General features: G+C 45.5%; 39 protein-coding genes, 3 tRNA genes, 1 other RNA gene and 1 pseudogene. 22 read left to right on the top strand and 22 right to left on the bottom strand.

What is annotated here, in order from left to right; all coding sequences use genetic code 11:
- Window positions 1-34 precede the first annotated feature (34 nt).
- Window positions 35-889: pseudogene (locus tag KSW37_RS00600) on the top strand (glycoside hydrolase family 5 protein); the annotation flags it as partial.
- A gap of 153 nt (window positions 890-1,042) precedes the next feature.
- On the opposite strand, the gene KSW37_RS00605 reads toward KSW37_RS00600, so the two are convergent.
- From KSW37_RS00605 to rsfS, 3 genes are all read right to left on the bottom strand, one after another.
- Complete coding sequence (locus KSW37_RS00605; RefSeq protein ID WP_217313098.1) at window positions 1,043-1,909, bottom strand: phosphatidate cytidylyltransferase; 867 nt, start codon at window positions 1,907-1,909, stop codon at window positions 1,043-1,045.
- An 11-nt stretch (window positions 1,910-1,920) separates the two neighbouring features.
- The gene (gene ftsH / locus KSW37_RS00610) at window positions 1,921-4,008 is read right to left on the bottom strand and encodes an ATP-dependent zinc metalloprotease FtsH (protein WP_217313097.1); all 2,088 of its coding nucleotides are present in this window, start codon (window positions 4,006-4,008) and stop codon (window positions 1,921-1,923) included.
- A 70-nt stretch (window positions 4,009-4,078) separates the two neighbouring features.
- Window positions 4,079-4,438: a ribosome silencing factor gene (gene rsfS / locus KSW37_RS00615; protein ID WP_217313096.1), complete on the bottom strand. Its 360-nt coding sequence runs from the start codon at window positions 4,436-4,438 to the stop codon at window positions 4,079-4,081.
- A 212-nt stretch (window positions 4,439-4,650) separates the two neighbouring features.
- On the opposite strand from rsfS, the gene KSW37_RS00620 reads away from it, so the two are divergent.
- The 3 genes from KSW37_RS00620 (at window position 4,651) to KSW37_RS00630 (ending at window position 4,913) form a co-directional block, all read left to right on the top strand.
- Window positions 4,651-4,721, top strand: a tRNA-Gln gene (locus tag KSW37_RS00620).
- Window positions 4,722-4,746: 25 nt separating this feature from the next.
- Window positions 4,747-4,817, top strand: a tRNA-Gln gene (locus KSW37_RS00625).
- Window positions 4,818-4,842: 25 nt separating this feature from the next.
- Window positions 4,843-4,913, top strand: a tRNA-Gln gene (locus tag KSW37_RS00630).
- A gap of 118 nt (window positions 4,914-5,031) precedes the next feature.
- Here KSW37_RS00630 and KSW37_RS00635 read toward each other — a convergent pair.
- The 4 genes from KSW37_RS00635 to KSW37_RS00650 form a co-directional block, all read right to left on the bottom strand.
- A complete protein-coding gene (locus KSW37_RS00635) occupies window positions 5,032-6,801 on the bottom strand; it encodes a DUF349 domain-containing protein (RefSeq protein WP_217313095.1) in 1,770 nt (589 codons plus the stop codon).
- Window positions 6,802-7,036: 235 nt separating this feature from the next.
- Window positions 7,037-7,963 carry a magnesium transporter CorA family protein gene (locus KSW37_RS00640; protein WP_022121433.1) on the bottom strand — a complete coding sequence of 309 codons (927 nt, stop codon included), beginning with the start codon at window positions 7,961-7,963 and terminating at the stop codon, window positions 7,037-7,039.
- 318 nt (window positions 7,964-8,281) lie between these two features.
- On the bottom strand, window positions 8,282-9,745 hold the full coding sequence (locus KSW37_RS00645; RefSeq protein WP_022121434.1) for an aminoacyl-histidine dipeptidase: 1,464 nt from the start codon (window positions 9,743-9,745) through the stop codon (window positions 8,282-8,284).
- A 95-nt stretch (window positions 9,746-9,840) separates the two neighbouring features.
- Window positions 9,841-10,833: a lysylphosphatidylglycerol synthase transmembrane domain-containing protein gene (locus tag KSW37_RS00650; RefSeq protein WP_217313094.1), complete on the bottom strand. Its 993-nt coding sequence runs from the start codon at window positions 10,831-10,833 to the stop codon at window positions 9,841-9,843.
- 228 nt (window positions 10,834-11,061) lie between these two features.
- Here KSW37_RS00650 and rsmA point away from each other — a divergent pair, with 228 nt between their 5' ends.
- From rsmA to KSW37_RS00670, 4 genes are read left to right on the top strand one after another with little or no spacing between them, the layout of a single operon-like run.
- Window positions 11,062-11,871, top strand: coding sequence for a 16S rRNA (adenine(1518)-N(6)/adenine(1519)-N(6))-dimethyltransferase RsmA (gene rsmA, locus KSW37_RS00655; RefSeq protein ID WP_217313093.1), 810 nt, complete (start codon window positions 11,062-11,064; stop codon window positions 11,869-11,871).
- A gap of 12 nt (window positions 11,872-11,883) precedes the next feature.
- Window positions 11,884-12,444 (top strand): ribosome recycling factor, encoded by a 561-nt coding sequence (frr, locus tag KSW37_RS00660; RefSeq protein ID WP_006847159.1) that lies wholly within the window; start codon window positions 11,884-11,886, stop codon window positions 12,442-12,444.
- A 34-nt stretch (window positions 12,445-12,478) separates the two neighbouring features.
- A complete protein-coding gene (gene rsgA / locus KSW37_RS00665) occupies window positions 12,479-13,411 on the top strand; it encodes a ribosome small subunit-dependent GTPase A (RefSeq protein WP_006847160.1) in 933 nt (310 codons plus the stop codon).
- 48 nt (window positions 13,412-13,459) lie between these two features.
- Window positions 13,460-14,374 (top strand): helix-turn-helix domain-containing protein, encoded by a 915-nt coding sequence (locus tag KSW37_RS00670; RefSeq protein WP_217313092.1) that lies wholly within the window; start codon window positions 13,460-13,462, stop codon window positions 14,372-14,374.
- Between the two features lie 64 nt (window positions 14,375-14,438).
- Here KSW37_RS00670 and ssrA read toward each other — a convergent pair.
- The 4 genes from ssrA to KSW37_RS00690 all read right to left on the bottom strand — a co-directional run bounded on the left by ssrA (window position 14,439) and on the right by KSW37_RS00690 (window position 17,124).
- Window positions 14,439-14,836, bottom strand: a transfer-messenger RNA (tmRNA) gene (ssrA, locus tag KSW37_RS00675).
- A gap of 384 nt (window positions 14,837-15,220) precedes the next feature.
- The gene (locus tag KSW37_RS00680) at window positions 15,221-15,700 is read right to left on the bottom strand and encodes a DUF4186 domain-containing protein (protein WP_217313091.1); all 480 of its coding nucleotides are present in this window, start codon (window positions 15,698-15,700) and stop codon (window positions 15,221-15,223) included.
- A 2-nt stretch (window positions 15,701-15,702) separates the two neighbouring features.
- A complete protein-coding gene (locus KSW37_RS00685; RefSeq protein WP_217313090.1) occupies window positions 15,703-16,953 on the bottom strand; it encodes an MFS transporter in 1,251 nt (416 codons plus the stop codon).
- A 30-nt stretch (window positions 16,954-16,983) separates the two neighbouring features.
- A complete protein-coding gene (locus KSW37_RS00690) occupies window positions 16,984-17,124 on the bottom strand; it encodes an MGMT family protein (protein ID WP_301331742.1) in 141 nt (46 codons plus the stop codon).
- A gap of 540 nt (window positions 17,125-17,664) precedes the next feature.
- Between KSW37_RS00690 and hsdR the strand changes: the two genes are divergently transcribed.
- From hsdR to KSW37_RS00710, 4 genes are all read left to right on the top strand, one after another.
- Window positions 17,665-20,019: an EcoAI/FtnUII family type I restriction enzme subunit R gene (gene hsdR / locus KSW37_RS00695; RefSeq protein WP_217313089.1), complete on the top strand. Its 2,355-nt coding sequence runs from the start codon at window positions 17,665-17,667 to the stop codon at window positions 20,017-20,019.
- A gap of 16 nt (window positions 20,020-20,035) precedes the next feature.
- Window positions 20,036-21,544, top strand: a complete 1,509-nt coding sequence (locus KSW37_RS00700) for an HsdM family class I SAM-dependent methyltransferase (RefSeq protein WP_217313088.1) — start codon at window positions 20,036-20,038, stop codon at window positions 21,542-21,544.
- A gap of 86 nt (window positions 21,545-21,630) precedes the next feature.
- Window positions 21,631-22,737: a PDDEXK nuclease domain-containing protein gene (locus KSW37_RS00705; protein ID WP_217313087.1), complete on the top strand. Its 1,107-nt coding sequence runs from the start codon at window positions 21,631-21,633 to the stop codon at window positions 22,735-22,737.
- Between the two features lie 135 nt (window positions 22,738-22,872).
- Entirely contained in the window at window positions 22,873-24,456 is a 1,584-nt protein-coding gene (locus KSW37_RS00710) for a restriction endonuclease subunit S (RefSeq protein ID WP_217743412.1), read from the top strand.
- Here KSW37_RS00710 and KSW37_RS00715 read toward each other — a convergent pair.
- The gene (locus KSW37_RS00715; RefSeq protein ID WP_217743413.1) at window positions 24,436-25,845 is read right to left on the bottom strand and encodes a restriction endonuclease subunit S; all 1,410 of its coding nucleotides are present in this window, start codon (window positions 25,843-25,845) and stop codon (window positions 24,436-24,438) included. The two genes, KSW37_RS00710 and KSW37_RS00715, sit on opposite strands and share 21 nt — an antisense overlap.
- Window positions 25,846-25,905: 60 nt before the next feature.
- Here KSW37_RS00715 and KSW37_RS00720 point away from each other — a divergent pair, with 60 nt between their 5' ends.
- Window positions 25,906-26,712, top strand: a complete 807-nt coding sequence (locus KSW37_RS00720; protein ID WP_217313084.1) for a tyrosine-type recombinase/integrase — start codon at window positions 25,906-25,908, stop codon at window positions 26,710-26,712.
- A 230-nt stretch (window positions 26,713-26,942) separates the two neighbouring features.
- Here the strand turns inward: KSW37_RS00720 and KSW37_RS00725 are convergent, their stop codons facing one another.
- Window positions 26,943-29,417, bottom strand: a complete 2,475-nt coding sequence (locus KSW37_RS00725; RefSeq protein WP_217313083.1) for a glycoside hydrolase family 127 protein — start codon at window positions 29,415-29,417, stop codon at window positions 26,943-26,945.
- Between the two features lie 462 nt (window positions 29,418-29,879).
- On the opposite strand from KSW37_RS00725, the gene KSW37_RS00730 reads away from it, so the two are divergent.
- The 4 genes from KSW37_RS00730 (at window position 29,880) to KSW37_RS00745 (ending at window position 42,246) form a co-directional block, all read left to right on the top strand.
- Window positions 29,880-32,591: a beta-L-arabinofuranosidase domain-containing protein gene (locus tag KSW37_RS00730; RefSeq protein WP_217313082.1), complete on the top strand. Its 2,712-nt coding sequence runs from the start codon at window positions 29,880-29,882 to the stop codon at window positions 32,589-32,591.
- Window positions 32,592-32,774: 183 nt separating this feature from the next.
- On the top strand, window positions 32,775-35,810 hold the full coding sequence (locus tag KSW37_RS00735; protein ID WP_217313081.1) for a SusC/RagA family TonB-linked outer membrane protein: 3,036 nt from the start codon (window positions 32,775-32,777) through the stop codon (window positions 35,808-35,810).
- A 56-nt stretch (window positions 35,811-35,866) separates the two neighbouring features.
- On the top strand, window positions 35,867-37,510 hold the full coding sequence (locus KSW37_RS00740; protein ID WP_437183103.1) for a RagB/SusD family nutrient uptake outer membrane protein: 1,644 nt from the start codon (window positions 35,867-35,869) through the stop codon (window positions 37,508-37,510).
- Window positions 37,511-38,157: 647 nt separating this feature from the next.
- On the top strand, window positions 38,158-42,246 hold the full coding sequence (locus KSW37_RS00745) for a hybrid sensor histidine kinase/response regulator transcription factor (RefSeq protein WP_254368523.1): 4,089 nt from the start codon (window positions 38,158-38,160) through the stop codon (window positions 42,244-42,246).
- A gap of 88 nt (window positions 42,247-42,334) precedes the next feature.
- Here the strand turns inward: KSW37_RS00745 and KSW37_RS00750 are convergent, their stop codons facing one another.
- Window positions 42,335-44,314 carry an OPT family oligopeptide transporter gene (locus KSW37_RS00750; RefSeq protein WP_217313079.1) on the bottom strand — a complete coding sequence of 660 codons (1,980 nt, stop codon included), beginning with the start codon at window positions 44,312-44,314 and terminating at the stop codon, window positions 42,335-42,337.
- Window positions 44,314-45,186, bottom strand: coding sequence for an aldose 1-epimerase family protein (locus tag KSW37_RS00755; RefSeq protein WP_117586010.1), 873 nt, complete (start codon window positions 45,184-45,186; stop codon window positions 44,314-44,316). Before KSW37_RS00755 ends, KSW37_RS00750 begins: the two co-directional genes overlap by 1 nt.
- Window positions 45,187-45,416: 230 nt before the next feature.
- On the opposite strand from KSW37_RS00755, the gene KSW37_RS00760 reads away from it, so the two are divergent.
- Window positions 45,417-46,298 (top strand): DMT family transporter, encoded by an 882-nt coding sequence (locus KSW37_RS00760; RefSeq protein ID WP_217313078.1) that lies wholly within the window; start codon window positions 45,417-45,419, stop codon window positions 46,296-46,298.
- Window positions 46,299-46,407: 109 nt separating this feature from the next.
- Here the strand turns inward: KSW37_RS00760 and KSW37_RS00765 are convergent, their stop codons facing one another.
- From KSW37_RS00765 to KSW37_RS00775, 3 genes are all read right to left on the bottom strand, one after another.
- Window positions 46,408-47,319 carry a LysR family transcriptional regulator gene (locus KSW37_RS00765; protein ID WP_217313077.1) on the bottom strand — a complete coding sequence of 304 codons (912 nt, stop codon included), beginning with the start codon at window positions 47,317-47,319 and terminating at the stop codon, window positions 46,408-46,410.
- A gap of 244 nt (window positions 47,320-47,563) precedes the next feature.
- Complete coding sequence (locus KSW37_RS00770; protein WP_217313076.1) at window positions 47,564-49,015, bottom strand: threonine/serine ThrE exporter family protein; 1,452 nt, start codon at window positions 49,013-49,015, stop codon at window positions 47,564-47,566.
- 6 nt (window positions 49,016-49,021) lie between these two features.
- On the bottom strand, window positions 49,022-50,710 hold the full coding sequence (locus tag KSW37_RS00775) for a putative transporter (RefSeq protein ID WP_118415576.1): 1,689 nt from the start codon (window positions 50,708-50,710) through the stop codon (window positions 49,022-49,024).
- A 275-nt stretch (window positions 50,711-50,985) separates the two neighbouring features.
- On the opposite strand from KSW37_RS00775, the gene mnmA reads away from it, so the two are divergent.
- On the top strand, window positions 50,986-52,065 hold the full coding sequence (mnmA, locus tag KSW37_RS00780) for a tRNA 2-thiouridine(34) synthase MnmA (RefSeq protein ID WP_040552972.1): 1,080 nt from the start codon (window positions 50,986-50,988) through the stop codon (window positions 52,063-52,065).
- A 76-nt stretch (window positions 52,066-52,141) separates the two neighbouring features.
- On the opposite strand, the gene KSW37_RS00785 is transcribed toward mnmA, so the two are convergent.
- Genes KSW37_RS00785 through KSW37_RS00795 form a run of 3 tightly spaced genes read right to left on the bottom strand, consistent with a single transcriptional unit; the run spans window position 52,142 to window position 53,687 of the window.
- Window positions 52,142-52,630 carry a low molecular weight protein-tyrosine-phosphatase gene (locus KSW37_RS00785; protein ID WP_254368522.1) on the bottom strand — a complete coding sequence of 163 codons (489 nt, stop codon included), beginning with the start codon at window positions 52,628-52,630 and terminating at the stop codon, window positions 52,142-52,144.
- Window positions 52,631-52,674: 44 nt separating this feature from the next.
- A complete protein-coding gene (locus tag KSW37_RS00790; protein WP_217313074.1) occupies window positions 52,675-52,884 on the bottom strand; it encodes a hypothetical protein in 210 nt (69 codons plus the stop codon).
- Window positions 52,833-53,687 (bottom strand): TolC family protein, encoded by an 855-nt coding sequence (locus tag KSW37_RS00795; protein WP_217313073.1) that lies wholly within the window; start codon window positions 53,685-53,687, stop codon window positions 52,833-52,835. The genes KSW37_RS00790 and KSW37_RS00795 overlap by 52 nt, the downstream gene beginning before the upstream one ends.
- Window positions 53,688-53,888: 201 nt before the next feature.
- Here KSW37_RS00795 and KSW37_RS00800 point away from each other — a divergent pair, with 201 nt between their 5' ends.
- The gene (locus KSW37_RS00800) at window positions 53,889-54,764 is read left to right on the top strand and encodes a helix-turn-helix domain-containing protein (RefSeq protein WP_217313072.1); all 876 of its coding nucleotides are present in this window, start codon (window positions 53,889-53,891) and stop codon (window positions 54,762-54,764) included.
- A 33-nt stretch (window positions 54,765-54,797) separates the two neighbouring features.
- Window positions 54,798-56,660: an SLC13 family permease gene (locus tag KSW37_RS00805; protein WP_217313071.1), complete on the top strand. Its 1,863-nt coding sequence runs from the start codon at window positions 54,798-54,800 to the stop codon at window positions 56,658-56,660.
- Window positions 56,661-56,806: 146 nt separating this feature from the next.
- Here the strand turns inward: KSW37_RS00805 and KSW37_RS00810 are convergent, their stop codons facing one another.
- Window positions 56,807-56,992 (bottom strand): hypothetical protein, encoded by a 186-nt coding sequence (locus KSW37_RS00810; RefSeq protein WP_217313070.1) that lies wholly within the window; start codon window positions 56,990-56,992, stop codon window positions 56,807-56,809.
- Between the two features lie 386 nt (window positions 56,993-57,378).
- Here KSW37_RS00810 and KSW37_RS00815 point away from each other — a divergent pair, with 386 nt between their 5' ends.
- Complete coding sequence (locus tag KSW37_RS00815) at window positions 57,379-57,627, top strand: hypothetical protein (RefSeq protein WP_217313069.1); 249 nt, start codon at window positions 57,379-57,381, stop codon at window positions 57,625-57,627.
- The last annotated feature ends 44 nt before the right edge of the window (window positions 57,628-57,671 follow it).

A 57,671-nucleotide genomic window follows, 5' to 3' on the forward strand; every position in this document is an offset into this window, starting at 1 on the left:
CTGTCAAGCACGGTTCCGAGAGAAGGGAGGGTGAAATTCCCTCCACTTACTCGACGGTAACCCTGTAGTGTTGAGAGGCGTGAGTCTGGGATGGCACAACATCTGGCCTCGGTTCTACAACAAAAAAGCGGTGAAATGGCTTGTGCAAGACTGGCATGCCAACATCATCAGAGCAGCCATGGGAATTCAGATAGACGACAACTATCTGGAAAATCCAGACTTTGCTCTGAAATGCATTACCCAGGTGGTAGATGCCGCCATCAAGAATGATACCTACGTGATTATCGACTGGCATGCTCACAAGATGCATACAGCCGAGGCTAAGGCCTTCTTCGGAAAGATGGCGCAGAAGTATGGTAAATATCCTCATGTGCTTTACGAACTCTACAATGAACCTGTTGAGGATAAATGGGAAGACTTGAAGGTATACGCTAAAACCATCATCACGGAAATCAGAAAGTATGATCCGGATAATATCATCCTGATGGGCTGTCCGCATTGGGACCAGGATATTGATATCGTGGCAAAGAGCCCTATCGAGGGTGTGGAGAATGTGATGTATACCCTTCATTTCTATGCAGCCACCCATAAAGATTATCTGCGTGATAAACTGGAGGCTGCCGTGAAGAGCGGTTTGCCGGTCTTTGTATCAGAATGTGCTGGTATGGAGGCTTCGGGTAATGGTCCTCTGGCTCCTGATGAGTATCAGAAATGGCTCGACGTAATGGAGAAAAACAAGGTGAGTTGGGTAAACTGGTCGGTTTCGGATAAGGATGAAACCTGTTCCATGATTTTGCCACGTGCCAAGGCTACCGGCAACTGGACAGATGATCTCATCAAGCCATGGGGCAAGATGGTGAAGCAGGCACTGAAGAAATATAACAGATAACTGCATGGTTTATCGCAAGTACTTTCGTGAGCCAACGAAGCTACTTGTGTTTTTTATGGTGATATGAAAAAAGGCAGGGGTTCTTTGAGGAATCCCTGCCTTTCTTTGTGCTTGGCCAAACTAAGGTTTGGCCTTTATCTCATAAAAGATGTATTATCCAAACAACTGGATGGTGTATAGGTAGATTACTGCTGCCGGTATCGCCATGAGCGAAGAGTCGAAGCGGTCGAGCATGCCTCCATGTCCTGGCAGGATGTTGCCGCTATCCTTTACTCTGAGGGTACGCTTGAAGAGACTTTCTACCAAATCGCCCCATGTTCCGAAGAATACCACAACCAGACCTAAACCTTCCCAACCGAGAATGCTGAGACGATGGGCTTCGCCATCGTTGGCAATATAGCCGATGATACCTGCTGCTATCAGTACGAATATGCCTCCGCCTATGCTGCCTTCCCAACTCTTGGCTGGACTGATGCGAGGAAAGAGCTTATGCTTGCCGAAAAGCGAACCGCTGCAATAGGCACCGGTATCATTGGTCCAGAGGAAAATGAAAATGCTCAAAGGCAGCAGCATGTCGTAATGTATCTGACCATCGAAAGCTGATGTCTCGAAACTCAATACATTAATCATCGAGAAAGGCAAGGCGATGTACAACTGAGAGAGCATAGTGTAAGCCCAATCGTTGATGGCATCCTTGTTGCCTGTATACAGTTCGCTGATGAAGAGATAGAGGATGGTGAGCAGATAAGGTACGAAAACCACGAAATTGCCCACAATGCCCATGCGGAAACCAGCCACGGCAAGGAAGAAGTAAACACCCGCCACGGTGCTGATGAAACGGTTTACCGTAACATTCTCCTTCTGGTTAACTAATCCGCAATACTCCCAGATGCTCAATCCTGTAATGAGGGCGAACAGGATAACCATTGCCCTGGGATTGAGAAAGCAAGATACCATGCACACTACGAACAATACGCCTGTGATGGATCTTATCACTAGATTCTTCTGTTTGTCAGTCATATCGGTTTGTTTTATTCGTTCTTGTTTTCTTCCGAACCTTCATCCTTTTTGGAAGTCTCATCAGAATCAGCATTCTTCTTCTGGTTCTCTTCGTGCTCCTTAATGGCAGCCTGAACTTCAGGAAGTTCCTTTACGGCGTCATCGTCTATCTTAGGCTGTTCGTCTTCCATGATTTCCTGCGAACGGCTCAACCAAGGGCGCTTGCCAAAGATATGTTCTACGTCTTCTGCCATAATCACCTCTTTCTTGATCAGAAGCTCTGCTAGGGCATTGTGGCCTTCCTTGTGCTCCATCAGGATGTTCTTGGCACGGGTATACTGTTCGTTGACAATTTTCAGAACTTCCTGATCTATCTCGCGAGCTGTAGACTCAGAGTACGGACGCTGGAATGAATATTCGTTCTGGTTGTAAAAGCAGATGTTTGGCAACGTCTTGCTCATACCGAGATAAGCTACCATACCATAAGCACTCTTTGTGGCGCGCTCCAGGTCGTTCATGGCTCCTGACGAAATATGACCGGTGAAGAGTTCTTCTGCGGCACGTCCGCCCATTAAAGAACACATCTCGTCGAGCATCTGTTCCTTGGTGGTTATCTGGCGCTCTTCTGGCAGATACCATGCGGCACCGAGAGCCTGACCACGAGGTACGATGGTAACCTTGATGAGAGGGTTGGCATACTGGCAGAACCATGAGATGGTTGCGTGGCCTGCTTCGTGAAGGGCGATGCTACGCTTCTCGTCGGCAGTCATCACCTTGGTCTTCTTCTCTAAACCGCCTACAATACGGTCTACTGCGTCGAGGAAATCCTGTTTGCAAACAGCCTTCTTGTCGTGGCGTGCAGCAATGAGGGCTGCCTCGTTACAAACGTTGGCAATATCTGCACCCGAGAAACCTGGAGTCTGGCGTGCCAGGAGATCAACATCTACAGTTTCGTCAATCTTGATAGGTTTGAGATGTACCAGGAAGATAGCCTTACGTTCGTTCAAACCAGGGAGATCTACGTGAATTTCGCGGTCGAAACGTCCGGCACGGAGCAAGGCGCTGTCGAGCATATCTACACGGTTGGTAGCTGCAAGGATGATGACACCACTGTTGGTACCGAAACCATCCATCTCTGTAAGGAGGGCGTTCAAGGTGTTTTCGCGCTCATCATTACCACCCATGGCTGGGTTCTTGCTGCGGGCACGGCCTACAGCATCAATCTCATCGATAAAGATGATACAAGGTGATTTCTCTTTAGCCTGACGGAAAAGGTCGCGTACACGTGAGGCACCTACACCTACGAACATTTCAACGAAGTCGGAACCGCTCATGGAGAAGAAAGGTACGCCAGCCTCGCCGGCAACAGCCTTAGCCAAGAGGGTCTTACCAGTTCCCGGAGGGCCTACGAGAAGGGCTCCCTTTGGAATCTTACCACCCAAGTCGGTATACTTCTGTGGATTTTTCAGAAAGTCTACAATTTCCTTTACTTCCTGCTTGGCACCTTCCTGTCCGGCAACATCCTTAAAGGTAATACCGATTGTATTTCCCTTTTCGTACATCTTAGCTTTGCTTTTGCCTACGCTGAAGATGCCGCCGCCCATACCGCCGCTGCCCATACCGCCGCTGAATCTTCCTGACATCCAGAGGATGAAGAATACGAAGAAGAGCAGAGGTGCCAGATTGAAGAGTGTGCTTAAGAAGTCGTTATCCTTCTGGTTGTCGTAGCTGAAGGAGCGTATCTTCTTTTCTTTCAACATCTGGTTGGCATAGCGTTCCACTTCGTCAACCGAACCGAACTGTACTTTTACGTATGGGTTAGGACCTACAGACTTTGCCGGCATATTGTATACATCGCGCGTATATTTCGGGTTGATGTATATCTTGAGGGTGCTTTCTGTTTTATTGGCCACAACACTGAGTACATAGCCTTTTTCTACATACTGTTTGAATTGGGTGTACGTGGCTTCCTTAGCAGCGCTGCCTCCAATCGCATCGCCTCCTCCTGTAAAGAAGAGGATGATCATGGTGATGAGGCAGATGGTGAAAAGCCAGGTCATATTAAATCGTGGCATCTTTGGTCCGCCATTGCCACGAGGCTTCATATTGCTTTGTTCCATTTTATTATATATGTATAACTTTTAGTCGAAAAACAATGTCTGTTTCATCATGTGGGATGGAAGAGACTGACTAGTTGAGATTAGGTATATGGGTAAGCTTTGCATCCTCCCATAAATGTTCGAGGTCGTAATAAGCGCGTACTTCCGGAAGGAAGATGTGCACCAATACGTCAACAAAGTCCATTGCCACCCACTGGTCGTTGCCGAGACCAGCTACATTTACAGGTTTTTCTTTCAGATTCTTGCGCACGATGTCGCCCACAGAACCTGCGATAGCTTCAACCTGAGTAGGGCTTCCTCCCTGGCAGATGATGAAGTACTTGGCAATGCTTCCATCGATTTCTGTCAGGTCGGCGATAACAATGTCTTGACCTTTCTTTTCTTGTATACCTTCTTTAATAGTCTCTACGAGTTGTTTAACTGTGTTCATTTATCTTTTCTTTCTTACTTAATTTATATTCTCTATTTTTCTGCAAAGATACATTATTATAATGGAAAATCGACTTAAAAGGCAAAAAAAATGTGGAAAATTAAAGAAATTGCGTTTTTTTTAGAAAAAAGTGCCGAAAAATTTTGTAGGTTCAAAAAAAACTAGTACCTTTGCACTCGCAATTGAGAATTGAACATCTCGTTTGCTGATATTGGGATATGGTGTAATGGTAACACTACAGATTCTGGTCCTGTCATTCCTGGTTCGAGTCCGGGTATCCCAACAATCAAAAAGTTCTATTTTAAGTTTGGGATATGGTGTAATGGTAACACTACAGATTCTGGTCCTGTCATTCCTGGTTCGAGTCCGGGTATCCCAACAATCAAAAAGTTCTATTTTAAGTTTGGGATATGGTGTAATGGTAACACTACAGATTCTGGTCCTGTCATTCCTGGTTCGAGTCCGGGTATCCCAACTCATACGGTAAGGCATCTTTCAGTAATGAAAGGTGTTTTTTTTGTTTATAGGGATTCTGTTTTATGGAGTATTCATAACAATAACCCCCAGAGCTTTCGCCCTGGGGTTTATTGTATTTATTTCTTCTCGGCATCAATAGCCTTGATTTTCTGCTTCACCATTTCGAGGTCAGTCTTGAGTTTCTCAATCTTACGATTCATTTCTTCTACCAGGCTGTTGCCCTTCTTGCTGGCTGTATTGAAGAAACCGAGGTTGTTCTCGTAAGTAGTAATCTCGCTGCGCAACTGGTCGTAGCGACGCAAGAGTTTACCACGCTCATTGCCGAGTGCATTGCCGCCTTCCTTGGCAACATTCTTCAAGTTGTTCTTGAAGTTGTCGAAGTGGCGCTTTGCGTTGGTGGCGTGAAGTTTCTCGTAGGCTGCATCGATAGCCTCATGATACTCTTTATAGACCTTGTCTTTCTCTTTGAAAGGAACGTGTCCGATTGTACTATATTGCTTGGCAAGATCTTTGAGCTTCTTTTGGAAATCGTTGTCTGAAATCTCTGCAACTACAAGTTCCTTGAGTTGGGCAATAATGTTGCGCTTCTTGTCCAGATTGGCATGTTCCTCGCTGCGTGAACCGGCATTCTGCTTGTTGCGGGCTTCAAAGAACTTGTTGCAGGTATCCAGAAATTCCTTCCAGAGCAATTCGCCTTGTTTGTGAGGTACGGTACCCACCTTCTTCCATTCTTTCTGAAGAGCGATGAACTTGTCGCCAGTCTTCTTCCAGTCTGTACTGTCAGCCAGTTCCTTTGCCTTATTTACGAGTTGCTGTTTCTTTTCGAGATTGGCAGCGTAGGTATCTTTCAATCCTTTGAAGAATTCTGCCTTCTTGTTGAAGAATTCATCGTTGGCGATGCGGAAACGCTCGAAAATCTTGACGTTCATCTTCTGAGGGGCAAAACCGATAGTGCGCCACTCTTTCTGAATCTCTATGATTTCCTGGGTAACCTTTTCCCAGTCCTTGGCAGTCTTGTATTCTCCTTGGTTGGCAGCCTCTACCTTTTCGCAGAGGGCAGTCTTCTTGGCGAGGTTTTCCTCTTCCTTGGCACGCAGGTCTTCGAAGTGCTGCTGGTGCTTCTTGTTGATAACAGTGCTAGCAGCCTTGAAACGTTCCCAAATCTGTTCTCTCAACTCCTTGGCAACAGGACCGATTTCGCGATATTGCTGGTGGAGGTCCTGAAGCTGGTGGAAGGCAGAAATAACATCCTCTTCCTCATTGAGCTTTTCTGCAGCCTCGCAGAGTTGGGTCTTGGCTTCAAGATTCTTCTTGAAGTCATATTCGCGAGCTTCGCTGTTCAACTTGAGCATGTCGTAGAACTGCTCTACATAGAGCTGATAGTTCTTCCATACCTCGTTTGCCTTGTCTGCAGGGATGTTTTTGATTTCCTTCCATTCCTGCTGCAAGGCCTTGAAGTCCTGATATGATTTGTTGGCCTCCTCCGGTGAGGTGGTCATGGCCTTTATCTTTTCGATAATTTCCTCTTTTTTGCGGAGATTATCTTGTTTTTCTTCTTCTTGTGCCAGGAAGATCTTGGCTCTTTTCTCCTTGATGAGTTGCATCTCAGCCTTGAAGGCTTCTTCGGTGTCATCCGGTAGAAGGATATACTTCTCTGGGTCACCGCCTTTTGCGAGATACTCTTTCATCTGTGCGTCTCTTTCTGCGAGATGAATCTTGTAGAAAGTTGTCTTGAGTAGGTCGAGTTCCTCCTTGTTTGGATTTTCGCTGCTATGAGCGATTTCCTTTACTCTTTCGAGCACTTCCTGCTTGGTGGCATAAGCCTTCTTGGCAGGGTCTTCCAGGGTGCTCTGCTGCAACAGAGCTTTTTCTTGAGAGTCCATCATGTCACTTTGTTTAGTTTATGATTCGAGTTTCTTGGGCCGGTAGTTGCTTATCCGCAATTCAGCCCCATACAAATTTATATTATTAATAAGTTGCAAACTTAAAAAAAAAAATCGAATATCATGCCATGACATTCGATTTTTTAATTTTTTTTGTATTTATAATTGTCTTTTTCTTGCAATTCATCGTTTTGTGTGCTCTTTTGGGCTACTTAATGCTTGTCAGAGTGGTGTATGCTTAGAGCAGACGCTTGTATCTGAGGAAGCCCCATGAAAGTGCAGAAACGAGCACGGAGATAACCAGGGCGATGGCAAATCCGTAATGGCTGTCTTCCATACCGTTGATTAAGTTCATGCCGAACAATGAGGAAATCAGCGTAGGCAACATCATGACGATACTGATACTGGTCAAGGTACGCATCGTGGTATTCATATTGTTGTTGATGATGCTCGAATAGGTATCCATTGTCGACTCCAGAATGTCCGAGTAGATGCTTGTGGTTTCGCGTGCCTGTGTCATCTCGATGTTTACGTCTTCGATGAGGTCGGCATCAAGTTCATCCACCTGCAGTTTGAACTTCAGTTTAGACAGGAGGTTCTCGTTGCCTCGGATAGAGGTGATGAAGTAGGTAAGGGAGTCCTGCAGGCGGCTCAGTCCGATCAGACTCTCATTGTTCACACCATGATCGAGGTTTCGTTTTGCCTTTTCTATGAGAGAATTGATCTGTTTCAATCGCTTCAGATACCATACCGCAGATGAAAGGAAGAGGCGGAAGGTCATGTCTACATAGTCGGTGAACCCCTCGCTGCGCTTCTGCTGGTAGCTTACGAAATCAATCATCATATTGGTTTCATAATAGCATACGGTGATGGTAACATCGCGCTTATGGATGATACCCAGAGGCACGGTGGTGTATGGGGTACGGCTGCGTATTTCCTTGACATAAGGGATACGGAGGATGATGAGCATCCAGCCATCGTCATATTCGTAGCGGGCACGCTCATCTGTATCGCTGATATCCGAGAGGAAATAATCAGGGATCTTGAATTCTTCTTCCAGCAAGCGCTGGTCTTCATCAGTTGGACATGTTACCTGTATCCAGCAGTTTGGCTGCCACTCATTGAGTACAGTCAGATTCTTGTCTATATTCCAATAAGTCTTCATAGTTTGCTAATCTCCACATAATAAAAGTTTGGGGTATGGAGACTAGCGCTTGGGTACAGCCTACTGAAAGGCTTCATCGTTGCTGAATCTCCACGCCTTACAATTCATTATTGTTCTCCGCGTGATAATCGTCCATTTTTGTGTTATTTTAATGAAACTTATGCAAGTGAATTTGTATGATCTGCTATAGAGATTTTACAAGACTTGCGAAATCGACTGCAAAGGTAATGATTTCTTTTGAAAACTGGAACAAAAAAGCCGAGAATTTTCACTCTCGGCTTTCTTTTTTTATCTTTTTGTAATTTCGTTCCCCATTTTTTACTTTGCAGGAATCTCTGTCAGGAGCTGCTTGACGAGGTTCCAGAAAGGAGCTACGCAACTGATCTGGCAACGCTCATTGGCTGTGTGAGGGCTAAGAAGGGTAGGACCGAATGATACGACATCGAGGTTAGGATACTTGCTCAGGATGATAGAGCACTCCAGACCTGCGTGAACAGCCTGTACCTTACCGTCTGTGCCGTTCTGCTCTTTGTAAACCTTCAATACGTGTTCCAGAATGTCGCTCTTAGGGTTAGGGTTCCATCCCATGTAGCTGCCACTGAATTCAACCTTCATGCCTGCCATGTTGAAACAGCTTTCTATCATTGTGGCAAGATACATCTTGTAGTATTCGTGGCTAGAACGGGCCAGAATCTTGATAGCAGCCTTGCCGTCACCAATCTCAACGATTGCGAGGTTTGAAGAGGTCTCTACAATCTCAGGCATAGATGGAGCCATACGCAATACGCCATCGTGGCAAGCGTAGATTGCATCTACAAGGTTATCCTGGATTTCGGCAGGAACCTGCATCTTAGGAGTCTCTACATTCTCAGCGAAGAACTCGATGTTCTCAGTTGTTTCAATGCCTTCGAACTCATCACAGATTTCGTCCTTCCAGTCTGCTACCAGGTCATTCAATGCTTCGATGTTCTCCTTAGGCAGGGTCAGAACAACCTCAGCCTGGAATGGGATGGCATTGCGCATGTTGCCGCCCTGCCATGAAGCCAGACGGGCATCAAGTTCAGAAATAGCTTCACGAACGAAACGAACCATGCATTTGTTGGCATTCGCTCTGCCTTCGTTGATCTCGATACCGGAGTGACCGCCCTTCAATCCCTTGAGGGTTACCTTAACGGCAGCATCTTCCTTGTCGGTTTCTACCTCTTTATAATCGAGAGTTGCTGTGATGTCGATACCGCCAGCGCTACCGATAACGAACTCGCCCCAAACCTCGGTATCGAAGTTTAAGAGAATGTCGCCGTTCAGTTCGCCTGCTGGGAGATCGTTGGCACCATACATGCCTGTCTCTTCGTCAGCGGTAATCAAGCCCTCGATAGGACCGTGCTGCAAATCTTTTGATTCCATTACAGCCATGATGGTAGCTACGCCAAGTCCGTCGTCGCTACCGAGTGTTGTATGATTAGCACGTACCCAGTCGCCATCGATGATGGTTTCGATAGGGTCTGTTTCAAAATTATGCTTGCTGTCTGGTGCTTTCTGAGGAACCATGTCCATGTGTGCCTGCATAATAACACCTTTGCGGTTCTCCATACCTGGAGTGGCAGGTTTGCGCATCACGATGTTGCCTGCTGGGTCTTGGAAAGCCTCTACACCTGCTTCTTTTGCCCAATCGAGCAAATAAGCCTGAATCTTTTCCAAATGTCCTGATGGACGTGGAACTTGTGTTAACTTGTCAAAGTTACGCCAGATTTCAACTGGGTTCAAATTCTTAATGTCAGCCATATTTATTTAATTTAAAATTTATAGTTAATAGTTTATAGGGCATTCTCGCTATACGGCGTAGCCGCTATCAACTATTAACTTTCAACTCTTAACTTTTATCTTTTAACTTTCCCGGTAAACGCCAGTGCTATCCAGGCATAGATTCCCAAAAGGACTACAAGCAGGGTTTGCACGGAGTGTACGATGAGAACGAAGAAGAGGGCATCGTTTGCCTGAATGCCATAGAGAATGAGCATTGTCTTGACGGCAAAATGCCAAGGACCGGCTCCGTTTGGAGTAGGTACGATGACCGCTATGCTGCCCACGATGAATGTCACCAGACCGCACATCAGATTAAGATGGGAGGTTGCTTCGAAGCATTGGAAGGTGAGATAGTAGTGGAAGAAATAACTCAACCAGATGCCCAGTGTAAGGGCGATGTAGAGCGGTACATTCCTGACACCTTTCAGCGAGATGATACCTTGCCAGAGTCCTCCCAGTGTTGCTTTCACCTTATTATATATAGCGAGTCGCTTGAGCAGATAGTGAGCCAGGATGAGTACTGCTATGCCACAGATAGCAGTCACTATGTAACCTGTGGCTGTAAACTGGCAGAATAAACTGTCCATGCTCGTACCTGTTTTCTCAAAGAAATTGAGGAATACCGGAATCTGCATTACAAAGACCAGCGCTGTAATCAGCAGTACGAGGAGTGAATCAATGGCTCTTTCTGTAACGACGGTACCTAGGGCTTTCGGAAACGAAACATCATCCCATTTCTTCAATACGCCGCATCTGGCAAACTCGCCTGCACGGGGAATCACAAGACTCAGAGCATAGGAGAGGAAGATGGAGTAGATGCTGATACTGGAGCGTGCCTTCTCGCCTAATGGCTCCAGCGACTGTTTCCATCTCCATCCTCTGAACACCTGGGCAGAGATGCCAAAGGGGAACGACAGCAGCATCCAGGTCCAACTCATCTTGTGAAGCAGAACATCTTCTACTTGCTTGAAGTCGAATCCGCGATACATCCAATAAAGGATGGCGCCACCCAGAATGAGCGACAAAGCCACCTTCCATATGTTGTTTGCTATCTTCTTTATATCCATAATTAGATGCAAAGATAATACTTTTATTGACAATATCGTTCGAATCTGCATATTTTTAGCATAAATAAACGCTTGGACGCCATTTATGGCTAAAAGTATAGCCTTTTTTTAAAGAAACAAGTGGCTCTTTCCCTTTTTTACCCAAAAAGATAAAAAAAATCGCATACTTCGTGTGGATTCTCAAAAAATAATCGTATTTTTGCAAAATATATAATATAAAGATAAGATATGAAAGCTGTAAAGCCTAAGAAGAATCTCGGTCAGCACTTCTTGACCGACCTCAATATAGCAAAGCGCATCGCCGATACGGTGGATGCCTGCCCGGATATACCTGTTCTCGAAATCGGACCAGGTATGGGCGTTCTTACCCAATATCTCGTAGAGAAACCAAGACCCGTCAAGGCAGTGGAAATCGACTCGGAGTCGGTGGCGTATCTTCATGAGAATTTCCCGACACTCAAGGATAATATCATCGGTGAAGACTTCCTGAGAATGGATTTGAACCAGATATTCGATGGAAAGCAGTTTGTACTGACAGGTAATTATCCATACGATATCTCATCGCAGATATTCTTCAAGATGCTCGATTACAAGGATCTCATTCCTTGCTGTACCGGAATGATCCAGCGCGAGGTGGCATTGCGTATGGCATCAGAACCAGGTAACAAAGCCTATGGTATCCTCAGTGTGCTCATCCAGGCATGGTATGATGTGGAATATCTCTTTACGGTAGATGAGAATGTGTTCAATCCACCTCCAAAGGTAAAGAGTGCGGTAATCCGCATGACTCGCAACAAGGTGACTGACCTTGGCTGTGATGAAAAACTGTTTAAGCGTCTGGTAAAGACAGTCTTCAACCAGCGTCGCAAGATGCTCCGTGTAAGTTTGAAGCAGATGTTCCCTGGTGTAATACCACGTGAGGATTTCTACACCACTGACATCATGACCAAGCGTCCTGAACAGCTCACTATCCAGCAGTTTGTAGAACTCACCAACTATGTGGGCGAAGAATTGAAAAGATTAGAATTAATAAAATAAAAACATATAATTATGATAGACGTTAAAGAAACTTTGAATTCTGCAGCAGAGCGTATGGAGATGGCAGCAATGTATCTCGCAGAGGAACTCTCTCATGTTCGTGCTGGTCGTGCTAATGTAGCCATCCTCGATGGTGTGCGCGTAAATAGTTATGGCAGTATGGTTCCTCTGAACCAGGTAGCTACAGTTACAACCCCTGATGCCCGTACTATCGCTATCCGCCCTTGGGACAAAAAGGCTATCAAGGATATCGAAAAGGCTATTATGGATAGTGGTGTAGGTATCACTCCTGAGAACAATGGCGAAATCGTACGTCTGGGTATTCCTCAGCCAACAGGTGAGCGCCGTAAGGAACTCGTAAAGCAGTGTAATAAGATTGCGGAGCGTGCTAAGATTGAGGTGCGCAACGTGCGCCAGGAAATCAAGGAAAAGTTGAAGAAAGCTATCAAGGATGGACTTTCTGAAGACTTGGAGAAGGATGCTGAGAACGATTTGCAGAAACTCCACGACAAGTACATCAAGCAGCTCGAAAACTTGATGGACGAGAAGGAGAAGGAAATCATGACAGTCTAAATCATTCTGGACTTACATTATTTAATAAGTGATAATGAGAGGACTCGTTATTAAAAATACAGGCAGCTGGTACACCGTCAAGACAGACGATGGCCAGCTGATTGAAAGTAAAATCAAGGGCAATTTCAGATTGAAGGGCATCCGCAGCACCAATCCTGTGGCTGTAGGCGATTATGTGCAGCTTATTACCAACCAGGAGGGTACGGCATTTATCTCTTCTATCGAAGACCGCCAAAACTATATCATTCGTAAATCACCTAACCTCAGTAAGCAGAGTCATATTCTGGCTGCTAATGTAGACCAGGCGCTGCTTGTGGTAACGGTGAATTATCCGCAGACTTCTACTACCTTCATCGACCGGTTCCTTGCTGGCGCTGAGGCCTACAGAGTGCCTGTTATCATCATCTTCAATAAAAGTGACATACTTTCAGAAGAAGAATTGCATTACGAGAAGATGATGTGTACGCTCTATGAGACCATCGGATATAAATGTATCGAATTGTCGGCAGCTACAGGTGAAGGAGTTGAACTGTTGCGGCCTCTTATCAAGGATAAGAAATCTTTGTTGAGCGGCAACAGCGGGGTAGGAAAGTCAACCCTCATCAACCAGCTCATTCCTGATGCAGAGCAGCGTACCGCCGAAATCAGCGAGGCGCATAATAGCGGAATGCATACCACAACCTTCAGTGAGATGCTGGAACTGCCGGAAGGTGGTTATCTCATTGATACTCCGGGCATCAAGGGTTTTGGTACCTTTGATATCGAAAAGGAAGAGCTGACCAGCTATTTTAAGGAAATCTTCAAGTTCTCTCAGGATTGTAAGTTCTCTGACTGTACCCATACCCACGAACCGGGGTGCGCGGTAATCAAGGCGGTTGAGGAACATTATATTGCAGCTAGCCGCTATCAGAGTTATCTCTCAATGTTGGAGGATAAGGACGAAAATAAATACAGAGAGGCTTTTTGATAGGGAAGAGTGAAGAGCGAAGAGTGAAGAAATTTAAAAATCATATTAATGAAAGAACAGAAGGACGTCAGGCAGCGTATCGAAGAAGGTGAGTTCGCACAGAGTGCTGAAATCAGTGCGAGCTATCTGGATGAGGACATCTTGATTATAGATAATGTCAAGGTGTTGCAGAACCCCGACCCTGTGAGATTCCAGATGAACATGATTGCATCCTGTCAGAGAGGCAGCCTGAGAGCTGAACTCAACGGGCGGGAACTCACCGTGGAGAAGGGCGATATATTTATCAGTCCGCCTAACTCTATTCTCGACATCAAAGAGGTGTCGGAAGATTTTGCATGCACAGCCATGTGTGTCAGCAATCACGGCTTGCTTGGTATTCTTCGCTCTCATATCTCGGTATGGAACCGTGCCATGTATGTGAGCAAGGTTTCGGTGTTGAAGATGAACGAGGTGGATATGGTATTCTATTCTAAGTTTACCGACTTGGTGCGCCTCTGTCTGGATCCGAAGTTCAACGACCGCAGTTCGTGGAAACCATATCGCCGTGAGATAGTGGAGACGCTCCTGAAGAGTGCTCTTCTTGCTGTGAGCAATCTTTTGCTGACAGATCTCCCGAAAGAAACGTTGGGAACCAGTGCCAGCGATTTCTTTGATAAGTTTCTGGAGATGTTGCAGCAGAGCGAAATCAAGCATCAGCCTGTAGAATATTTTGCGCAGCAGCTTTGCATCACGCCAAAATATCTCTCCATCATCTGCAAGCGCCATTCCGGCAAGACAGCCATCGAGTGGATTACGGAGTATACGCTTGCTGATATCACCTATTATCTCCGTTCTACAACGAAAACAATCAAGGAGATTTCAGGTATACTGGGCTTCTCCAATACCTCATTCTTCGGTAAATATGTAAGAGAGCATCTGCACATGTCACCTCTGAAGTATCGTGAAAGTTTGAGAAAACAATAACAGCAAAATAAAAACTCGCAAATTCTAAAGAAAGAATCTGCGAGTTTTTTGTTTCTATCAAATAGGGTGGAGCTGGAGGGATTCGAACCCTCGTCCGCACAAGGAAACCATACGCTTTCTACATGCTTATTCCAGCCTTCGGTTTTCGAGGCTTGACAGGACCTGGACCACCAATCATACCCTTATCCTCTAAAATTTCATCCATGCAACGAGGCGTACATGAACTATTTCCGATTTACCTGCACCGCTTGATCAACAAGATTCGGAACAACATCCGTTGAGCGATGTCTCGTTCCAGCACCCTGTGCTGGAATAAAGCTAGTTTACTATACTTCGACTAGGCAGCGAGAGCGTAGTTATTTTCGCCAATTAATTTTTTGTTCACTAGGATTAAGGAGGTAGCCAACGAGCCTCCGCATGCTTACGTACCATTTCATCTCGCCGTCAAATCCAGTCAACCCCGAGAATTTTCTGATATTGGGTGCAAAGATAAGGCGAAAAAATGTAATCTCCAAATTTTTTGCCGAAAATTTTAGTTTTTTATTGAGAATTCTGTTATAAGAACTTTGCTCCAATATGGATATAGCCCGGCTTGCATGGTGGAGGGTGCAAACTGGGCTTTTTTATGATATAGGCTTCGATGGTCATCGAAGCTTACTTCGTTGGCTTATGAAGTAAGCTTCGTTGGTCATTGAAGTTTACTTCGTTTTTGTAAGCTATCAGCTAACCTAAATTTTAGTTCTTTGCAAGGTTTGCAGCAAACGTTGCAAACTTTGCAGAAACTAAGACTTGGTACGGAGAGGGTACGGAGCAGGTCCTGCTTTAAACGGAAAGAGAGAATCTTTTTCAAACCTGTTTTTCTATCCAAGCCATCAGTACTGCTACCGCATATTGCTGTTCTTCTCTTGTCAGCTGTCTTCCGGCAGGTATATGATGCCATTTGAAGAAACATCCGCGACAGCAGCAGCCTGTAGCATGCTGGGCTATAAATACTGGATGTCCTCTCATCGGCGTCTGCTTGCCGTCATTGGGAATCACGGCAGGAGCAAGGCGTTTGGCAACGAAATCCTCTGCATGCTTACGTATGGTTGCCAAGCCCTTTGCTGCAATATATTCCTTATCCCTTTCCGAGAGGTGAAAACGGCTGCGGAATGCTGATTTGGAAAGTCTTTCAAACAGCTCTGTCAAGTCGTACTCTTTGTCTGGAGAAGTATGGTCTTCCTTGCTTCCAGAAGAGATAGAATCTTTCTGATGAATCTCTTCTTCCGCAGAAAACAAATCCAGTTCAACATATTTTGGTTGGCTTACTGCTGAATCTTTTCTCATAATTATTCTCTATTTTCATCCGTTCTTTTTTCAACGCTTCTCTTCTGTGTATTCGGCAAGAATCCTGCGATGATGCCGAGCAATGGCAGGAAGGCACTCACCTGGAAGATGAACTCGATGCTTGTCTTGTCGGCTAACCAGCCGAAGAAGGCAGAACCCAAACCTCCCAAACCGAACATCAGTCCGAAGAAGATGCCAGCTATCAATCCCACTTTGTCGGGCATCAGGTCGGTGGCATATACCACGATGGAAGAGAAAGCCGAAGCAATGATCAGTCCAGACAGAAAGGTGCAGATAATAGTCCATGTGAAGTTGACGAAAGGCATGGCAATGGCGAAAGGTGCAGCACCCAGAATGGAGAACCAGATGACATACTTTCTGCCAAACTTATCGCCCAACATGCCTCCAGCCACTGTTCCTATGGCAAAAGCGGCAAGGAATACGAAGAGGCACAGCTGCGAAGTCTGCACCGAAACCCCGAACTTATCCATCAGGAAGAAGGTGAAGTAACTCGTAATGCAAGCTGTATAGAAATACTTGGAGAACACGAGCATGATGAGGATGAACAGTGCCCAATACTTCACCCTTTTAGAGATATGGGTGTTGAGAAGAGGTTGTTTCTGCGGATGGTTCACCACGTAAGTCAATCGTGCCTTATACCAGACTCCCAATCTAACCATGATGATAGCTGCAAGCAAGGCTGCAAGGGCAAACCAGGAGATGGCATGCTGTCCGAAAGGCAGGATGATGATGGCTGCCAGCAGTGGTCCTACTGCCGAACCGCCATTGCCACCCACCTGGAAGATGGATTGTGCCAGACTCTTCTTACCTCCCGATGCCATCTGTGCCACTCTCGAAGCCGTGGGATGAAACACAGACGAACCCAGACCTACGACACTTACAGCCAGAAGAATCAGAAAATAATTCTCGGCGAAAGCCAGCAGGAGCAGGCCCACCAATGTGAAGCACATGCCGATGGAGAGGGCATAGGGACGGGGATGCTTATCGGCATAAAGTCCTGTGAAAGGTTGCAGGATAGAAGATGTCATCTGGAAAACCAGCGTGATGATGCCTATCTGTGCAAACGAAAAGTTGAACTTATCTTTCACAATCGGATAGATGGAAGGAATAATCGACTGAATCATATCGTTCAGAAAATGGGAAATACTACAGATGATGAGCATGGAATACACCGTGCCCTCTACCATCTTGGGATTACCCTTGATTTTGTTACCTATTGACTTAATATTCATCTCTTTTATTGTTTGTTTTTCTTACCAATCTTATTTGAAAATCAACAGTTTATGTTGTTTTTGTTCTGCTTCAAGCTCCAATAAAATTCTCTTTGTGGCCAATCCTCCGGCAAAGCTCGTCAGGGAATGGTTGCTGCCGATAACCCGGTGGTAGGGTATACTCGGTGCCAGGTGGGCATGTCTTTATACCCATCGTAACCGAAATTCATGGAAGGAATCATATCTTTGGTTGTTACGTCGCGATGTATCAGATGCTACGTCGGAACGTAATTTTTTCCGCATCGATGGCGAAGTTACGAAAAAAGATTGAAATCCCCAAGCATTGAACCGAAAAAATGCTTTTTTGCTCAATACTTTCTGTGTTTTTCTCAAAAAAATACGCAGAAATCTGCTGAATAGCTTAAAATGAGCGAATTATGAGTCTTTTACCTCAATAGAGATAATGATTTGGCAACAGTCCCAATTTCTGCAATATGCATACGTTTGCTGTCAAACAACTCTTCTCTGCAGTAAAGATACAATAACTACACGAAATAACAATCGCTATATTGGAATAATTTACATAAAATAGCTTAATTTATAATGATTATCGCATAATTTAATGTATATTTGCAGCTAATTTCAGTGAATTTGTGAAACAAAACAAGATAAGATAAAAGATATCTTAGCAAGTATGTTGTAGAAATTCCGATAATAAAATATTATTTGAATATGGGCATAAGCAAAGATTTAACAGAAGAGGATGTCAAGTTCCGCTATATTAACGAAGCTATCACAAGCAAGGGATGGTCAAAGGATAGTATATTCATGGAACAGAAGGTTAAATTTACTGACGGTAAAATTAGCCTTCATGGTAATCTTGTGCATAGAGAGAAACCGAAGTTTGCCGACTATGTACTTTATGCAAATAAGGCAACACCCATTGCTATTGTAGAAGCAAAGGATGCCAATCATTCTGTTTCACATGGATTGCAACAAGCCATGACCTATGCCCAAATGCTTGATGTGAAGTTTGCATACAGTTCAAATGGTGAAGGGTTTGCCGAACATGACTTCTTGACAGGCAAGGAACGCACTTTTGCTATGGACGAATTTCCAACAAAAGAAGAACTTATCGAAAGATATAAAAATGAGGCTAACGATGGAAACGGACTTAACGAACAAGAGCTGGCTATCATAAAGCAGCCTTTTTGCACTGGTCAGAATATATTCCCGCCACGATATTATCAGCGCAATGCAGTAAACCGCACTGTCAATGCTATTGCGAGAGGACAAAACCGTGTGCTCCTTGTCATGGCAACTGGCACTGGCAAGACATATACTGCATTTCAGATTGTATGGCGTTTACTTAAAAGTGGTTTGAAGAAGAAAGTGTTGTATCTTGCAGACCGCAATATATTGGTTGATCAATCCATACAGCAAGACTTCAAACCATTAGAAAAGGTAACGCACAAGATAGACTACTCAAAAGACAAGAACCACTTGGAAGAATTGGGGTCTTATCAAGTGTTCTTTGCACTCTATCAACAGTTGATTGGACTGAATGATGCCAAAAACTATAAGGAGTTGTTTCCTAATCCAGACTATTTTGATCTTGTTATCGTTGATGAGTGTCATAGAGGTAGCGCAAAGGATGATAGCAACTGGCGAAACATCTTGGAATACTTTTCTTCGGCTACTCATATAGGTATGACAGCAACACCAAAAGAAACAAAGTACCAGTCAAGTATTGGCTACTTTGGTGAGCCTATATATACATATAGTCTTAAAAACGGAATTGAGGACGGTTTCCTAGCTCCTTTCAAGGTAATCAACATCACAACCAATATTGGCGATGAGTGGAGACCGACAAAGGGACAAAAGGATATATACGGCAACGAGATAGAAGACCGCATTTATAACAACAGCGACTATGATTATAACATTATTATAGAAGACCGTATAAGGGAAGTTGCGCAAGAGATAACCAACTATCTGAAAAGCACTGACCGCATGGCTAAGACCATAGTGTTCTGTGCTGATGAAATACATGCGGAGCGTATGCGTCTGGCATTGACCAATGCCAATGCTGATATGTGCAAGAAAAATCCTGACTATGTGGTTCGCATAACAGGTAGCGATGAGTATGGTAAAGGCAAGTTGGATTACTTTATTTCAGTATCTTCGGAATATCCAGTCATTGCAACAACCAGCAAACTGCTTTCTACCGGTGTGGATTGCAAGATGGTAAAGCTGATAGTGCTTGACCAACAGATTGGTTCCATGACGGAGTTTAAGCAGATTATAGGACGCGGAACCCGTCTTCGTGAGAATGAGGGAAAGACCAATTTCACGGTGATGGACTTTCGAAATGTAACACGCTTGTTTGCTGACCCAGATTGGGACGGACCTATCGAGATGGATTCCGATTATCCTATAAAGTCCAGAGAGGCAAAAACTCCAGTTCTGCCTGTAGATGATACACCGCCAATAGTTGGTGATCCTATTACTCGTCCAAAGCCTCTTGTAGATAAAAATGGCTGCCAGGTAATGGTTGTCAATAAGGTAGTGTCCGTTTACGATGCCGATGGCAAGCTGCTTCGCACGGAGAGTATTACCGACTACACGAAGAAGAATATCCTTGATTCGTTTGCTACCATTGATACATTTACCTCCAAATGGAATGAAATAAAGAAAAAGTCAGACATTGCTGATATGCTGAAAGAAAGAGGCATAGATCTTGCAGAATTAAAAACTTCACAGGAAATGAGCAATGTGGATGATTTTGATTTCATCTGCCATATCGCATACGGCAAGAAGACCCTGACGAGGCGGGAACGTGCTGAGCAAGTGAAAAAGCGTGATATATTTACCAAGTATGGTGAGCAGGCACGGCTGGTACTTGAAAATTTGCTGGAGAAGTACATGGAAGAAGGCATTTCTGAACTTGAAAGTCTCACTGTGCTTGAAAACGATCCTTTCCGCCGATTGGGCTCTAAGGCAAATATAGTAAAGTTCTTCGGTGGCAAGAGAGAGTATCTGAAGGCCGTAAAAGAGTTGGAGCAATCAATATATAATATAGCATAAAAAGAAACAATATAAAATGAGTTTATCTAATTTCGTAAAACGAGTACGCAATATAATGCGCAATGATGCCGGTATCAACGGTGATGCGCAACGCATAGAACAAATGGCGTGGATGCTGTTCTTGAAAGTCTATGACGAGAAAGAGAATGATTGGGAGTTGGACGATGATGATTACAAGTCTATTATTCCTGAAGAATGCCGTTGGCGCAACTGGGCACATGACGATGGAAGCGGTAATGCCTTGACTGGTGATGAGCTGCTTTCGTTTGTCAACAACACATTGTTTGTGAAACTCAAAAACATAGAGATAACACCAACTACCCCTATCCGTCAGGCGATTGTAAAGACAACTTTTGAGGATGCCAACCAATATATGAAAGATGGCGTTCAGCTCCGCCAGGTGCTTAATGTGATAGACGGATTGAATCTTGGTGACTATGAAGAGAGTCATGCTTTCGGTGAGATATATGAGACTATCCTTAAAGAAATGCAGTCGGCTGGTTCCTCTGGTGAGTTCTATACCCCAAGAGCCTTAACAGAATTTATGGCAGAAATCGTCAATCCGCAGATTGGTGAAAAAATGGCAGACTTCGCTTGTGGTACAGGAGGTTTCATCACAAGTTGGTTGGGTGAATTGGACAAGAAGGTAAAGACTGCTGAAGACCGCAAAGAGTACAATCAGTCTGTATTTGGCATAGAAAAGAAACAATTCCCGTATATGCTATGTGTGACAAACCTGTTGCTGCATGGTATCGACACGCCATTGGTATATCACGACAACTCGCTTACCAAAGATGTACTCAACTATACAGACGAAGATAAGTTTGATGTAGTGTTGATGAACCCTCCATACGGTGGCAACGAGAAGTCGGATGTCAAGTCACACTTCCCTTCAGATATGCGCAGTAGCGAGACTGCCGACCTCTTCATGGTGCTTATCATGTATCGCTTGAAGAAAAATGGCCGTGCTGCTGTCATTGTTCCTGATGGTTTCCTTTTTGGAGCAGATAACACAAAGATTGCCATTAAGACAAAGTTGCTCAGGGATTTCAACTTGCACACCATTATCCGTTTGCCTGGCAGTATCTTTGCACCTTACACTTCGATTGCCACGAACATTTTGTTCTTCGACAATACCAGTGCGGATGGTGCTCCAGAAGGTTATTCTACAAAGAAAACGTGGTTCTATCGTTTGGATATGCCAGAGGGTTACAAGCATTTCTCCAAGACAAAGTCCATGAAGTCGGAACATTGCAATCCAATCCGTGAGTGGTGGAACAACCGTAAGGAGATTATTATTGCTGATGGTGACGAGAAATCTCGTTGCTATTCGGTTGAAGACCTTATCGCCACCGATTGCAACTTCGACTTGTGCAAGTTCCCGAAAGAGGATGAAGAAATCTTGCCTCCTGCCGAACTGCTTGCCGACTATTTCAAGAAGCGCAAGGCTCTTGATCATGAGATTGACAAGACTTTGGCAGAGATACAGCGTATATTGGGGATAGAAGTGAAAATTGATGAATGACAAGATTTGTGAGACGCCGTCTCACAAATTCAGAAAAGCAATGTTGTCATTGCTTTTCTGAATTTCAACAGCAAAAAAGAAAAATAATGGCAAATAAAGAAACAGAAAAACCAATATTCGTAAACAGAGACCTATCCATACCTTCTGCAGAATACAAGAAGTGGATTGGCGAATTGACCAAGCGTTACAAACAGTCACAAGTAAAAGCAGCGATAAAGGTCAATGAAGGCATGCTTCGCTTCTATTGGTCGCTTGGGCGTGATATAATGCTTATGAAAGCAGAGGCAAAATGGGGAACAAGTGTTTTAAAAAATCTAAGCTTGGACTTACAGCATGAGTTTCCTCATAGTAGAGGTCTCTCATATACCAATCTTAAATATGCCAGACAGTGGTATGCCTTTTATAATTCAAGTCAAGTAAATCGCCAACAACTTGTTGGCGATTTGGAAATGCCAGAGGTGTTTGCTTATGTACCATGGGGACATCACATCTCAATTATCTCTAAATCAGAGAGCATAGAAGAAGCGATGTTTTATATTCACAAAGTAGTAAGCGAGAATTTGAGCAGAAATGCATTAAATCGCTGTTTGGATTCACACCTATATGAGGCAGTTGGAAGTGCCCACACTAATTTTTCAGACAAGTTACCTGCGATACAGGGAAATCTTGCTAAGGAAGTATTAAAGAGTCCATATAATCTGGACTTCATGCAGATGCAGGAAGAATACAGCGAACGTGAGTTTGAAGAGAAATTGTCAAGGCACATAACTGAGTTTCTGTTAGAGTTAGGGCAAGGATTTGCTTATGTGGCAAGACAAAAAGAACTTGTCATGCCATCAGGAAAGGTCTACCGTCCAGATATGATTTTCTATCATATTAAGTTGCGCTGCTATGTGGTAATCGAATTAAAAGTAGTAGATTTTGAGCCTGAGTTTGCAGGTAAGTTGAACTTCTATGTTTCTGCTGTTGACGAATTGATGAAAGGGGCAGATGATAATCCTACTATTGGGCTACTCATTTGCAAGCACAAGGATGACATGACCGTAGAATGGGCTTTCAAAGGTGTCGATCGTCCATTGGGCGTGGCCGAATATGAGAATGAGATTCTTAAAGCAGTGGAAATGTTGCCAACTCCAGAGGAGATAAAAGAAAACCTCAAGTTGGAAGCAGAATTAGATGAAGACAAGAAATAGTTATAATTCGCCAACAAGTTGTTGGCGAATTATAAAATGTGGAACACTGTCCCACAAATTAGTCAAGCATTGCTTGACCAATTCAAACTCAGAGGCAGTCCAATAACTTTTAAAGATACATTGAAATTATAAACAATGAACGGCAAACAATTAAAGAACAGCATATTACAATGGGCGATACAGGGAAAACTTGTACCGCAAGACCCTAATGACGAACCTGCAAGCGTTTTGCTTGATAAGATTCGTCAAGAGAAAGAACGCTTGATTAAGGAGAAAAAAATCAAGCGTGACAAGAACGCATCCATTATCTACCGTGGTGAGGACAATTCCTATTATGAGAAGTTGCTTGCTACGGGAGAGGTGAAATGTATCGATGAGGAGATTCCATTTGAAGTGCCTAAGGGGTGGGAATGGTGTAGATTCTCAAGTTTGTATCTATCTTTAACTGACGGAACTCATTCTACACCCAAATATACACTTACTGGTATTCCTTTTATCTCTGTAAAGGATATTAGTTCTGGAATTATTGATTTTTCAAATACAAAATATATTTCAAAAGAAGAACATCAAAAACTTTCAGATAGATGTCATCCTCAAAAAGGTGATTTACTATTGTCAAAAGTAGGAACTACGGGAATTCCCGCTTTGGTAACAACAGATAAAGAGTTTAGCCTATTTGTCAGTGTCGCATTGATAAAACTTACTCAAAACAAGTTTAGTAATGAGTTTCTGGTATTTATGATTCAATCACCATTAGTTCAAGAACAAGCCAAAGAAAATACAAGAGGTGTAGGAAACAAGAACTGGGTTTTATCTGCAGTATCAAAAACACTAATGGTTGTACCACCACTTGAAGAACAAGAAAGAATAAAAAACAGGTTGAATCTAGTTCTGCCATATATAGAAAGATATAGTTCTTCGCAAGATAAATTGGACTTACTTAATGTAAATATTGTGACATACTTAAAGAAGTCCATTCTTCAAGAGGCTATTAAAGGAAAACTCGTCCCACAAATTGCCGAAGAAGGCACAGCGCAAGAACTGCTTGAACAAATAAAGACAGAGAAGCAGAAACTCGTTAAAGAGGGCAAGCTAAAGAAGTCTGCCCTCAATGACTCTGTTATTTTCCGTGGTGACGATAACAAGTATTATGAGCAGATAGGCAAAAAGTGTTTGGATATAACTGATGAAATACCATTTCCAATTCCCAATAATTGGGCTTGGAGTAGATTATCATCAATGTGTTCTATAGTAAATGGATTTACCCCTTTGCGTTCAGAATCAAAATTTTGGGATTGTGGAACTATTAACTGGTTTACTGTTGAGGACATAAAGAATCAGGGAGAAATGATATATTCTACAAAGCAAAAAATAACAGATGAAGCAACATCTAAAGAGCGAATAGTAAGAGCAGGCAGTGTATTGTTATGCTGCACAGCATCAGTAGGACAATGTGCATTAGCAAAGATTGATTTGACTACTAATCAACAATTTAACGCTCTTACAGTAAAAGATGTCAATAGATTTATATTAACAGATAACTATTTATTTTGGTTTGCCAAAACACTGAAGGCGACACTTCAGCGACTATCTGGGAAGACGACATTTGAGTTTGTTTCGGTAAAAAAAGTTGGAAATATTTTGATTCCAATACCTCCATTTCAAGAGCAGCAACGAATTGTTGCCCAAATAGAAAAACTATTTGAGCAACTGCGTTAATTGATTAACCTTTTCCACTATTCGCTTTTGCTCTGCGAGTGGTGGAAGAGGTACAAGATACGCCTTTACTGTTTTCGTGGCTAACTCTTTTTGTTTTGTGCTGCCATCAGATTTGTCTTCTATAACAGATTGTACAGTATAACTTGAAAAATAAAAATACAAATATTTTGCCATTGCATAGTGCTTATATGAACGTATTACAGTCACATGGCTATCTGCCACCGCCAATTCGTATGGATTAAGTCGTGAATCGTATATAGCCATTCTTCCCAATGTACCTAAACCTGTAGAGTTCCACATTAAGTCTTCGTCTTTCAAGAATTGTTCTTCACTATAAGATGACACGCTTTGTGGATCAATGAATTTAGCCTTTTCTAGAGAGAAACCTGACCATTGATTACATTTTTGTGCCACAACAGGATATTTCTTAATGTCACTATATTTGGGTGACTTTCCTCTATGAATGTATGAGCAAATATCATCAAGACGAACCCACACCCAGTTCTCCGGTATCTCAAACGGAATCTCTTCATCAATGCACAGAACCGACTTACCTATCTGCTCATAGTACTTGTTATCGTCATCACGGAAGATGACAGAATCGTTGAGGGCAGACTTTTTTAGCTTGCCCTCTTTGACGAGTTTCTGCTTCTCAGTTTTTATTTGTTCAAGTAGCTCTTGTGCTGTTCCTTCTTCTGCAATTTGCGGCACGAGTTTACCTCGAATAGCTTCTTGCAAGATTGACTGTTTTATAAGTTTGGGAATACTTTCATTTAGTTCGTCAAGTTCATCTTGCACTTTCTCATAATACGCTATTATAGGTGAGATATTTCCTAATTGCTCTATGATTCGAATTTGCTCTTTATATGGAGGAATAGGAACAAGAGTCATTTTTATTATATCTGTATTGAGGTTTGGTTGAGCTGTACCTTGGTTGATGTTTCTGTACAAATCTGTCATATAGCAGAAAAACCAATATACATAAAGTTTCAATCTTTCATCCAAAGACAAAAAAGCTGCAACACCGTCATTAAATGTCGTGTCAAATGTACATATTTTGGGCACGCCCAATGTAGCACCACTATTAGTTAATAAAAGGGTTCCTGCTTTAACCAAACGAGTTTTACTTAGTCCTGCTTCTTTTATTGTTGAAGAAAAACTCTTCACATAAATAGATGATTCTCTAGTCAAATCTGCAACCTTTAGAAAAGGAATTGAGCCATCATAAAATATAGGACTGCCTGCAGGACGAGGTGAGCCACCTCTTACAACATCAGCTAATGATGCTATTCTACACCATTCCCACCCATTAGGAACATCAAATGGTATCTCCTCATCAATGCACTTCACCTCCCCTGTGACGAGCATCTTCTCATAATAGGAACTCATAGAACAATACCATGCCTATTTATATGGACAACTTTATGTTTTACTAATAAACGAATAGAAATGGAATTAGACAAATTTGAAGAGTTCCTAAGTCAAGGCAATATGGCTAAGAACACGATTTCGGCATATCTGTATGCCGTAAAGGAGTTTGGCTCTCAACACAAAGAGTTGAACAAGAGAAACTTGTTGGTTTACAAGACCTACTTGATTGAGACTTACAAACCAAAGACGGTGAACCTCCGTATTCAGGCGTTGAACAAGTACCTTGTATTTGTGGGCAAGACGAAACTCCGCTTGAAGTCGGTCAAGGTGCAGCAACGTTCTTATTTGGAGAATGTCATCAGCAATGCCGACTACACCTTCTTGAAGAACAAGTTGAAGAAGGAAAACAACTTGGAGTGGTACTTTGTGGTGCGTTTCTTAGCTGCGACTGGTGCCAGAGTGAGCGAACTTGTGCAAATCAAGGTTGAGCACGTGCAAGTAGGCTATTACGACATCTACACCAAGGGTGGCAAGATACGGCGTATCTATATCCCCAAGACATTGCGCACGGAAACAGAAAAGTGGTTGCAGACACTCAACCGCACAAGTGGCTATCTCTTTCTTAATCGCTTTGGCGAGCGCATCACGACAAGAGGCATATCACAGCAGTTGAAGAACTATGCGGTGAAGTATGGCTTGAATGAAAAAGTGGTGTACCCTCACTCGTTCCGCCATCGTTATGCCAAGAATTTCTTGGAGAAGTTCAACGATATAGCCTTGCTTGCCGACCTCATGGGACATGAAAGCATAGAGACAACACGTATCTATCTGCGAAGAAGTAGCTTGGAGCAACAAGAAATCGTAGATAAGGTTATCACTTGGTAAAATGCCAATAAAGATTCATGTAAAACGTTTTATCATATGACATGCATATATAAACGACAACAAATCAATACGTCAGTAAATCATGTTATCATCATATTGGCAATATATGGCAGATAACCCCTAAAAATAAAGAATTGCCATATCCCTAACAGCTTTGTAATCAGAGAGATTACTGGCTGGTATGGCAATATGGCAATTCTTGAAAAAAAAATATTTAAAAATAAATCTTGTTACTTCACGCTCCACTCAAACAAACCACAGGACAGAGTCTCTGGCTGCTTCAGTTCGAGCTTCACAGCCTTGGTCTTCACTGGGTCGAAATTCACGATGCAGGCTACACCTCGCTTGCATGGATAAGCATCGGCTCCTGGAACTTCCTTCCAGTTGCCTGCCTCGTCCTGATAGTAGAGCTTCCAGCTGTCTGGCACCTTGCAACCGCCCCATGGCTGGTCGTCGTACCAATATACGGTGCTGGTCTTGATCTCCTTGTTATCAGGGAAGGTGTAGGTAATCCACTCTGTAGTGTTCTTCTTAGGCCACCAGTGGATGTATGGGATAGAGCGGTCGTTCTCATCGGCAGGCACCAAACCATCTGTAATACTGCTCTTGGCTGGTACAGGAGAAGAGAATTCTACCTTAGCCTGTGCTGCGAGAGTTGCAGGAGCTGATGGCTTTGCTGCCTTGACATCCTGTGGCAACCATACCTTCATGTTGCCGTTGCCACGATGAGCCCAGGCGAAGTATGGGATGAGGGTCAGGGTCTGGTCCTTGGTGCTCAGCTTGCCGCTCTTGTCGTAGGCGAGGGTCTGCACATTCTCGGTCAAGGTCTCCATGTTCTGACCCTTATAGAGTGTCAGTACATTCTTATATTTAGGGTCGATGAAACCATCGTACGAGAGTTTGCCCTCAGCGAACTGAGGTTCGCGGTTCTCCAGGATGCTCATGATGTCGAAGCCCTGGTTGTCTGGCCACTCTGCGCAATATACGATAGGACCACGCTCGATGCTGATGCAGCCACGGTCGGCCTCTACCTTGTTGTTGGCACGTACGGTGCGCGCCTCCATATCGAAGTGAACGCGAACCACATCGCTCTTCTTCCACTTGCGGTTGATGGTATAATAGCCATCCTCTGTCACCTTGGCCTCTACCTTCTTGCCGTTTACGGTGATGGTATAGCCCAGACGCTTGTCGTCGCTGTAGTAGTAGAGGTCTGATGGTACTGGCTGACCCTTTACCCAGCCCGGGATGCGGATTTTCATACCGAACTGACCAGCCTTGTTGTCATCTACCTTGATGGCGATGTCTCCGTTCCAAGGGTACTGTGTATCCTGACTCAGGGAAACCTTCTTGCCGGCTACTTTCAGAGAAGAAGAGTTGCTGAGGAAGAGGTTGACATATACATTCTTATCCTTTACAGCATATACATAGCCCGGGAGGGATGGCAGGAAACGGCAGATGTTGCTAGGGCAGCAGGCACAGCCGAACCAAGCCTGACGCTGATGCTGACCCATACTCTCCAATGGGTTAGGGTAGAAGAAACCGCCGCCGTCCATGCTCACACCACTGATGAGACCATTGTAGAGGGTGCGCTCCAAAACATCGTAATACTTACTCTCGCCGTGGAGGAGGAAGAGACGGTAGTTGACATAAACATTGCCGATAGCTGCGCAGGTTTCGCAGTAGGCACTCATATTAGGCAGCTCGTAGTTCTTGCCGAAAGCCTCGCCGTTGTTGGTGGCTCCGATTCCTCCGGTGATGTAGAGCTTCTTGCTCACGATGTTGTCCCAGATGCGGTCGATGGCGTGGATATAGGCGGTATCGCCGGTGAGGGCAGCTACATCTGCCATACCAGCATACATATAGGTAGCACGTACGGCATGACCTACAGCCTCGTCCTGTTCCAAAACCGGTTTGTGGCTCTGAGAATATTCCTGTTTGATAGATGTCTTGCCACGGTAGTCGAGGAAGAACTTAGCCTCTTCGAGATATTTCTTGTTGCCTGTAGCGAGATAGAGCTTGCAGAGTGCCATTTCGGCAATCTGATGTCCCGGTACCACGCAAGCCTGTCCTGGGTTAGGACCTACCTCGCGAACCACGCAGTCGGCATAGCGGATAGCGATGTCGAGGAACTTGCGGCTACCTGTAGCCTGCCAGTGAGCCACGGCACCTTCTACCATGTGCCCCAGGTTGTAGAGCTCGTGACTCAAATCCTCTTCCTTGCTCCAGCGCTTGTCGCCTGCCCAGAAATGAGGATGCTTCGGGTTCTGTGTACGGGCGGTATAGAGATATCCGTCAGCCTCCTGAGCCGGAGCGATGATATCGAGCACACTGTCGATATACGCCTTGAGTTTCTTGTCTGGGTAGGTCTGAAGCACGTAGCTGGCACCCTCGATGGTCTTGTATGGGTCGGTATCATCGAAGCTCAGCGGCATCAGTTTACCTACATCATACTTCTCGCTAGGATGTGCAGCGCGTTCAAAGTTCTTATATCTTCCCTCTGATTCGCATTTGCTGAAAGCCAGCGGGATGGTCACCTTGCGAGAGGTTTCGATACGCTGTCCCCAGAACGTATTGTTCCAAACCTTTACTGATGTGAAAGGCACCGGAGTGATAGGATAACCACCCGAGTTCTTGTTTACCTTCTGTGCCGAAGCAGGCATCAATGCCAATGCCGCCAAGGCTGTTGTCATCAAAATCTTTTTCATGTTTTTTACTTTGAACTTTGAATTTTGAACATAGAACTTTATGATTAGTAAAGCTCAATGTTCTCTTTTCAGTATTCTTGATTATTATTTTTTAATTCTTAATTCTTTTTGGGGATGTATTGGCATCGAAAGTCTTTTCTGCAGCCTCCTGTTCCCAGTTATAATAACGGAGATTGGTGAGGGTAAATTGTTTTTCGCCTGCAAGAATTTCCAGTTTTCCTTCAGAAAGATTGGCAATACCTGTATTATCGGATTACCATAAGTTTTTATTTCTGTTGCAAATTTACGAATAGAATTGTTTATGTAATGCAAAGTAAGCCCAAAATGATGAAAATTTCGTATCACAAGTATCCAGTTAGACGATAATTGTATCTTTATGTACGATAATTTTAGGACTTCGTTGATTTTTTCTGTTATTTTGCAAGCGTAAACAAAAACGTATCATTTTTAAACCTAGAAGATATGAATTCACAGCTGTTCACATTATTAATAGGAGTAGCTTGTTTGCCTGGAATGACAACAGCAGCCACGGTTTATCGCACCATCTCTAAGGTGGAGGCAATATCAGAGGATTGTCCGGTGGGCACAGCTCCCCGACTTCCTAATCTCGTGTGGGTAACCTATTCTGATGGTTATTCAGAGTATCGGCAGGTACGCTGGGCTAACGCTCCGCTTGCTGATGAGCAGGCTGAGGCTGATGCGCAGAAACATCCTGCCGGGAGCCAATATGAGATAGGTGGTTTTGTGATTGGTGATGAGACTACTGACAATGGTTATCCTGTCAAGGCACAGATCAAGGTGGTGGCTGAAGGCTATCAGACTCCAGAAAAGGAAGTGGCTCATACCTTCTCACTCGCTGATGTGAGCATAGATGGTGACAACCGACTCACCCACAACCGTGATGAGGCACTCCGTGAGATCTGTTCCTGGGATGTTACCCAACAACTCTACAACTATCGCGATACCTACGGACTCAGTACCGAAGGGTATACCAAGAGTGATGGCTGGGATTCGCCAGACACCAAGCTCAAGGGTCATGGATCTGGCCACTATATGTCGGCAATCGCACAGGCATACGCCGTGGCAACTAATCCTGAACAGAAGGCAATCCTCCGCAAGAACATCATCCGAATGGTGAATGAGTTGCGAGAGTGTCAGGAGAAGACCTTCGTATATAATAAGGAACTGAAGCGCAACTGGGAGGCTCGTGATTTCGCTCATGAGGCTGAACTCAGAGAGATGAAGGGCACCTGGGCTGCTTTTGATGAGTATAAGAAGCACCCTGAACAGTATGGTTACGGCTATATCAACGCCATTCCGGCTCAGCATTGTGCTCTGATTGAAATGTATCGTGCCTACAACAACTCCGATTGGGTTTGGGCACCTTATTACAGCGTACACAAGCAACTTGCCGGTCTGATAGACATCGCAACCTACTTTGATGATAAGGAAATCTGCGATAAGGCTCTCCTCATCGCCAAGGATATGGGACTCTGGGTATGGAACCGCATGCACTACCGCACTTACGTAAAGCAGGACGGCACCCAGGATGAGCGCAGAGCCAAGCCGGGCAACCGCTACGAGATGTGGGACATGTACATCGCCGGTGAGGTGGGAGGTATGAGTGAATCGCTCGCCCGTCTTTCTGAGATGGTTTCCAATCCGGATGAAAAGGCAAAGCTCCTCGAGGCTGCCAACTGTTTCGATGCGCCTAAGTTCTATGATCCGCTGAGCAAGAACATCGATGACATCCGCACCCGCCATGCCAACCAGCATATTCCGATGATTATCGGAGCGTTGCGCAGCTACAAGAGCAACCATAAACCATACTATTACAATCTGACTGAGAACTTCTGGAGACTGGTGCAGGGCAGATACATGTATGCGATGGGTGGTGTAGGAAATGGAGAGATGTTCCGCCAGCCATATACCCAGATTCTGAGTATGGCAACCAATGGACTGCAGGAAGGCGAATCGCAGGCTTATCCGGATATCAACGAAACCTGCTGCGCGTATAACCTCGTCAAACTGAGTAAGGATTTGAACTGTTATAACCCTGATAATGCGCAGTATCTCGACTATATCGAGCGCACGCTGTACAATCAGATTATCGGTTCCCTCAATCCGGACCAGTATCAGACCTGCTATCAGTATGCGGTAGGATTGAATGCCACCAAACCATTCGGCAATGAGACTCCTCAGAGTACCTGCTGCGGCGGTACAGGTTCTGAAAACCATACCAAGTACCAGCAGTCGGCTTATTTCGCCAACGATCATACCCTCTGGGTAGGTCTCTATATGCCAACCACCCTCCACTGGAAGGAGAAGGGTGTGACCATCAAGCAGGATTGCCTGTGGCCGGCACAGCATTCAGCCATCAAGATTACGGAAGGCGAGGGCGATTTCACCCTGAAACTCCGTGTACCATACTGGGCAACTCAAGGTTTCTCCATCAAGGTGAACGGCAAGGAAGTGGCAAAGAGCTATCAGCCTAGCACCTATGTAGAACTGGAGCAGAAGCACTGGAAGGTGGGCGATGTCGTAGAAATCGACATGCCATTCAGCAAGCATATCGAATATGGTGCCGACAAGCTTTCGAGCGATGTGGCAAATCTGGACGGTACTCCGCTGAAGACATCCTGGGTAGGAACCCTGATGTACGGACCATTGGTGATGGCAGGTACAGGCGCACAGACCTGGAATCAGGCTACGCTGAACATCGACTCCCGATTGAATAATATCACCGTGGGCGAATCGAACGGCGTGACAACAGGTGCAGGAGCCAATCTCCTTACCCTGAAGCTGGATGGCAAGGAATTCCAGCCAGACTATTATCGCAACGCTAACAGTACCCACTACTACCGCATCAACCTGACCGATGCCAAGAGCAAGAAGAGCAAGAAGGTAACCCAGAATGAACTGGAAGGCACTACTGCCATCCTGAACCGTGCTATCAACACGATGCGCCCTGGCAATCTTGCAGAGATGGAAAATCTCAGAGAACTTTCCGGTCTGCTTCGCCGTGCCGGCTGGCCTGATGAAAATACCAGCGCAGAACTAAAGGATGCCATCAGTTATGGCAGAATGGTTCAGAAATACGTGACCGACGGAAGTGGAACCCACGACATGATTCATGCCGCTGTGGAAAAACTGAAGAAGGCGATGAAACAATAACCCCAAAAATATAAAAGGCAATTTCTGAATAGAAATATAGGCTAAAAGGCGAAAATATCGTCTAAAATACCAAAATTAACGATATTTTCACCTTTTTAGACGATTTTGTGGCGTAATATGCTAAATATTATGTTACTTTGCAATCGAAATTTAAAAGAAGAATAAACCTAGCAAAAATAGAATATGAGACAGACACAAAATATTTCAGGCTTTGGATATAGCCAAGCTTATGTAAAAGCCATCGCGTGTTTGATCCTTGCATGTGGAGGAGCATTATCTACTTTAGCAGCAAGCGAGACCTCATCAACCCCTAAGGTAGAAAATGTTCAGCAGAACGATGTTACCGTAAAGGGTGTAGTGAAGGATGCCAATGGTGAAGCCATCATTGGTGCGAGTGTTATTGAAAAAGGTAACGCCAAGAATGGTACTGTTACCGATATTGATGGCAACTATACCTTGAAGGTAAAACGTGGCGCAACCTTAACAATCTCCTATATCGGATATGTAAATCAAGAGACCAAAGGCGGTGATGTGACACTTCAGGAAGACTTGAAGTCTTTGAACGAAGTAGTCGTAATCGGTTATGGTACCCAGAAGAAGGGGGATATCACTTCTGCCATTACCAGTATTAAGGCGGAAGACTTTACAACAGGTAAAGTGAAAGATGCTGCCGAGTTAATTAAGGGTAAGGTTGCTGGTTTGACTATTGCCAATGGTTCTGGTGACCCTAATGCAGAATCTACCATCCGTCTTCGTGGTGTGATTTCCTTGAATGGTAGTAACACGCCTTTGGTTCTTGTAGATGGTATTGAAGGTTCTCTTAGTACTGTAGCTCCTGAGAATATTGCAAGTATTGATGTTTTGAAGGATGCTTCCGCTGCTGCTATCTATGGTACTCGTGGTGCTAATGGTGTTATCATCATTACCACTAAAGGTGGTCAGCGTGAGTCTAAGACAGAAGTAAGCTATTCTGGCTATGCTTCTTTGTCAGCTTTTGCCAAGACTCTTGATTTCATGGATGGAGCAGATATCCGCGAAGGTAAGACGGATTTTTCGGATAAAGGTTATGATACAGATTGGTTGGATGCTATAACTAGAACAGCATTTAGCCATAATCATAATGTGTTAATTCATGGCGGTAACAAGACTACTACTTATTCAGCAGATTTTACTTATCGTAAGGATGAGGGTGTCTTTTTGGATACCTATAATGAAAATATGAAGGCTAGTTTCGACTTGAGCCATTGGATGCTTAACGATATGGTAAAGATTCAAGTAAATCTTTTGAAAACATGGCATGAGAATGGTCCTATCGATGCTGCTGGTCAGATGTTATATCGTCAGGCTATTATTCGTAATCCTACGGAGCCAATCTATAATGCTGATGGTAGTTACTGCGAGAATTTTGCCGTAAACTATTATTATAATCCATTGGGTATTATCAAGGAGCACAAGGGACAGTATAAAACTGAAACTACTCGATTTACAGGCTCTCTTATATTTGAACCAATTAAGGGCTGGCAGACTAAGGCTATGTTCTCTACGGATCGTTTCAACAATCATGATCAGACCTATTATACTTCTAAGTATTATAGTCAGGCTTCCGAAAACCATACAGGTTACGCTTCCCAGAATTATGATACAGGTCAGACCGATAATTTCGAGTTGACAAGCAATTTCAACCATCAGTTTGGTGAGCATCGTTTTAATGCGCTTGCTGGTTACAGCTATCAAGAAGACACATGGTATGGATTCAGTGGTAACAACTATGATTTTCCTACCGATATGTTCGAGTATAACAATATGTATATCGGTGCAGCTCTTAAGAATGGTAAGGCGGGATTAAATAGCTACAAGAGCGAGTCGAAGTTGATTGGTTTCTTTGGACGTATCAGTTACGGCTATGCTGATAGATACAATATTCTTGTCAGTGTTCGTCATGAAGGCTCTTCTAAGTTTGGAGCCAATCATAAGTGGGGAACTTTCCCTTCTGCATCACTTGGATGGACTATCAGTAATGAAAAGTTCATGAAGGATGTAAAGTGGGTGAACAACTTGAAACTTCGTGCTGGTTTTGGTGTTACAGGAGTAATTCCTAATGACCCTTACCAATCATTGACTCGTTGGACATATGGTAGTAGCAGTATAAATCCTACTTATTATTACGACAATAACAAATGGAATCTTGGTTTGATTGTAAACTCAAATCCAAATCCAGATTTGAAGTGGGAAAAGTCAACAGAGTTCAACATAGGTTTGGATTGGAGCATCTTGGGTGAGCGATTGAGTGGTACTATAGATGTTTATAAAAAGACCACAAAGGATATGCTTTGGTGGTATGATGTACCAACCCCACCAAACTACTATAAGCAAACTCTTGCCAATGTGGGTGAGATGCGTAACCAAGGTATCGAGGCTTCTGTTACGGCAATTCCTGTTCGTACAAAAGACTTTGAATATAAAACAACTGTTACAGTTTCTCATAACTCAAATAAGTTGATCAGTTTGTCAAATGATCTTTATGAAACAGCCAATCAGCGTGATGAGGCTTATTTAGGTGAGCCAATTTCTATGTCTACACAGCGATTGGAGGTTGGTAAGTCTATTGGTAATTTCTACGGAATGAAATCTGTGGGTGTTTCAGAGAATGGCTTGTGGATGATAGAGAATGTTGAGACTGGAGAGGCAGAGGAGTTTAAAGACAATATGTTGTCTAATGACAAGTATCGTCAGTATTTAGGCAATGCTCTTCCTAAGGTGTATATGGGATGGACTAATGCATTCCGTTACAAGAACTTCGACTTGTCTTTGCAGTTCACTGGTCAGTTCGGGTTCAAAATCTTGAACGAGGCTCGTTGCTACTACGAGAATAACTCTATAGCATACAATCGTTTGAAGTCGGCAAATGATGAGCCTTACGGATGTGGACATAAGTTGTCTTCAGCACAAAAGCAGGCTTTTGTCAGCTACTATCTGGAGAATGGTGATTTCTTGAAATTGAGCAGTGCAACTTTGGCTTATAATGTGCCTCTTAAGGAGAATAAGTATGTAAAAGCTGCTCGTGTTTATCTTTCAGGAACAAACTTGTTTACTATTACAGGTTATAAAGGATTGGATCCAGAGTTGACCAATAAGGATGTGCAAGCTTCTGGTATTGATTGGAGAGATAAGTATCCGTCCATTCGTACCTTTACATTGGGAGTCAATCTTACATTCTAACAATTTTAAGTGTTATAGATATGAATACTAAATTTCGTAATATATTATATGGTACAATGCTGGGAGTTGCAGGATTGGCTACTACTGGATGTACCGATTTGGATGAGCATTTATATGATACAATTGCTACCGAAAACCATGAGTTTACCAATAAGGAAATCATGGCTATGTTCGGTCCCGTATATAGCAGTTTGCGTGATGTATATTGGGGATGGTATAGTTATGCCGATATGATGGACCAATCTTCTGATGTTTGGTGTATTCCTTATCGCATTGGTATTGGTTGGGGAGATCTTTATGTGTCTATGCATAAGCATGAGTTCCATCCACAGATTGCGCATTTTAACGATACTTGGACTCGTAACTATGCAGGTATCAATGCTTGTAATAAGTTGTTGGGGTATCAGCAGATTCAGAAGAATCCTAAGTTGGTGGCTCAGTTGAGAGGCTATCGTGCCTTGTATTACTATATACTCTTTGACTTGTTCCGCAATATTCCTTTGGATACTGAATTTGAGCACCCTGATGGTTGGTTACCAGAGCAAGCTAAGCCTCAGGAGACCTTTGATTTCTTGGTCAAGGAATTGAATGAGATAGCAGACGATTGTGGCACAACTATAGAGATGGGCAAGCTCAACAAGTATGCCATCCATATGATTTTGGCAAAAATGTACTTGAATCATAATGCTTGGTTCCAGGATGATTCCGACAATAGCTGGTATGGTAAGTGTATAGATGAACTTAATCAGGTAATGGAGGGACCTTTCTCTTTGGCTTCTGCATATTCTGCTAACTTTATGGATGATATCTCTGGCTCTCCTGAGATAATCTTTGGTATCCCATTCGAGAATAAGTATGCTTCTGGTAACTATATGGCAAATATATGGATGCACGTAGCTGGTAAGGCAACTTGGGGCTTTGATGGTTGGGCAACAGGTGGTGCTGCTGTGATGCCTCAGTTCCTTGATACTTATGATAAGGATGACTCTCGTTTTAAGGATTGTTGGATTGGTGGTCAGCAGTATGATGCTTCTGGTGCTCCTATTTATTATGATGGTGAACCTTTGGTTTACACTAAGGAGTTACATAGTATTGATAATCCAGGTTGTTATCCTTTCGAAAGCTACCGTTTAGTGAAGTATGAAATCAAGGGTGGTGAGTATGGTTCTTCATATGATGATGTACCATTCTTCCGCTTGGCTGATGCTTATATGATGAAGGCTGAGTGCTTGCTTCGTCTTGGTGGCTATAAAGGCGAAACAGAGCAGACTGCTGCAGATTTGGTTACCAAGGTTCGTGAACGTAACTTCTTGAACAACCCAGAGAAGGCAAAGGTGACCGTAGAAAAATTGAAAGGTGGTAGTGTGTATGCATACGGACACCGTGAAAACCAAGGAAAAATGGGTGAGGCTGACAAATGGATTATTACCAATGAAGGTGGACAAGACATTGAATTCGGTGGATTGCTTGATGAACTGGCTTGGGAATTCGTGGCAGAGCATCATCGTCGTCAAGACTTGATTCGTTTCCATATCAAAGGGTCTAGCGAGAATGTCTATAATGGCAAGTCATGGTTCTGTAAAGATGCAAATCCAGATAAAACAGACCGCCATAAGGATATCTTCCCTATTCCAAAGTCGGCTTTGGATGGCAACCCTAAGTTGAAACAGAATCCTGGTTATGCTGATAATAATCAGTGATAAAGTTATAAACTGAAAATAATAAAACAATATGAAAAAGATATTTTTATATACAATGTTAGCTTGCATGGCCGTATCATTCGGATCATGCAGCGATGATCCGATGGATGCTACCGAGAAGCATGTGTTGATAACACTCTCGTTTCTCCTTTTAATACGTACATATCCGAAGCGTAAGATGTGTTGTCTTAATACCCTATAACTCATTACTTAAACAGTCATACTTCCACGTTTATTTGGCTTGAACATCTTGATTTGTGTGGTTGCTGCCATATGCCGACAACATTGCTGCCATATGCCAGCAACATTGCTGGCAATTGCCGACAATCTTGCTGGCATATGGCAGCAATCGCATACATCTAATTCTTTAAGGCGATAGATTGGTCTTCTCACATCATATCAGCTATGTGTTTTAGCCTTTAAGAATACTCAAGAAAGCATTCAAAAATAGTTATTTTGCAAGCGGAACTTAACATGAACTTATTTACTGAACTTCCTGATATGCGAAAGTTCAGTAGTCTTACTGTTAAAAAGTAGCTATTTGCTTGTTTTGGGGCTTTTTTTGTTCTTTTTGTTGTATTTCTCGTTATATTTTTGTAATTTTGCGGCATTAAATTATCTAACAACAGAAAATAAAGACTCATATAATGAGAAAGATATCTACTCTAGTGGTTTCTGTGCTCTGCATGATGATGCCTGTAGGGGCTGAGGCGCAGGTACCGACAGCCTTCGTCTCGAAAGGGGCTACGGATATTCAGGCGCAGCCACATTCGATAACGCAAACCAACTCGGGTGCACAATTGGCTGCTATCGACCCTATGGTGCGCTCTATCACGATGGATAATGGTTTGCCGAGTAATGCTGTGCGTAGCGTGGTTCAAGGTTCCGAGGGATACATGTGGTTTGGTACAGACAACGGATTGTGCCGTTTTGACGGATACGATGTCAAAACCTATTATAATCCCTTTATGACTGTAGACCAGTTTGTGAGCGCCCTTACTGCTTGCGAAGAAGGACTGCTGGTAGGTTGCAATAATGGAGCCTATCTGTTCTGTAATGCAACCGACCAATTCCAGAAACTGAGTGATAAGATTACGGCGCCAGTCCTAAATTTCTCGCTTGACGGCGATCAGAATGTTTGGATTTCTACTAGCGGACAGGGCGTGTTCAGATACAATCGGACTACTCACGAACTGCATCAGTATCCGATGAAGAATATTCAGGGTAAAGTGAAAAGTACGCTGGTTGATGCCAACAACCAGGTATGGATGCTCTGTAACCAGGGTGAAGCCAGCATCTATCATCTCAACAAGTCGACCGACCAGTTTGAAGCATTCCCTCTGAAGGGCGATGCAACCATGTTTCACGGCATGGCGATGCTGGCTACTCCCGATGGCAATGTTTATGTCGGAACCTGGGAAAACGGACTTTACAAGCTCAACGCCGATGGTAGTGCCGAACAGCTCATCAGCGGAACCTTGAGTAATGCTGTTCATCATATCCATCAGCTTTACTGCAACGACAACAAGTCTCTTCTCATAGCCAGCGATGATGGATTGGTGCAGTATGACATTCAGAACCGTATCTGGCACATGTTGTCGGAAGTCAACAATCCGAGCCGGAGTACGAGCGAGCGCTTTGTTTATGGTATTGCGGATGATAATGAAGGTGGCACTTGGGTATCTACTTACTATGGTGGTGTGAATTATCTTCCTTCTACGAGTTTTGAAGAGCGTTTCCATGCTTATTCTGCCCGTCTGGGCGGATTGCGCGGTAATGTGGTAGGAAGATTCTTCGAAGACCGCCAGCATCGCATCTGGATAGCTACGGATGATGCGGGACTCGACTGCTTTAATCCCCAGACCAACAGTTTTGTTTCTTATCCGGGCAAGGCGGCTATGGGCAAGTATAATGTTCATGCGCTCTTTGCTGATGAAAATAATCTGTGGGTAGGAACCTATGGCAATGGTGTCATCAGAATGAATATGGCTACCGGAGCGCAGCAGGTTTTCCTGACCGATGGAATGGCTTCGGGCGGTAATGCCTATTGTATTTATCGCGACCGGAAAAAACGCCTCTGGGCGGCTACGATGGATGGTGCCAACCTCTTCGATGAAGGACAGCAGAAGTTCAGCAAAATCAAGTCGTTCAAGTCGCTTACCATCGATATCAAGGAAGATCCTCAGGGTAACGTATGGTTTGCTACCCAGGGAGGCGGCTTGTGGCGCTTGGACAAGAATAATGCCTGGAAACAGTATAAACATGTAGAGAATGATTCTACTTCGCTGGTGAGTGATCAGGTAAACTGTCTAGTTATTGGCGAAAAGGGGCAGCTCTATGTCGCAACCGGCGAAGGACTTTGCGAATTTCTGCCTTCAAAAGGTATATTCCGACGCATCTCCATCGATGCGCCTAGTCAGGAATTCATGAGTCTTGTCATTTCGCAGGGAGTAATGTGGATTTCTACCAGCAAGGGAATTGTGAAATATACGCCGGGTGAACCTGTCCAGCTATTCAATAAATATGACGGACTCACTTGCGACCAGTTTATGCCAAACGCCGGACTTCTGGCTTCTGATGGCAGAATCTATTTCGGTTCTACAAGAGGTTTAAACTGCTTCTATCCATATCTCGTCAAGATCAACCAGGTAGCTCCTCCTGTAGCAATCACCTCGGTAGAACTCTTCGGTCAGCCGATAGAGGCGGGGAGCGACCAGCTGGAGAAATCTCTGAGTCATGCAGCAGAACTCAATCTGTCTCATAACGAGAATACCATCAATATCTCGTTTGCCGCCCTGAGCTATGTATCGCCTGAGAAGAACCAGTATGCTTACAAACTTGAGGGAGTAGACAAGGATTGGATTTATACCCACGAGCATCGTGCCAACTATACCAATCTTCCTGCCGGAACCTATACCTTCCTGGTTAAGGCAACCAATAATGATGGTGTATGGTCGAAGAATGAGGCAAAACTGCAGATTGTGGTTCATCCGCCGTTCTGGTGGTCTTTGCCAGCCAAGATTCTGTATCTTCTGCTCATCGGTTACGCAATCTACTGGTTCATGCAGAGCCGGTTGAAACGTGAGAAACTCCGTCATCAGGAAGAACTCGACCAGTTGGAACTCAAGCAGGATCAGGAGATGAGAGATGCCCGCCTGCAGTTCTTCACGATGATTGCCCATGAAATCCGTACGCCGGTAACGCTTATCATCGGACCTTTGGAGAGTCTGAAAGAGCATTGGAAACAGGTTTCCGGAAAACTTTCCGATGGTGAGACTATCACGCAGACGCTTTCTGTTATCGACCGTAACGCCCAGCGGTTGCTCCTGCTCGTCAATCAGCTGCTCGATTTCAACAAAGTGCAGCAGAAGGGCATGCAGGTTCATTTCCGTTTGAACAACATTTCGAAGCTGATGCATGCTGTGGCAGAACGCTTTGCTCCTACCTTCGAGCAGAAAAGCATCCGTCTTGATGTAGATTATCCAGCCGGTGAGCTCGTGGCGATGATTGACCAGGAGGCCATTACCAAGGTTATCAGCAATCTGATGAGCAACGCCTTGAAATATACCGAGGATTATGTACGCTTGTCCTGCCGCCTGCTGGAGAATGGAACCCATTTCCGCATTGAGGTGGAAGACAACGGATTGGGAATCAGTCCTGACGAAAAGGAGAAAATCTTCGGAGCTTTCTATCAGGCACGCGACAACAAACCGGGAACCGGAATCGGTCTCAACATCGTGAAGAATCTCGTTGAGGCTCATCATGGTATGGTTGAAGTAGAATCTGCAGTAGGTAAGGGATCTACCTTTATCGTAACCTTGCCGCTCAACCAGTTGGATGCTGTGGTTGAGAAGGCGGATGAAATGGTGAAGGAAGAAGAAACTGTTGCTGAGGAAAATCTGCTGACAGATGAAACTTCAGTTGAGCAAGGTTCTCAAAAGGCAGGCGTTGCTGTTGCCAGTCCGCTTCGTGAACCGGCAAAACCGACGATGCTGATTGTGGATGATGATGAAGACATGCGCCAGTTTGTGAAGGCTCATTTCGAAAAGATGTATACGGTTTATACCGCTGACAACGGAAAGGATGCGCTCCGTAAACTGGAGAAACATCCGGTTTCGCTCATCATAAGCGACTGGATGATGCCGGAGATGGACGGTCCGGAGTTCTGCCGTAGGGTGCGTGAGAATTCAGAATATTCTCATCTCCCGTTCGTTATGCTCACGGCAAAGACCGATGATGCGGCGAAGACGGAGAGTATGAACTGTGGAGCCGATGTCTACATAGAAAAGCCGTTCTCGATGAAGTATCTTGAGGCAAGCGTAAGACAGCTTCTTGAGATGCGCCGTCTGTTGAGGAGTAAGTTCTCTCATACTCCGCTTGAGCCGATAGCAGAGATAGCTCCAACTCAGGTTGATAATGCGTTCCTGGAACGAATGTCTCGCATCATCGAAGAGAATGTGGCGAATCCGGAACTCAACGTGGCGTTCCTTGCCGAAAAGATGGGCATAAGCCGCTCTTCGCTCTTTAATAAGATTCGCGGTCTTGCCGATGTTACGCCAAACGAGATGATCCAGCTCGTGAAACTGAAGAAGGGCGCACAGCTCCTGAAAGAAGGAAACTACCGCATCAGCGAAATCAGCTATATGGTAGGTTTCAGCAGTCCTAGCTATTTTGCCAAGTGCTTCCAGAAGCAATTTGGCGTCAAGCCGATGGATTTCGTGGCTGCGGAATCGTAGGATAGAAAAACTATTCGGATAGAATAAAAAATCGCCTGGGTGCTCAGATGCATCCAGGCGATTGTCTTATTTGTAAAAAGCCTATTCTTTATTTCTTTGTGGCTCTGATGAAGAAACCGATGAGGCAGATGTAAGCCAGGAGCGAACAAACCTCAGACATCGGATTAACCCACCAACTGTCGGCGATACTTACCTCGATGCCGCCAAACTTCAGAAGGGCGCTAACCACACCCATCAGGGCTCCACCGGCGATGAAGCCGCTGGCGATGAGCGTTCCCTTCTCACCACGTTCGCTGTTCACCTTGGCATCCTTGCTGCGCGAAGTAACATACCAGTTGATGGCTCCACCCACGAGCAGAGGAACGTTCAGTTCCAGCGGAATAAACATACCCAGAGCGAAAGCCAGGGCAGGAATCTTGAAATAAGTCAGCACGATGGCTATTACGGCTCCGATGCCATAGAGCACCCAAGGAGCTCCCACGCCATTCATCAAAGGGTCGATAACCGCAGCCATCGCATTAGCCTGAGGAGCTGCAAGCGAACCCGATGCGAAACCGTAAGTCTCGTTGAGAAGCATCATCACGCCGCCCACGGTAGCCGCACTCACCAGGGTACCGAGGAATTTCCATCCCTCCTGTTTCTTAGGAGTTGTTCCCAGCCAGTAACCAATCTTCAGGTCGGTAATAAACGAACCTGCTACCGAGAGGGCTGTACAAACCACACCACCCATAATCAGGGCAGCCAGCATGCCGCCAGGACCTTTCAGGCCGACAGCCACCATCACCACAGAGGCGAAGATGAGCGTCATCAGGGTCATTCCCGAAACAGGGTTTGAACCCACGATAGCGATGGCATTAGCCGCTACGGTAGTAAAGAGGAAGGCGATGACAGCCACGAGCAGAATGGCGATGATGGCGAAGAGAAGGTTGCCCTCCATCACGCCAAACCAGAAGAAGAGGAAGGTTACGAGGATGGTAACAAGCGAACCGATAGCGATAATCTTGAAAGAGATGTCGCGCTGGGTACGCTTCACGTTCTCATCCACATCGCTCTTGCCCTTCAGCTCCTTGGCAGCCAGACCTACGGCACTCTTGATGATGCCCCAGCTCTTGATGATGCCGATGATACCTGCCATGGCGATACCGCCGATACCGATGCTGCGGGCGTAGGCACGGAAGATTTCCTCCGGACTCATCGCACCCACGGTCTTCACGATGCTAGGATCCCAGGCGCTCAGCACGCTATCATGGAAGATAACGCTCATGCCCGGAACAATCAGCCACCATACTACGAGCGAACCCAGACAGGTGAAGAAGGCATACTTCAGACCGATGATGTAACCCAGACCTAATACGGCAGCACCTGTGTTTACCTTGAATACGAGCTTAGCCTTGTCAGCCAGGTCGCATCCCAGACTTACCACACGCGATGTGAAATTCTCATTCCACCATCCCAGGCTGGCTACGATAAAGTCGTAAAGACCACCCACCAGTCCGGCTATGAGCAGCGGCTTAGCCTGGTCGCCTCCCTTGGCTCCGCTCACCAGTACCTGCGTGGTAGCCGTAGCCTCAGGGAACGGATATTTGCCGTGCATATCGCTTACGAAGTACTTGCGGAAAGGAATAAGGAAAAGGATTCCCAAGACTCCTCCCAAGGCCGAAGCCATGAAGATCTTCATAAACGAAGTAGTCATCTCCGGATATTTAGCCTGCAGGATGTAGATGGCTGGCAGGGTAAATATGGCTCCTGCCACCACAGCACCCGAACAGGCTCCGATGCTCTGGATGATGACATTTTCGCCCAGCGCCTTGCTACGCTTGGTAGCGGTACTTACGCCCACGGCGATGATGGCGATAGGGATGGCTGCTTCGAACACCTGACCCACCTTCAAGCCCAGATAAGCTGCGGCGGCAGAGAAGATGACTGCCATCATGATTCCCCATGTAACCGACCATCCGTTCACCTCAGGATAAACCTTGTCAGGCGACATCAGCGGCTTATATTCCTCCCCGTCTTTCAGTTCGCGGAATGCGTTCTCGGGGAGTTGCAAATTGTCTTTTTCTTCCATTATTTCTCAATTCTGATGATATACTCACTCATGAAACTTGCACCTGGCTGTAGACGGTTCATCAGATACTTGTCCTTAAACTCGCCATCATATTCAGCCCAGTCGTTCAAACCATACCATGGCTCGATGCAGATGAATGGAGCGTGCTTGCCTGTTGGGTTCCAGATACCTACGGCTGGAGTCTTGAACTCGAGGGTTACATGAGGTTCGCCCTGCTCGTTGAGAATGCTCACCTGCTTAACCTGACTCTTGTCGAAGATAACAGCATCTTCTGCGAAAGTCTCCTCGTTTACTTCCCAGATACCCTTGTCGGTTTCTACGGTTTCCTTAGCCTGACGGTCGATGCATCCGCCTACGTTACCATAGAGACGAACAGGAGCCTCGTTGTCGAGTTTCAGGGTAGCCTTCATTTCTTCGCCCTTCTTGCAGCCAGGAACCATGAATGCTGGGTGACCGCCAATCTGGAAGAAGATTTCCTTGTCGTCGGTATTCTCTACGTGCCAGATGACATGAATCTCGTTGCCCTGCAGGCGGTAAGAGATGGCAAGGTTGAAGTGGTAAGGATAGTTCTTCTGAGTCTCTTCGTTGTCGATGAGCGCGAAGGTGAGGCGGTCGGCAGTCTTGCCAACGAGTTTGAACTCTGTATCGCGTGCGAAACCATGGCGAGGAAGGTGATACTCCTTGCCCTCTGTGCGATAAGTGTCTTTCCACAATCCGCATACGATAGGGAAGAGGATAGGAGAGTGGCGGTTCCAGTATTTCTCGTCGCCATCCCAGAGATATTCATTACCATTAGCATCCTTGATGCTCTGAAGTTCTGCTCCGAGAGATGAAATCTCAAGTGTGAGCTGATCATTCTTAATCTGTTCCATTGTTATTAATTCTTTTGTTTAGTTTTTAATGTTTCATCTGATTATCTTTTTTCAAAGATATTGCAAAGGTACAATTTATTTTCGTAAAGCACAAGAAAAGAGCGTTTTTTCTCAGATATTACAATATATTTATACGATTTTGTTAGCTTATCTCGAATATTTGCTGTAACTTTGCAGTCCGAAATAGATAGATAACAAGAAGTATAAGGAAAAAAATAGTATTTAATCTAATGACAAGCAGTAATAAAGTTAAAGGCTTTGCGGCGGGCGTTGTTGCCGCAGTATGTTATGGTACCAATCCTTTGGGCACGCTCGAACTCTATGGCGACGGATTCAATTCCAGTTCTGTACTCATCTATCGTTATCTCTTGGCGGTACTGATGTTTGCCGTGGTGATGCTGTTCCGCAAGGAGAGTTTCAAGGTGAAGTGGGGACATCTGATTCGTCTTGGCATGCTGGGCTGCATGTTTTCGCTCTCATCAGCTACGCTTTATGTCAGTTTCCATTATATGGCGGCAGGTATTGCCAGCACCATCCTCTTCGTTTATCCTATTATGACAGCCATCCTGATGACGGTCTTCTTCCACGAGAAGGTAACGTGGTCTACCTCGCTTGCCATTCTTCTGGCGGTATCGGGAGTAGGATTGCTCTATCAGGGCGATGGAAACGATAAGTTGAGCACGGCGGGTTTTGCCCTCGTCATGTGTTCATCCCTGCTCTATGCCCTTTACATCATCTCCATCAACCAATGGAAGAATCCGGGCATGTCGAACATCAAGTTTACCTTTTATATATTAGTCTTCGGACTGCTTACGATGTTTGTCTATTCGTTTATTGCAGGCGAGCCGATACAGATGCTTCAAACGTCTAAACAATGGCTCTGTGCTGCCCAGCTGGCTTTGTTGCCAACGGTATTGTCGCTTTTCTTCATGACCATCTCCATCAATCTTATCGGCAGTACTCCAGCCGCCATCATGGGAGCCCTGGAGCCTGTAACGGCGGTAATCATCGGCGTATGCGTCTTCGGCGAGAGTTTCACCCTTCAGCTTGCCATCGGCATCCTTGCTATCCTGGCTGGCGTAACAATTATCATCGCAAGAAAGAAAGGGTAAAAAGGTAAAAAGAAGAAAAAATCCTCGCTCGAAAAAGAACTCGAACGAGGATTTTTTTCTGTTCTAGCCGCAAGCAAATAGGCTTGCAAGCCGCTAGGCGTTAAGATGATTATCTCAGAATATCCTTCAGGGCAAAGTTGGCGAGGATGCTGGTGCTCTGGCTCAGCATGCGGATGAACTCCTGGGCTGAGTTTTTCATGTAGGCATCTTTCAGAATGTGGATGCAACCATCCATTTCGTTGTCGGCTGCATCGATAGGAATCGCCTTCAGGCCGTTCTGCAGAATGGTGGTCGATTCGGAGAGAATGGTCACCAGATTGCTGCGGCTCAGAAGGTCGAAGATGATGTTTACATTATTCACCTCTACCATAATCTTGTAGTTCAAATCCTTGCCCTCTACCATGTGCTCAAAGGCGTTGCGTGCCTGCAGACCCTTGCAAGGAAGGATGAGGTCGTAGCGTTCCAGATCGGAAAGCTTGACCGATGAAAGGCGCGCCAGCGGATGATTCACGTTCACGATGGCGGCAAGACGGTTGCTGAAAATAGCTCGGCTGTCTACCGCCTTATCGTTCTTCAGAGGCTTGAAAGCCAGAACGAGGTCGAGTTCGCGCTTCTTCAGTCCGTCCATCAGTTCCTGCATGGTGCGGTATTGGATGTTGAGCTTTACATGAGGATAGGCGTGGAGAAAGGCGATGAGCGTCTCGGCCATGATGTTGCTGAAGGAGAACGTTACGCCGATGTTCAGTTCGCCTGTAAGCATTTCCTTCAGATCGTTCATGTGGTCTACACAGGCTTCGGCAGAATTGACCGCATTTTGGGCGTAAGGTCTCAATTCCTTGCCCGCCTCTGTGAGGTAAACTTCATGGGAATTGCGCTCGAAGAGAGGCAAACCTATCTCCTGTTCCAGATGCGAAATCTGTTGTGAGAGGGTACTTTGGGTGATGTATAACTTGCGCGAAGCTTCTGAGAAGTTGAGCGTCTCGGCTACCTTCAAGAAATATTTCAGTTGTCGTATTTCCATATTGTTCCTTTATTGAAGCTATCGGCTATAGAAATAACCGATAGCTAAATTTGGGTGCAAAGATAAAACATTTATTTTAATATCCTCCTTTTTTGAAGAATAAAATGATGTTTTATCGCATCTCTACTTCTTTTTATCCGGTTATCATCCGATGAAAACCTGATTATCATCCGATGAAAAACCGGTTAACATCGGATGAATTTCCGATTATCATCCGATGAAAATCAGATTTCCAACCAGATGATTATTTGATTTCTACTTCGTGCAAATCTACGAATTCGCCATTCTTCTTCTTTCTTTCTACCAGCATGGCAAGCAGCTTGCGCTTGCGGTTGTCGGCGATGAAACGGCGGAAGAATACGTTTGGAATTGCCACACCCAGGGCGATGCAGATGATGGCTAGCGAAGCCTTGATGAGGTTGTTCATACCTACGGTTACTTCGCCTACCACGCCATGCATGTCGATGAAGGCAAAGAGGGCGCGATACATCAGAACTCCCGGTACCATTGGGATAACGCTAGGAATGGTGATGCATTGGTGAGGGGTATGGAACCAATGGCGCGCCTTGATCACGATGATGCTGATGAGCGCAGAACCGGCAAGCGAACCGATGCTCAGACCCATGTCAAGACCGATGTTGCCGTTAGATGGCCCCAGGTTGACGAAATTGCGGAAGCATACGGCGATGATACCGCCCACAGCTACAACCGGCAACAGACGGCGAGGTATGCTGAAGATGGTAGAGAAGCCCATGGCCGATACGGCAGCTGCGATGGCAAACTCCCAGTATTCGTGATGAGGAGTCATCGTAAGATCCTTCACGAAGTTGTCGATATGGCAAACCTGGATGGCGAAAGCGATACCGAACGCCATCGCGAAGATCATCAACAGGGTGTTCAGGGCACGAACCATTCCCACCTCAATATATCCGTCGAGCATATCGCACACAAAGTTGATGAGTGGAACTCCCGGCACGATGAAGAGGGCACACGCCATCAGCGGATGCCAAGGGGTATCTGAATGCATGAAGGCTGGAAGCGCTTCGGCAATCGATGGGTTGAGCGAAAGGAATGAGGTCAACCAGGCTATCAGAGTGGCTACGAAAGCCGAAATTCCGATGGCTACATAGTTGTTGCAGCCCTTGGTTGGCAAGAACATTCTCAGGCGGAAACCCAGAATGGCTGCAAGCGAACAGAAGAAGAAGGCTGGCCAGTCGCAACCGAACTGGATGCAGAATCCGCCGCAGGCAAAACCGCCGCCGATGGCTACCTGCCAAGGGGTGAAGCTGCGTGGGGTGGCCTTGATGTCGTTCAGAGCCTGCTCATACTGTTCGAGCGAATAGTTATCCTTGATGGCCTTCCAGGTGAGCTTACTTACCTGGGAAATAGAGGTGAGGTTGATACCATGCTTCTCGCATCGCTGGAACTTGGAGAAGGAATGCTCCTCGTCGCTATAGTTTACCATCAGCACGTTCCAGTTGATGTAAAGGTGCATGTATCGCTCGTCGAGACCGAGGAAAGCTGCTGCACGCTTCATGGTTCGCATGATGCGGGATGTGTCGGCAGCACTCTCCATGAGAATGCTACCGGTACGTAATAATAAGTCGAGTTTTCTTCTGAGTTCTGATTCTGCTATTTCCTTGCAGTTGCAGTTATCTTCTACGCAAGCGCAGGTTTTCAATTCTTTTTCTGTCATATATGTTTATCCGAATACAAAAATAATAATCTGAATGGTTACAATTCTGAGGAACATGGCGAATGGATATACATTCGCATAGCCTACTGTTGGCGCATCAGCCGAAGTCTGCTCACGTACGTAAGCCAGGGCAGATGGGTTGGTGTTGGCACCTGCCAATACGCCGAGTAATGTATAATAATTGATGTGGAACACGAGCTTGCCGATGATGCCGCCCAGAATGATTGGTATCATGGTGATGGCGATGCCGTAGAGTATCCAGGTCAGTCCGCTTTCTGATGCTACGGTCTGGATAAACTGTTCGCCTGTGCCGAGACCCACGCAAGCCAGGAAGATGCAGATTCCGATTTCGCGAAGCATCAGGTTGGCTGAAATGGTATTGTAGGTAACGAGGTTGTATTTCGGTCCGAAATAACCTATCAGAATGGCTACTACCAATGGGCCGCCGGTAAGTCCGAGACGCAGATTCTCGTTGATGCCTGGGATGAAGAACGGAATGTTTGCTACGATACAACCCAGCATGATGCCCAGGAAGATTGGGATGAGGTTAGGGTAGTTCAGACGCTTCATCTGGTTACCCAGCACCTTCTCGGTATGAGCGATGGCGAGCTCCTTGCCCACTACGGTTACGCGGTCACCCAACTGGAGTTTCAGGTCTGGGGTTGCGATGAGGTCTACACCATTTCTGTTTACGCGGGTAATGTTGGCGCCAAGGTTGCTTCTAATCTGCAACTGGCTGATGCTCTTTCCGTTGATACCCGGTTTGGTAATCAGAATTCGGCGGTTGATGAGCTCGCTGCTGAATTCCTCATCCTTTACGTCAACCTTCTCGCCGAGCAGGGCGATGATAGGTTCTTCTACGGTAGGATGAGCTACAATCTGCAGAATGTCGCCCTCTTCTATCATGGTCTGTCCGTTAACCACCTCGTCCTGGCGTTCGCCGTTATTACGGATAATCTTGGAAACCATGAAGTCGCGCTTCAGCAGATAGCGAATCTGCTTGACTGTATCTTTGAAGACCATCTGGTTAGAAACCTTTACGGCGAAGGTGTTCAGGGTCATCGCCTCAAGATGTCCCTTGCCTCGCTTTGCTTCATCCTCTTCCTTCTGCTTGTCTACGCGTAGCGCGAACCTTAATATAATGAAGCTGAGGATAACGCCGAGCACACCCATAGGATAGGCGATGGCATAGCCGGCTGCGATGGATGGGGCGTCGATGTGGCGCAGATCGCTGAATGCCTGCTGGGCTGCACCCAGTCCAGGAGTGTTGGTTACAGCACCCGAAAGGATACCTGCCATAGAGGTGATGGATGTTCCCGAAAACGAGAAGATGACTAAGGTAGTAATGATACTCAGGGCCACAACAATCATGCTGAGCAGGTTGAGACTCTTGCCGCCGTTCTTGAACGAAGCGAAGAAGCCCGGGCCTACCTCCAGACCGATAGAGTAGACAAAGAGGATCAAGCCAAATTCCTTGAGGAAGTGGAGCAGATGCTCGTCAAGATTGAGAGAGAAATGTCCAAAGATAAGACCGATGAACAGAATCCAAGCCAAGCCCAGAGAAACACCTTTTACTCTGAGCTTACCTAAACACAAACCCAAGGCGATGACCAGCGAAAGAATCATCACAGAGTGGGCTACTCCGCCTCCCCAAAGGTCTGGGAAGCCATAAAATAGATTTTTTAAAATCTCCATTTTTCTTTATCTATTAATGTAAATACTGAATTTTCAAAAACATTCTTTCTTATCGATTTCTGAAATCGATTGCAAAGGTATAGATAAAAACGAAAGCAAAACTCGTTTTATATTTAAAAGCTGCGAATGCAGCTATAAGTATTTTCTATAGTAAGAATAGGCTCTGCGGGCTTTTCTTTTCTCTTTCTCATGCATTTCTAGCCCTTTCTATGTTCATTATATCAGTTTTTTTTCGTAATTTTGCAACCGGATTATTATAAACTGGAAAGAATATGCTGAATATTGATGAAATAAAAGATAAGAGAATTGCCGTGCTCCTTTCGGGGGGTGTCGACAGTTCGGTTGTGGTTTGGGAGTTTGCCCAGCTGGGCCTGCATCCTGATTGCTTCTACATCAAGATTGGTCCTGAGGAGAAAGAGGAGTGGGACTGCTCTTCGGAGGAGGACCTGGAGATGGCTACGGCTGTGGCTAGGAAGTATGGGTGCAAGCTGCAAGTGGTTGACTGCCATCATGAATATTGGAACGAGGTAACCCGTTATACGATGGAGAAGGTGAAGGCTGGTTTTACGCCTAATCCGGACGTGATGTGCAACCGCCTGATTAAGTTTGGTGCCTTCGATGAGAAGATGGGGCACAACTACGACCTCATCGCCACGGGGCATTATGCGCAGACCGAAACGGATGAAAATGGCGATAAATGGCTTGTCACGAGTCCTGATCCTGTGAAAGACCAGACCGATTTTCTGGCTCAGATAGAAAGCTGGCAATTGAAAAAAGCGATTTTCCCTATCGGTCATCATATCAAGAATGAGGTTCGCGAGATAGCCGAAGAGGAGCATCTGATAAATGCCAAGCGCAAGGACAGCCAGGGAATCTGCTTCCTGGGACAGATTAATTATAATGATTATATCCGCCGTTATCTGGGCGAAAAGCCGGGCGATGTCATAGAGATGGAGACGGGCAAGCGCATAGGCGAGCACAAGGGTTTGTGGTTTCATACCATCGGCCAGCGCAAGGGCTTGGGCTTTGGCGGCGGTCCCTGGTTCGTGATTAAGAAGGATGTAGAGAACAACATCCTGTATGTGAGTCATGGTTATGATCCGCAGTCGGCATACAAGAAGGATTTTCCTCTCCACGATTTCCATTTCCTTACGCGCGAGGTAGCTATGCAGAAGGTAACTTTCAAGATTCGTCATACGCCGGAGTATCATCCTGCTACGATAGAAAAACTGGAAGACGGCCGCTGGATGATTCATTCAGAAGAGGCGATTCATGGTGTGGCTCCCGGCCAGTTCTGTGTAGTTTATGATGAGCATCATCATCGTTGCTATGGCTCGGGCGAGATTACGGTATAAATATTTTAAATTGAAAAAAGGGATGAGTCATCAATCTGATATTTTGATGATTCATCCCTTTTTGTTTTATCTGTTTTTACCCTTCCCCGATAATGCTGTCCAGCAACTCCTGGCAGGCATCTTCGAGAAGCGTGATGACGAGCTCGAAGTCGCTATTGTCGCCATAATACGGATCGGGAACGGTGGTGTATTCGCGATGATGGGTCAGGAAATCGGCCATGCGCACTACTTTCTTCCGGTCGGCCTCTGAAGAAGCCATGGAGGTAATGGCACGGTAGTTTTCGTTGTCCATTACCACGATGGTTTCGAAACGGGCGAAGTCTGACTTCTGGAACTGGCGGGCATGGCTGTTGAAATTGTAGCCATGCTCGGCGCCACATTTGCGCATGCGGCTGTCGGGCAACTGACCTATGTGCCAGCTTCCGATGCCCGCAGAATCGATTTCAAACTCATCCTGAAGCCCTGCTTTTTCTACAAGACTCTTCATGATTCCCTCGGCTGCCGGAGAGCGGCAGATGTTGCCCAGGCAGATGAATAATACAGTATGTTTACCTTTCTTTGTCATGTTGCTAACTTTTTTTGTTTGCAAAGTTAGCATAAATCTCTGTATTATGCAAGATTTTTCTTCATTTTTCTTCCCACAAAGTTCCAGGCAGGCATCTTCTTCAGGGTGCTGCGGATAGGCTGAATGTCCCAGAGCAGGAAGATGATGAGCACGCCGATGCCGATGAGACAGGTTAGTCCGTAGAGCTCGCGGATGCTGATCATCAGCAGGTTGCCGGCATCATAAGGCAGTCCGCGCGACATGTTTTCTGCCATCTGATGGCGTTGCTGCTCTGTTCCAGCAGGGGCGAATTCATCGTGCTTGCCGTCTGCCAGTAAGCTTCGCCATCCTTGGCGTAAGCCTTGTCTGCAATCGTAGCGTCCGGAATAATCTGCATCTCCTGTTCCCCTTTATCTTCCTGGTTCATGCCGAGCGTATTCAGGAGCTGGTGGTTCAGGATACTGCGGTTGTTGTGTAGCGAAGTGAGTCCCAGTTTCAGGCTCTCCATCTGCAGTTCGTATCGGGTGATGTCGTTCTTGAGCGCCATTCCCTGGGTTTGTTTTGCCTTGATGTCGGCGATAAGCTGGCGGGTGAGCTCGATGTTTTTTTCATATACCTTGATACGGTTGTCTATCTTGTAGAGGTCCAGATACTGTCCCAGGGCGATGAATCGGGCCTGCTGACGGGTGAGTTTCACGCCCACCTCTGCCTGCTGCTTGCCCAGTTCGGCGAGGCGGATGCCTGCGTTGATGGCGCCACCGGCATAAACCACCTGCTGTGCCTGAAAGGCGAAATTATTGCCGAAGTGGGGCGATTTCAAACCTTGGGCGTTACTGAAGTCGCGGTCGGTCATCAGGGCGTTTCCGATGTAACTGAAGGAGAGAGATGCATCGAGGTCGGGCAGTTTCTTGCTTTTAGCCGATTCGATACCGATGCTGGCAGCTTCTACGCCCGATTTCGAGGTTCGTAGCGACTTGCTGTTTTCTTCGATTCTTTCGAAGAGTTGGGCGATGGTCATCCTGGTTTGAGCCACAGCCCATAGAGAGCCTCCCCAGATGAGAAGGCCTGCAATCATCATTTTCTTTATCATTCAAAAAATCTGTTTTTTATTATTCTTTAAAAATTCCGTTATCTTATGAAGTCGGGTGCAAAGGTACGGCGATTTTGGCGAATATCCGTTTTAAATTTTTCGTGCCGCATGGATTTTTTCGGAACAAAAGTTCTTTTTTATCACATTATTTCCGTATATTTGCACGCAAAAAGCGAATAAAAGGTATTTATGATAGAATTATCAGAACTGAACAGTTATCAGGAGGCCAGTCTTTTCTGCTCCGATTTGAGCGAGTGGCAGGAGGGTCCGCAGGTATTGACCTATGGAGCCATTCTCCTTTGCCGCAAGGGCAGGGCCGTGCTGAATGTGAATTATAAGGATTGGAATCTCTATGAGGGAGCCGTCATCACCCTGTTTCCGAATGATGTGGTAGAGGTGAAGAAGGTGGAGCCTTCTGCTTCCTGCGAGGGAGATGCCTGTGCCGCCATGAATGCTTCTGCCTTCGAAGTGGAGATGCTGAAATATAATCCATCTCTGCTGCGCGAAGCCAGTCTGCAGCTGGAACAGACGGTTTATTCTGCCCTGCGCGAGGACCGATGCCGGCAGGATTCGCCCGTGGTTACCCATATCATCGACAGCATGTTTTCCCTTCTCAGACTCTATTTCGAGCAGCACGACTGTACCTGTATCTCGCAGCTGGTACTCTATCAGCTCAAGGCCTTCTTCATAGGGTTCCATGAATATCTGCAACGCAATCCGCAGAACTGTCCCGACGAGGTGAAATCTTACAGGGTGAGGGAACTCTTCAACCGCTTCATGATGCTCATGGAACGCGATTACAAGAAATCGAGAGATGTCAACTATTATGCCGAACAGATGAACATCACCTCCAAGTATCTTTCGAATATCGTGAGACAGGTAACGGGGCATACACCCAAAATCATCATCGACCAGTATGTGGTGCTCCAGCTGAAGATGCAGCTCAAGCGCTCCGCCCAGAGCATCAAGGAGATGGCATGGGAATATCATTTTGCTGATGCCAGCTTCTTCTGCCGCTATTTCAAGAAACATACCGGAATGACACCGCAGCAGGTGAGAGAATGAATACAGTAATTATAACATAAAAATTTTCAAAACATGACAACAACACTTATCATATTGGTTATTACGGTAGCCCTGTTCATCTGGGGCAGGGTGAGGGCCGACATCGTGGCGCTTACCGCCCTGGCTGCACTCCTGGTTCTGGGAATCCTGACACCTGCCGAGGCGCTGGCGGGCTTCTCTTCGCCCATCGTCATCATGATGATAGGACTCTTCGTGGTGGGTGGAGCTATCATGCAGACCGGACTTGCCAAGCTTACGGGCAATAAGCTCATGGCGCTCTCGCGCGGCAACGAAACCGTCACCTTCCTGCTCGTAATGCTCGTAACCTCCTTTATCGGCGCCTTCGTGAGCAATACCGGAACGGTAGCCCTCATGATGCCTATCATCATGAGCATAGCTGCGGGCTCGGGCATGCAGTCGTCGCGTTTCCTCATGCCGCTCGCCTTTGCCGGAAGTCTGGGCGGAATGCTCACCCTCATCGGTACGCCGCCCAACCTGGTTATCGATGAAGTATTGACCGAGGGCGGTTATCAGCCGCTTGCCTTCTTCAGCTTCTTCCCTGTGGGCATCATCGTCATCGCCATCGGCATCATCGTGCTCATGCCGCTCAGCAAAATCTTCCTCAGCAAAAAGCAGAGCGGTAAGAAAAAAAAGCAGGGCAAATCGCTTGATGACCTGGTAGACGAATATCAGCTGCTCGATAATCTGCATCGCTACATCGTGCCTAGCCGTCGCCCTTCTGCCGCAATCGACGAGAATGGCGAGCAGATGGATATCGTGGGCAAAACCCTGAAGGATCTGAGTATCCAGAAGAAATATGGCGTGAGTATCATCGAGATAAGAAACGAGAAGAAATCGCGACTGGGACTGGTGAAGGATGTGAGCCAGAACATGGCGAAGAGCAGCAGCACCATTCAGGTTCACGATACCTTATATATAATAGGTGAGGAGGAGAAGATGAAACGCTTTGCCAGCGATTACGGTCTCAGGAAGATGAAGGATGTGAAGATTGATTTCTACGACCTGGGACTGACCGAAATCGTGGTGATGCCTACGTCTAATTTTGTCGGTCTGCGCATAGGCGAGGCCAACCTGCGCAAGCGTTTCGGCATCAACGTGCTGGGCGTAAAGCGTGGCGATGAATATATTACCGACAATCTGATAGCCACCAAACTTCATGTGGGCGATATGCTCCTGGTGCAGGGCGAATGGACCAATCTGGCTCATCTGGCTACCGATACGAGCAACTGGGTGGTTATCGACCAGCCAGAGAAGACTGCCGACAAGGTGCTCTTGGATTATAAGGCGCCTGTGGCGGCTGCCATCATGCTGCTGATGATTGCGATGATGGTGTTCGATTTCATTCCTGTGGCTCCGGTCACGGCGGTCATCATCGCCGGACTGCTGACCGTCTTTGCCGGATGTTTCCGGAATGTTGAGGCGGCTTACAAGACCATCAACTGGGAGAGCATCGTGCTGATAGCCGCCATGATGCCGATGTCTACGGCGCTTGAGAAGACGGGTGCTTCTGCCTTGGTTTCTCAGGGGCTGGTAGAGAGTTTGGGTTCGATGGGACCTACGGCTCTCTTGGCAGGTATCTACTTCACCACTTCTCTGATGACGATGTTTATCAGCAATACTGCCACGGCTGTGCTGATGGCTCCTATTGCCCTGGTGGCGGCTCAGCAGGTAGGTGTGAGTCCTTATTCCTTCCTCTTTGCGGTTACGTTGGGCGCCAGCATGTGCTTTGCTTCTCCGTTCTCCACCCCTCCTAATGCGCTGGTGATGAAGGCGGGTGGCTATACGTTTATGGATTACGTGAAGGTAGGTTTGCCTCTGCAGATTATCATCGGCGTTGTGATGACCTTCGTTCTTCCGCTTCTGTTTCCTTACTAAGGATTTTTGATATCAATATAAAAGCCCCCGATGTTTTTCCCGCATTGGGGGCTCTTTTTTAATCGGGTTAAATCAGGCCTTTTTATTTTCCCAATTAGGGAGATTTTTTTCTCCAACTGGGCTAGTGATTTTGCGCGCTTTCTGAATCACGATGCAAAAATACGAAATCCCGATTTGTCAGTTGTGCGATAGCGTGCGATGCCGTGCGATAGCGGAACATTTTCCGCTAATCTCTTTTCTTCGTGTTCACGGAAGTTGGGACAGATGTTTTCAACGATGTTGGACAGTTGTTCCTTATGATAGCCCGAATCGGCAACAAGATAGGTCTTCATACGGCATGATTTCTCCTAATTGAGGGCGGAATACTGAAAAATAGCCCCATTTATCTCCACTTCGAGTATCGGGAAGAGCATCGGAAATAAGGGTTCCTGCATGTCTTTTGATACCTGAGAGAGCAAAAGTTGCACCTATTCGGTGCCTTTTTCCGGCTTTTTCATCGTTGGAGCGGTTGAAATGGGGATATTGTACTTCAAATTCTTAGTCTATATTTCTATATAATTTATTGATTATGAGCCTTTTAGAGAGAAGTTGGGTTGGGCGGAGCGTTCCAGTTCCAGTTGTTCCAATTAATTTTTTGAGCGTTCCATTCCACCTTCTTGTATATATAACTATCTATATATTAAGTAGTTATAGAGTCTCTATAAAGGGATATTGTCCTATGAAAATCTATTTGGAACAATTGGAACAACTGGAACAACTGGAACGCTTGCCAGAAAATCATTTCTGTTTTGATCCTGTTACCGGCACCCCCGAAGTCCCCATTTCCTCTAGAAAGCCTCACTCTGTTTTATCTCTTTTCACCCTCGCAATCATCAAAAGTTCGTTTGCGGTTCTCTGTCATCTCTTAATAGTAGTACCAACATTCCTCTTCTGGACTTTTCAAGTAACCTATGCCTTGCAGAGTTAAAGGCATTTTAAGTATCTTAATAGGCAAAATCCTATTGTAAAGTG

Source organism: Segatella copri (genome assembly GCF_019127135.1).
Lineage (GTDB): Bacteria > Bacteroidota > Bacteroidia > Bacteroidales > Bacteroidaceae > Prevotella.

Bases quoted from the DNA above. Each gene is read 5' to 3' on its own strand.
- KSW37_RS00605 (WP_217313098.1), bottom strand. From the start codon at position 1,909: ATGACTGACAAACAGAAGAATCTAGTGATAAGATCCATCACAGGCGTA.
- ftsH (WP_217313097.1), bottom strand. From the start codon at position 4,008: ATGGAACAAAGCAATATGAAGCCTCGTGGCAATGGCGGACCAAAGATG.
- rsfS (WP_217313096.1), bottom strand. From the start codon at position 4,438: ATGAACACAGTTAAACAACTCGTAGAGACTATTAAAGAAGGTATACAA.
- KSW37_RS00635 (WP_217313095.1), bottom strand. From the start codon at position 6,801: ATGATGGACTCTCAAGAAAAAGCTCTGTTGCAGCAGAGCACCCTGGAA.
- KSW37_RS00640 (WP_022121433.1), bottom strand. From the start codon at position 7,963: ATGAAGACTTATTGGAATATAGACAAGAATCTGACTGTACTCAATGAG.
- KSW37_RS00645 (WP_022121434.1), bottom strand. From the start codon at position 9,745: ATGGCTGACATTAAGAATTTGAACCCAGTTGAAATCTGGCGTAACTTT.
- KSW37_RS00650 (WP_217313094.1), bottom strand. From the start codon at position 10,833: ATGGATATAAAGAAGATAGCAAACAACATATGGAAGGTGGCTTTGTCG.
- rsmA (WP_217313093.1), top strand. From the start codon at position 11,062: ATGAAAGCTGTAAAGCCTAAGAAGAATCTCGGTCAGCACTTCTTGACC.
- frr (WP_006847159.1), top strand. From the start codon at position 11,884: ATGATAGACGTTAAAGAAACTTTGAATTCTGCAGCAGAGCGTATGGAG.
- rsgA (WP_006847160.1), top strand. From the start codon at position 12,479: ATGAGAGGACTCGTTATTAAAAATACAGGCAGCTGGTACACCGTCAAG.
- KSW37_RS00670 (WP_217313092.1), top strand. From the start codon at position 13,460: ATGAAAGAACAGAAGGACGTCAGGCAGCGTATCGAAGAAGGTGAGTTC.
- KSW37_RS00680 (WP_217313091.1), bottom strand. From the start codon at position 15,700: ATGAGAAAAGATTCAGCAGTAAGCCAACCAAAATATGTTGAACTGGAT.
- KSW37_RS00685 (WP_217313090.1), bottom strand. From the start codon at position 16,953: ATGAATATTAAGTCAATAGGTAACAAAATCAAGGGTAATCCCAAGATG.
- hsdR (WP_217313089.1), top strand. From the start codon at position 17,665: ATGGGCATAAGCAAAGATTTAACAGAAGAGGATGTCAAGTTCCGCTAT.
- KSW37_RS00700 (WP_217313088.1), top strand. From the start codon at position 20,036: ATGAGTTTATCTAATTTCGTAAAACGAGTACGCAATATAATGCGCAAT.
- KSW37_RS00705 (WP_217313087.1), top strand. From the start codon at position 21,631: ATGGCAAATAAAGAAACAGAAAAACCAATATTCGTAAACAGAGACCTA.
- KSW37_RS00710 (WP_217743412.1), top strand. From the start codon at position 22,873: ATGAACGGCAAACAATTAAAGAACAGCATATTACAATGGGCGATACAG.
- KSW37_RS00715 (WP_217743413.1), bottom strand. From the start codon at position 25,845: ATGAGTTCCTATTATGAGAAGATGCTCGTCACAGGGGAGGTGAAGTGC.
- KSW37_RS00720 (WP_217313084.1), top strand. From the start codon at position 25,906: ATGGAATTAGACAAATTTGAAGAGTTCCTAAGTCAAGGCAATATGGCT.
- KSW37_RS00725 (WP_217313083.1), bottom strand. From the start codon at position 29,417: ATGAAAAAGATTTTGATGACAACAGCCTTGGCGGCATTGGCATTGATG.
- KSW37_RS00730 (WP_217313082.1), top strand. From the start codon at position 29,880: ATGAATTCACAGCTGTTCACATTATTAATAGGAGTAGCTTGTTTGCCT.
- KSW37_RS00735 (WP_217313081.1), top strand. From the start codon at position 32,775: ATGAGACAGACACAAAATATTTCAGGCTTTGGATATAGCCAAGCTTAT.
- KSW37_RS00740 (WP_437183103.1), top strand. From the start codon at position 35,867: ATGCTGGGAGTTGCAGGATTGGCTACTACTGGATGTACCGATTTGGAT.
- KSW37_RS00745 (WP_254368523.1), top strand. From the start codon at position 38,158: ATGAGAAAGATATCTACTCTAGTGGTTTCTGTGCTCTGCATGATGATG.
- KSW37_RS00750 (WP_217313079.1), bottom strand. From the start codon at position 44,314: ATGGAAGAAAAAGACAATTTGCAACTCCCCGAGAACGCATTCCGCGAA.
- KSW37_RS00755 (WP_117586010.1), bottom strand. From the start codon at position 45,186: ATGGAACAGATTAAGAATGATCAGCTCACACTTGAGATTTCATCTCTC.
- KSW37_RS00760 (WP_217313078.1), top strand. From the start codon at position 45,417: ATGACAAGCAGTAATAAAGTTAAAGGCTTTGCGGCGGGCGTTGTTGCC.
- KSW37_RS00765 (WP_217313077.1), bottom strand. From the start codon at position 47,319: ATGGAAATACGACAACTGAAATATTTCTTGAAGGTAGCCGAGACGCTC.
- KSW37_RS00770 (WP_217313076.1), bottom strand. From the start codon at position 49,015: ATGACAGAAAAAGAATTGAAAACCTGCGCTTGCGTAGAAGATAACTGC.
- KSW37_RS00775 (WP_118415576.1), bottom strand. From the start codon at position 50,710: ATGGAGATTTTAAAAAATCTATTTTATGGCTTCCCAGACCTTTGGGGA.
- KSW37_RS00785 (WP_254368522.1), bottom strand. From the start codon at position 52,630: ATGACAAAGAAAGGTAAACATACTGTATTATTCATCTGCCTGGGCAAC.
- KSW37_RS00790 (WP_217313074.1), bottom strand. From the start codon at position 52,884: ATGGCAGAAAACATGTCGCGCGGACTGCCTTATGATGCCGGCAACCTG.
- KSW37_RS00795 (WP_217313073.1), bottom strand. From the start codon at position 53,687: ATGATGATTGCAGGCCTTCTCATCTGGGGAGGCTCTCTATGGGCTGTG.
- KSW37_RS00800 (WP_217313072.1), top strand. From the start codon at position 53,889: ATGATAGAATTATCAGAACTGAACAGTTATCAGGAGGCCAGTCTTTTC.
- KSW37_RS00805 (WP_217313071.1), top strand. From the start codon at position 54,798: ATGACAACAACACTTATCATATTGGTTATTACGGTAGCCCTGTTCATC.
- KSW37_RS00810 (WP_217313070.1), bottom strand. From the start codon at position 56,992: ATGAAGACCTATCTTGTTGCCGATTCGGGCTATCATAAGGAACAACTG.
- KSW37_RS00815 (WP_217313069.1), top strand. From the start codon at position 57,379: ATGAAAATCTATTTGGAACAATTGGAACAACTGGAACAACTGGAACGC.